The 56,229-nt window shown below is 62.0% G+C and carries 52 protein-coding genes, 4 tRNA genes and 1 pseudogene (1 of these 57 only partly in view); 22 read left to right on the top strand and 35 right to left on the bottom strand.

The genetic code is table 11. The features are described 5' to 3' along the window. The first annotated feature begins 286 nt into the window (after positions 1-286). The 4 genes from acs to DGA31_RS21570 all read left to right on the top strand — a co-directional run bounded on the left by acs (position 287) and on the right by DGA31_RS21570 (position 4,922). Positions 287-2,224, top strand: a complete 1,938-nt coding sequence (gene acs, locus DGA31_RS21555) for an acetate--CoA ligase (protein ID WP_109513919.1) — start codon at positions 287-289, stop codon at positions 2,222-2,224. A gap of 218 nt (positions 2,225-2,442) precedes the next feature. Next, a complete protein-coding gene (locus DGA31_RS21560) occupies positions 2,443-3,312 on the top strand; it encodes an oxygenase MpaB family protein (RefSeq protein ID WP_056841980.1) in 870 nt (289 codons plus the stop codon). Positions 3,313-3,416: 104 nt separating this feature from the next. Continuing rightward, positions 3,417-4,256 (top strand): helix-turn-helix transcriptional regulator, encoded by an 840-nt coding sequence (locus DGA31_RS21565; protein WP_109513977.1) that lies wholly within the window; start codon positions 3,417-3,419, stop codon positions 4,254-4,256. Between the two features lie 45 nt (positions 4,257-4,301). After that, entirely contained in the window at positions 4,302-4,922 is a 621-nt protein-coding gene (locus tag DGA31_RS21570; protein ID WP_109513920.1) for a LysE family translocator, read from the top strand. A 322-nt stretch (positions 4,923-5,244) separates the two neighbouring features. On the opposite strand, the gene DGA31_RS21575 is transcribed toward DGA31_RS21570, so the two are convergent. From DGA31_RS21575 to DGA31_RS21585, 3 genes are all read right to left on the bottom strand, one after another. Continuing rightward, positions 5,245-6,645: an amino acid permease gene (locus tag DGA31_RS21575; RefSeq protein WP_056841978.1), complete on the bottom strand. Its 1,401-nt coding sequence runs from the start codon at positions 6,643-6,645 to the stop codon at positions 5,245-5,247. 482 nt (positions 6,646-7,127) lie between these two features. After that, positions 7,128-7,475, bottom strand: a complete 348-nt coding sequence (locus DGA31_RS21580; RefSeq protein ID WP_109513921.1) for a cupin domain-containing protein — start codon at positions 7,473-7,475, stop codon at positions 7,128-7,130. A gap of 166 nt (positions 7,476-7,641) precedes the next feature. Then, positions 7,642-8,055, bottom strand: a complete 414-nt coding sequence (locus DGA31_RS21585) for a pilin (RefSeq protein WP_109513922.1) — start codon at positions 8,053-8,055, stop codon at positions 7,642-7,644. A gap of 219 nt (positions 8,056-8,274) precedes the next feature. Here DGA31_RS21585 and pilB point away from each other — a divergent pair, with 219 nt between their 5' ends. From pilB to yacG, 5 genes are read left to right on the top strand one after another with little or no spacing between them, the layout of a single operon-like run. Then, positions 8,275-9,972 (top strand): type IV-A pilus assembly ATPase PilB, encoded by a 1,698-nt coding sequence (gene pilB / locus DGA31_RS21590; RefSeq protein ID WP_109513923.1) that lies wholly within the window; start codon positions 8,275-8,277, stop codon positions 9,970-9,972. Positions 9,973-9,974: 2 nt separating this feature from the next. Next, positions 9,975-11,192, top strand: coding sequence for a type II secretion system F family protein (locus DGA31_RS21595; protein WP_109513924.1), 1,218 nt, complete (start codon positions 9,975-9,977; stop codon positions 11,190-11,192). Between the two features lies 1 nt (position 11,193). Continuing rightward, entirely contained in the window at positions 11,194-12,066 is an 873-nt protein-coding gene (locus tag DGA31_RS21600) for a prepilin peptidase (RefSeq protein ID WP_109513925.1), read from the top strand. Next, a complete protein-coding gene (gene coaE / locus DGA31_RS21605) occupies positions 12,063-12,686 on the top strand; it encodes a dephospho-CoA kinase (RefSeq protein ID WP_109513926.1) in 624 nt (207 codons plus the stop codon). The genes DGA31_RS21600 and coaE overlap by 4 nt, the downstream gene beginning before the upstream one ends. After that, positions 12,683-12,892 (top strand): DNA gyrase inhibitor YacG, encoded by a 210-nt coding sequence (yacG, locus tag DGA31_RS21610; protein WP_056841973.1) that lies wholly within the window; start codon positions 12,683-12,685, stop codon positions 12,890-12,892. The genes coaE and yacG overlap by 4 nt, the downstream gene beginning before the upstream one ends. Positions 12,893-13,322: 430 nt before the next feature. On the opposite strand, the gene DGA31_RS21615 is transcribed toward yacG, so the two are convergent. Further along, positions 13,323-13,790, bottom strand: a complete 468-nt coding sequence (locus tag DGA31_RS21615; RefSeq protein ID WP_161959213.1) for a hypothetical protein — start codon at positions 13,788-13,790, stop codon at positions 13,323-13,325. Positions 13,791-13,926: 136 nt separating this feature from the next. Here DGA31_RS21615 and DGA31_RS21620 point away from each other — a divergent pair, with 136 nt between their 5' ends. From DGA31_RS21620 to DGA31_RS21630, 3 genes are all read left to right on the top strand, one after another. Further along, complete coding sequence (locus DGA31_RS21620) at positions 13,927-14,556, top strand: DUF1780 domain-containing protein (protein ID WP_056841972.1); 630 nt, start codon at positions 13,927-13,929, stop codon at positions 14,554-14,556. Beyond that, positions 14,556-15,065 (top strand): MOSC domain-containing protein, encoded by a 510-nt coding sequence (locus DGA31_RS21625; RefSeq protein ID WP_109513928.1) that lies wholly within the window; start codon positions 14,556-14,558, stop codon positions 15,063-15,065. The genes DGA31_RS21620 and DGA31_RS21625 overlap by 1 nt, the downstream gene beginning before the upstream one ends. A gap of 238 nt (positions 15,066-15,303) precedes the next feature. Then, positions 15,304-16,602, top strand: a complete 1,299-nt coding sequence (locus DGA31_RS21630) for an NAD(P)/FAD-dependent oxidoreductase (protein WP_056841970.1) — start codon at positions 15,304-15,306, stop codon at positions 16,600-16,602. A gap of 179 nt (positions 16,603-16,781) precedes the next feature. Here DGA31_RS21630 and DGA31_RS21635 read toward each other — a convergent pair. The 7 genes from DGA31_RS21635 to rluD all read right to left on the bottom strand — a co-directional run bounded on the left by DGA31_RS21635 (position 16,782) and on the right by rluD (position 21,870). Continuing rightward, positions 16,782-16,858, bottom strand: a tRNA-Pro gene (locus DGA31_RS21635). 97 nt (positions 16,859-16,955) lie between these two features. Continuing rightward, positions 16,956-17,031, bottom strand: a tRNA-Lys gene (locus DGA31_RS21640). Positions 17,032-17,037: 6 nt separating this feature from the next. Further along, positions 17,038-17,114: transfer RNA gene (locus tag DGA31_RS21645), tRNA-Pro, on the bottom strand. A gap of 34 nt (positions 17,115-17,148) precedes the next feature. Continuing rightward, positions 17,149-17,224: transfer RNA gene (locus tag DGA31_RS21650), tRNA-Asn, on the bottom strand. Between the two features lie 271 nt (positions 17,225-17,495). Then, positions 17,496-20,060 carry an ATP-dependent chaperone ClpB gene (gene clpB / locus DGA31_RS21655; protein ID WP_109513929.1) on the bottom strand — a complete coding sequence of 855 codons (2,565 nt, stop codon included), beginning with the start codon at positions 20,058-20,060 and terminating at the stop codon, positions 17,496-17,498. A gap of 119 nt (positions 20,061-20,179) precedes the next feature. Then, on the bottom strand, positions 20,180-20,911 hold the full coding sequence (gene pgeF, locus DGA31_RS21660) for a peptidoglycan editing factor PgeF (RefSeq protein ID WP_056841968.1): 732 nt from the start codon (positions 20,909-20,911) through the stop codon (positions 20,180-20,182). Then, a complete protein-coding gene (gene rluD / locus DGA31_RS21665; protein ID WP_056841967.1) occupies positions 20,908-21,870 on the bottom strand; it encodes a 23S rRNA pseudouridine(1911/1915/1917) synthase RluD in 963 nt (320 codons plus the stop codon). The genes pgeF and rluD overlap by 4 nt, the downstream gene beginning before the upstream one ends. Positions 21,871-22,019: 149 nt before the next feature. On the opposite strand from rluD, the gene DGA31_RS21670 reads away from it, so the two are divergent. Beyond that, on the top strand, positions 22,020-23,042 hold the full coding sequence (locus DGA31_RS21670) for an outer membrane protein assembly factor BamD (protein WP_056841966.1): 1,023 nt from the start codon (positions 22,020-22,022) through the stop codon (positions 23,040-23,042). 50 nt (positions 23,043-23,092) lie between these two features. Here DGA31_RS21670 and DGA31_RS21675 read toward each other — a convergent pair whose 3' ends face one another. After that, on the bottom strand, positions 23,093-23,446 hold the full coding sequence (locus DGA31_RS21675) for a hypothetical protein (RefSeq protein ID WP_109513930.1): 354 nt from the start codon (positions 23,444-23,446) through the stop codon (positions 23,093-23,095). On the opposite strand from DGA31_RS21675, the gene DGA31_RS21680 reads away from it, so the two are divergent. The 3 genes from DGA31_RS21680 to DGA31_RS21690 are packed head-to-tail and all read left to right on the top strand — an operon-like array spanning position 23,445 to position 26,606. Then, entirely contained in the window at positions 23,445-23,681 is a 237-nt protein-coding gene (locus DGA31_RS21680; RefSeq protein WP_056841965.1) for a PP0621 family protein, read from the top strand. The two genes, DGA31_RS21675 and DGA31_RS21680, sit on opposite strands and share 2 nt — an antisense overlap. Beyond that, positions 23,671-25,263: a two-component system sensor histidine kinase NtrB gene (locus DGA31_RS21685; protein WP_241509631.1), complete on the top strand. Its 1,593-nt coding sequence runs from the start codon at positions 23,671-23,673 to the stop codon at positions 25,261-25,263. The genes DGA31_RS21680 and DGA31_RS21685 overlap by 11 nt, the downstream gene beginning before the upstream one ends. A 2-nt stretch (positions 25,264-25,265) precedes the next feature. After that, the gene (locus DGA31_RS21690; RefSeq protein WP_109513931.1) at positions 25,266-26,606 is read left to right on the top strand and encodes a sigma-54-dependent transcriptional regulator; all 1,341 of its coding nucleotides are present in this window, start codon (positions 25,266-25,268) and stop codon (positions 26,604-26,606) included. Positions 26,607-26,897: 291 nt separating this feature from the next. Here the strand turns inward: DGA31_RS21690 and thiO are convergent, their stop codons facing one another. Genes thiO through DGA31_RS21725 form a run of 7 tightly spaced genes read right to left on the bottom strand, consistent with a single transcriptional unit; the run spans position 26,898 to position 33,754 of the window. Beyond that, on the bottom strand, positions 26,898-27,995 hold the full coding sequence (thiO, locus tag DGA31_RS21695) for a glycine oxidase ThiO (protein WP_109513932.1): 1,098 nt from the start codon (positions 27,993-27,995) through the stop codon (positions 26,898-26,900). A gap of 25 nt (positions 27,996-28,020) precedes the next feature. Then, positions 28,021-28,422: a type IV pilin protein gene (locus DGA31_RS21700; protein ID WP_109513933.1), complete on the bottom strand. Its 402-nt coding sequence runs from the start codon at positions 28,420-28,422 to the stop codon at positions 28,021-28,023. Positions 28,423-28,434: 12 nt separating this feature from the next. Continuing rightward, positions 28,435-31,611 carry a pilus assembly protein gene (locus DGA31_RS21705; RefSeq protein WP_109513934.1) on the bottom strand — a complete coding sequence of 1,059 codons (3,177 nt, stop codon included), beginning with the start codon at positions 31,609-31,611 and terminating at the stop codon, positions 28,435-28,437. Further along, positions 31,598-32,101 (bottom strand): pilus assembly PilX family protein, encoded by a 504-nt coding sequence (locus tag DGA31_RS21710; RefSeq protein WP_109513935.1) that lies wholly within the window; start codon positions 32,099-32,101, stop codon positions 31,598-31,600. Before DGA31_RS21710 ends, DGA31_RS21705 begins: the two co-directional genes overlap by 14 nt. Positions 32,102-32,115: 14 nt before the next feature. Then, positions 32,116-32,772 (bottom strand): PilW family protein, encoded by a 657-nt coding sequence (locus DGA31_RS21715; RefSeq protein WP_109513936.1) that lies wholly within the window; start codon positions 32,770-32,772, stop codon positions 32,116-32,118. After that, positions 32,769-33,284, bottom strand: a complete 516-nt coding sequence (gene pilV, locus DGA31_RS21720; protein ID WP_241509632.1) for a type IV pilus modification protein PilV — start codon at positions 33,282-33,284, stop codon at positions 32,769-32,771. Before pilV ends, DGA31_RS21715 begins: the two co-directional genes overlap by 4 nt. Next, the gene (locus DGA31_RS21725) at positions 33,281-33,754 is read right to left on the bottom strand and encodes a GspH/FimT family pseudopilin (protein ID WP_109513937.1); all 474 of its coding nucleotides are present in this window, start codon (positions 33,752-33,754) and stop codon (positions 33,281-33,283) included. Before DGA31_RS21725 ends, pilV begins: the two co-directional genes overlap by 4 nt. Positions 33,755-34,017: 263 nt before the next feature. Between DGA31_RS21725 and DGA31_RS21735 the strand changes: the two genes are divergently transcribed. After that, a complete protein-coding gene (locus DGA31_RS21735; RefSeq protein WP_109513938.1) occupies positions 34,018-34,512 on the top strand; it encodes a GspH/FimT family pseudopilin in 495 nt (164 codons plus the stop codon). A 15-nt stretch (positions 34,513-34,527) separates the two neighbouring features. Here the strand turns inward: DGA31_RS21735 and ispH are convergent, their stop codons facing one another. The 6 genes from ispH to murJ form a co-directional block, all read right to left on the bottom strand. After that, positions 34,528-35,475, bottom strand: a complete 948-nt coding sequence (gene ispH / locus DGA31_RS21740) for a 4-hydroxy-3-methylbut-2-enyl diphosphate reductase (RefSeq protein WP_056841954.1) — start codon at positions 35,473-35,475, stop codon at positions 34,528-34,530. Positions 35,476-35,666: 191 nt separating this feature from the next. Next, positions 35,667-36,125, bottom strand: a complete 459-nt coding sequence (locus DGA31_RS21745) for an FKBP-type peptidyl-prolyl cis-trans isomerase (RefSeq protein WP_056841953.1) — start codon at positions 36,123-36,125, stop codon at positions 35,667-35,669. After that, positions 36,118-36,645 (bottom strand): signal peptidase II, encoded by a 528-nt coding sequence (gene lspA / locus DGA31_RS21750; protein ID WP_109513939.1) that lies wholly within the window; start codon positions 36,643-36,645, stop codon positions 36,118-36,120. The genes DGA31_RS21745 and lspA overlap by 8 nt, the downstream gene beginning before the upstream one ends. Beyond that, positions 36,638-39,469 carry an isoleucine--tRNA ligase gene (gene ileS / locus DGA31_RS21755; protein ID WP_109513940.1) on the bottom strand — a complete coding sequence of 944 codons (2,832 nt, stop codon included), beginning with the start codon at positions 39,467-39,469 and terminating at the stop codon, positions 36,638-36,640. Before ileS ends, lspA begins: the two co-directional genes overlap by 8 nt. Beyond that, entirely contained in the window at positions 39,466-40,416 is a 951-nt protein-coding gene (gene ribF / locus DGA31_RS21760) for a bifunctional riboflavin kinase/FAD synthetase (protein ID WP_109513941.1), read from the bottom strand. Before ribF ends, ileS begins: the two co-directional genes overlap by 4 nt. A gap of 177 nt (positions 40,417-40,593) precedes the next feature. Further along, entirely contained in the window at positions 40,594-42,135 is a 1,542-nt protein-coding gene (murJ, locus tag DGA31_RS21765; RefSeq protein ID WP_109513942.1) for a murein biosynthesis integral membrane protein MurJ, read from the bottom strand. 236 nt (positions 42,136-42,371) lie between these two features. Between murJ and rpsT the strand changes: the two genes are divergently transcribed. Further along, the gene (gene rpsT / locus DGA31_RS21770; RefSeq protein WP_056841948.1) at positions 42,372-42,644 is read left to right on the top strand and encodes a 30S ribosomal protein S20; all 273 of its coding nucleotides are present in this window, start codon (positions 42,372-42,374) and stop codon (positions 42,642-42,644) included. Between the two features lie 70 nt (positions 42,645-42,714). On the opposite strand, the pseudogene DGA31_RS21775 reads toward rpsT, so the two are convergent. The 6 genes and pseudogenes from DGA31_RS21775 to rplU form a co-directional block, all read right to left on the bottom strand. Then, positions 42,715-44,238 (bottom strand): annotated as a pseudogene (locus DGA31_RS21775) (diguanylate cyclase domain-containing protein); the annotation flags it as partial. Between the two features lie 88 nt (positions 44,239-44,326). After that, positions 44,327-44,815 (bottom strand): CreA family protein, encoded by a 489-nt coding sequence (locus tag DGA31_RS21780; RefSeq protein ID WP_241509633.1) that lies wholly within the window; start codon positions 44,813-44,815, stop codon positions 44,327-44,329. A 17-nt stretch (positions 44,816-44,832) separates the two neighbouring features. Continuing rightward, on the bottom strand, positions 44,833-45,951 hold the full coding sequence (gene proB / locus DGA31_RS21785) for a glutamate 5-kinase (RefSeq protein ID WP_109513981.1): 1,119 nt from the start codon (positions 45,949-45,951) through the stop codon (positions 44,833-44,835). Between the two features lie 104 nt (positions 45,952-46,055). After that, positions 46,056-47,276, bottom strand: coding sequence for an Obg family GTPase CgtA (cgtA, locus tag DGA31_RS21790; protein WP_056841946.1), 1,221 nt, complete (start codon positions 47,274-47,276; stop codon positions 46,056-46,058). Between the two features lie 205 nt (positions 47,277-47,481). After that, on the bottom strand, positions 47,482-47,757 hold the full coding sequence (gene rpmA / locus DGA31_RS21795) for a 50S ribosomal protein L27 (protein ID WP_056841945.1): 276 nt from the start codon (positions 47,755-47,757) through the stop codon (positions 47,482-47,484). Positions 47,758-47,789: 32 nt separating this feature from the next. Beyond that, positions 47,790-48,104, bottom strand: a complete 315-nt coding sequence (gene rplU / locus DGA31_RS21800; protein ID WP_056841944.1) for a 50S ribosomal protein L21 — start codon at positions 48,102-48,104, stop codon at positions 47,790-47,792. A 238-nt stretch (positions 48,105-48,342) separates the two neighbouring features. Between rplU and DGA31_RS21805 the strand changes: the two genes are divergently transcribed. After that, complete coding sequence (locus DGA31_RS21805) at positions 48,343-49,311, top strand: polyprenyl synthetase family protein (RefSeq protein ID WP_056841943.1); 969 nt, start codon at positions 48,343-48,345, stop codon at positions 49,309-49,311. 447 nt (positions 49,312-49,758) lie between these two features. Next, the gene (locus tag DGA31_RS21810) at positions 49,759-50,004 is read left to right on the top strand and encodes a PA4570 family protein (protein WP_056841942.1); all 246 of its coding nucleotides are present in this window, start codon (positions 49,759-49,761) and stop codon (positions 50,002-50,004) included. A gap of 61 nt (positions 50,005-50,065) precedes the next feature. Here the strand turns inward: DGA31_RS21810 and DGA31_RS21815 are convergent, their stop codons facing one another. From DGA31_RS21815 to DGA31_RS21835, 4 genes are all read right to left on the bottom strand, one after another. Further along, positions 50,066-50,683: a BamJ family beta-barrel-assembly machinery protein gene (locus DGA31_RS21815; RefSeq protein WP_056841941.1), complete on the bottom strand. Its 618-nt coding sequence runs from the start codon at positions 50,681-50,683 to the stop codon at positions 50,066-50,068. A gap of 157 nt (positions 50,684-50,840) precedes the next feature. Further along, positions 50,841-51,329, bottom strand: a complete 489-nt coding sequence (locus DGA31_RS21820; protein ID WP_056841940.1) for a TIGR00645 family protein — start codon at positions 51,327-51,329, stop codon at positions 50,841-50,843. Between the two features lie 346 nt (positions 51,330-51,675). Continuing rightward, the gene (locus DGA31_RS21830) at positions 51,676-51,999 is read right to left on the bottom strand and encodes a PA4575 family protein (protein WP_056841939.1); all 324 of its coding nucleotides are present in this window, start codon (positions 51,997-51,999) and stop codon (positions 51,676-51,678) included. Positions 52,000-52,155: 156 nt separating this feature from the next. Further along, on the bottom strand, positions 52,156-54,591 hold the full coding sequence (locus tag DGA31_RS21835; RefSeq protein ID WP_109513944.1) for a Lon protease family protein: 2,436 nt from the start codon (positions 54,589-54,591) through the stop codon (positions 52,156-52,158). 266 nt (positions 54,592-54,857) lie between these two features. On the opposite strand from DGA31_RS21835, the gene DGA31_RS21840 reads away from it, so the two are divergent. Then, positions 54,858-55,346 (top strand): DUF3015 domain-containing protein, encoded by a 489-nt coding sequence (locus tag DGA31_RS21840; RefSeq protein ID WP_056841937.1) that lies wholly within the window; start codon positions 54,858-54,860, stop codon positions 55,344-55,346. Positions 55,347-55,406: 60 nt separating this feature from the next. After that, on the top strand, positions 55,407-56,229 hold the 5' end (the start) of the coding sequence (locus tag DGA31_RS21845) for an Lnb N-terminal periplasmic domain-containing protein (RefSeq protein WP_109513945.1). It continues 1,055 nt past the right edge of the window; 823 of the gene's 1,878 nt are visible here — the first part of the coding sequence; the start codon lies at positions 55,407-55,409; its stop codon lies off the right edge, out of view.

A 56,229-nucleotide genomic window follows, 5' to 3' on the forward strand; every position in this document is an offset into this window, starting at 1 on the left:
CCACCGCGGCTAAAGCGAACCGCTCCTACGCTGTAAACACCGTAGGAGCGCGCTCTGCCCGCGACCGGCTGCGTTAGCAGTCGTAAATTTGTGGCGTTTCATAGATCCCTGATGGGTTTGCCGTCGTAAATTTGTGGCGTTTCGCAGATTTTGCGAGCGCTGCGCACTCGGTCGCGGGCAAGCGCGCTCCTACTGGGGTCCGTATCATCCGGCCAGGCGTCGTTGAACCCTCCTCCAGTGACATGACTCCTATTCTTGTAGGCCCCTCAAGAACAAGGAAAACGTCATGTTCGATATCAGCGAATTCCCCAAAGCCGATGCCGTGCGCCGTGCCGCGCGCCTGAGCCCTGAGGATTACCAGCGCCTTTATCGCCAGTCGGTCGAGCAGCCCGAGCGCTTCTGGGCCGAACAAGCCACCGCCTTGCTCGACTGGAGCGCGCCTTGGACCGACGTCTGCCAGAGCGACCTGCGCACCGGTCAGGCCCAGTGGTTCAAGGGTGGCCAGCTCAACGTCAGCCACAACTGCATCGACCGTCACCTGGCCACACGCGGCGATCAGGTCGCGATCATCTGGGAAGGCGACAACCCCACCGAATCGGCCGAAATCACCTACAAAAAGCTGCATCACCATGTGGCGCGCCTGGCCAATGTGCTCAAGCAGCGCGGGGTGAAGAAAGGCGACCGGGTGTGCATCTACATGCCGATGATTCCCGAGGCCGCCTACGCCATGCTCGCCTGCGCGCGCATCGGCGCCGTGCATTCAGTGGTGTTCGGCGGTTTCTCCCCCGAAGCCCTGCGCGACCGCATTCTGGATGCCGATTGCCGCACCGTGATCACCGCCGACGAAGGTGTGCGCGGCGGCAAGTACATTCCCTTGAAGGCCAATGTCGACAAGGCCCTGCAAAGCTGCCCCGACGTCAGCACCGTGCTGGTGGTCGAGCGCACCCAGGGCGAGATCGACTGGGTCAAGGACCGCGACCTCTGGTACCACGAAGCCCTGCGCGGCGTCAGCGATGACTGCCCGCCCGAACCGATGGACGCCGAAGATCCGCTGTTCATCCTCTACACCTCCGGCAGCACCGGCAAACCCAAGGGCGTGATGCACACCACCGGCGGCTACCTGCTGCAAGCGGCCCTGACCCACCGGCATGTCTTCGATTACCAGGACGGCGAAGTCTACTGGTGCACCGCCGACGTCGGCTGGATCACCGGGCACAGCTACATCGTCTACGGCCCGCTGGCCAACGGCGCGACCACGCTGATGTTCGAAGGCGTGCCCAACTACCCGGACAGCTCACGCTTCTGGCAGGTGATCGACAAACACCAGGTCGCCATCTTCTACACCGCGCCTACCGCCCTGCGCGCCCTGATGCGTGAAGGCCCAGGCCCCTTGCAAAGCACCTCGCGCGCCAGCCTGCGCGTGCTGGGCAGCGTCGGCGAGCCGATCAACCCGGAAGCCTGGGAATGGTATTTCCATCAGGTCGGCCAGCAGCGCTGCCCGATCGTCGACACCTGGTGGCAGACTGAAACCGGCGGCATCATGCTCAGCCCCCTGGTGGGCGACAGCCGCATCAAGCCCGGCTGCGCCACCCGGCCGCTGTTTGGCGTGCAACCGGTGCTGCTCGACGAGCACGGCAAGGAAATCGAAGGCGCCGGCAGCGGCCTGCTGGCGATCAAGGCCAGTTGGCCGGGGCAGATCCGCAGCGTGTACGGCGACCCGCAACGGATGATCGACACCTACTTCAAGCCGTATGCCGGCTACTACTTCACCGGTGACGGCGCCCGCCGCGATGCAGACGGCGACTACTGGATCACCGGCCGGGTCGACGACGTGATCAACGTCTCCGGGCACCGCATCGGCACCGCCGAAGTCGAAAGCGCGCTGGTGCTGCACGACAACATCGCCGAGGCCGCCGTGGTCGGTTACCCGCATGACGTCAAAGGCATGGGCATCTATGCCTTTGTCACGCCCATCAACGGCGTCGAACCCAGCGATGACTTGAAAAAGGAACTGCTGGCGCACGTCAGCGCCGAGATTGGCAGCTTCGCCAAGCCCGAACTGATCCAGTGGGCCCCGGCGCTGCCCAAGACCCGCTCGGGCAAGATCATGCGCCGCATCCTGCGCAAGATCGCCTGCAACGAACTGGACAGCCTGGGCGACACCTCGACCCTGGCGGACCCGGCCGTGGTGGACGACCTGATCGACAACCGCCTCAACCGCTGACACCCCGCCGGCTTACCCCCCCGTAGGAGCCCGCTTGCCGGCGACCGGCTGCGTTAGCAGTCGTAAATTTGTGGCGTTTCGCAGATTTTTCGAGCGCTACGCACTCGATCGCCGGCAAGCCGCCTCCCACAAGTGCCGATGCCTCGACCCCGCCGGCTTACGCCCCCGCGCCCCTGCAACGGTATACTCCAGGCCTGTATCGATTCTGATAAGAGCCCATGGAATTCATTCGTCGTCGTATCGAAACCCAGGTCCTGAGCCTCACCGGCCTGGCCCTGGGGCAACTGGACCTGGAAAACCCCAAGGGCGACCCCGGCCTGTTCGGCCCGCAATCGGTGTGCTGGCGGGTCAACAGCGACTTCACCAGCATGCTGATCGGCGGCATCGGTGCCTTGATGCTGCAAACCCTGCACCCGCTGGCCCTGGCCGGGGTCTGGGACCACTCCAGCTTTCGCCAGGACATGCTTGGCCGCCTGCGGCGCACCGGGCAGTTCATCTCGGGCACCACCTTCGGCTCGACGCACGACGCGCAATGGCTGATCGACAAAGTGCGCACCATTCACCTGCGCGTCACCGGCACCGCCCCTGACGGGCGCCCTTACGCCGCCAGCGACCCGGCCCTGCTGACCTGGGTGCATGTCGCCGAAGTCAGCAGCTTCATGGCCGCGCACCTGCGCTACGTCAACCCGCACCTGTCGATTGCCGAGCAGGACGCCTACTTCACCGAAACCGCCCATGTGGCTGAACAACTGGGCGCGCGTGACGTGCCGCATTCGGCGCAGGCTATTGCCGACTATTTGCAGGCCATCCGCAGCGAACTGGTGTGCACCGAGCGCAGCCATGAAGTAATCCGCCTGCTGCTCGAAGAGCCAGCGCCCAACCGCCTGGTCAAGCCGTTCGGCGCGCTGATGATGCAGGCCGGCATCGACCTGCTGCCCGACTGGGCCAGCCAGATGCTGGCCATCGAACAAGGTCCGACCAAACGCACGCTGGTCCGTGCCGGCGTACGCCGGGTCGCCCCGGTGCTGCGCTGGGCGGTGCGCAACGGCTCGGCCAACCGGGCGCGGCGGCGCATGGGGGTCGAATGAGCCAGGCTGCACAAATCTTCTAGATTCGCTCCTGAGTACGCAGGCCATACTGCACAACGGGCGGATGGCGCGCCCGCGCAATGTTCATCGACAGGCAAGCCCGCATGGCCACAGACCACTGGATCACCCTGAAACTGGACGCCGAGACCGGTATCGAGACGATCCGTGCGCACTTCACCGGCCACGCCTACGACCCGCACTGGCACGACAGCTACCTGATCGGCATCACCGAACAGGGCGTGCAGCAGTTCAACTGCCGCCGACAATTGCACAACAGCCTTCCGGGCCAGGCCTTCATGCTGGAGCCTTGCGAAGTGCACGACGGTAACGCCCCGGCGCCGGACGGTTTCACCTATTCGATGCTGTACCTGCAACCGCACTGGCTCGACGCCCAGATGCGCGCCCTGTTTGAAGACGCCCCGGCTCATTGCCTGCCCGGCTTCAGCCATACGCTGGCCTGCGAGCCGGCCCTGGTGCAGCACATCGCCCGCGCCTTTGCCGCGCTGCATCACCAGGACCTGCGCATTGTGCGCCACGCCGCGCTGGACGACCTGCTCGAAACCCTGAGCCGCACCCTGCACTGGCGGGCGCCCGGCCCCGAGCCGCTGCGCCTGCCCAGCGTGGCGATCAAGGCCCGTGAATACCTGCATGCGCATGTCGAGCAAGACATCGGCCTGGACGATCTGGCCGGCGCCACCGGCGTCGACCGCTTTCGTTTGTCGCGTGCCTTCAAGGCGGCCTACGGCCTGGCGCCGCATGCGTACCTGGTGCAACTGCGCCTGAGCCTGGCGCGCAAGCTGCTGCGCCAGGGCCTGACTCCGGCCGATGTCGCCGCCGCCCTGGGCTTTGCCGACCAGAGCCATCTGGGCCGCTGGTTCCGCCGCGCTTATGGCCTGAGCCCGGCCCGCTACCGCAGCCACTGCACAAACCTTCCAGACCGCTGAGCCTGGGGCCGCGACAATCGCCGCCTGCCTTAGTGGAGCCTGCCGATGACCCAGTACCTGCCCTTCATTGCCTTTGCCTTCGTCGCCTCGATCACCCCGGGCCCGACCAATATCCTGGTGCTCAGCCACAGCGCCCTGCACGGCCTGCTGGCCGCCTTGCGCATCACCCTTGGCGCCTGCGCGGGTGCCGCGCTGATCGTGCTGCTGGTCGGCCTGGGCCTGGGGGAAATCCTGCAAAGCCTGCCTGGGCTGCAGACCGCTATGACCTGGGCCGGTGTGGCCTGGATCAGCCGCCTGGCCTGGCAACTGTGGCGCAGCGCACCCGCGTCCCTGACGCCAGACACCGCCAGCCAGCTCCTCGGCGCCTGGAGCGGCGCCAGTCTGCAAGCGATCAACCCCAAGACCTGGCTCATGGCTTTGGCGGTGATCAGCGTATTCGCCGGCACCGACGCCCGTGCCCACGAATATGGCCTGCATGCGGCCATCTTCTTCCTGGTGGCCCTGCCGTGCCTGACAGCCTGGGCGCTGGTGGGCCAGGGCGCCGCCCGCCTGCTGACCCACCCCCGCGCCCAGCAACGCTTCAACCGCGCCATGGCACTGCTGTTACTGGTGTCGGCCTGGGCCAGCGTCATCCCGGTTTCACAGGTGATTGCGCTCTATCACTGACACAACACCGTTGCTCAGCAGAACAAGACCTGGGGCAGAGACCGACCGGTGCTCCGGTTGCCGGCGATGACGGCGAAACAGACACAGCAGATTCGTCGACCGCCACACACCCTTACGGCAAACCAGGACCCCAGTAGGAGCGCGCTTGCCCGCGACCGAGTGCGAAGCGCTCGCAGAAATTGTGTAGACGCTGAAAATTTACGACTATCAATCTGCGAAACGCTGAAAATTTACGACTGCTAACGCAGCCGGTCGCGGGCAAGCGCGCTCCTACAAGGGTGAATCAAAAATCCAGCAAGATCAGCAGGATGAGCGCAGCCCATCAAGCCCCTTCCGCCACTCCACCCGGCTCATCCCGCCGCCCATGCCGGCGTGCCATGACAATCCCGAGCAGCGAGATCACCAGCGCCAGGCCGATGGTCGAGGTGATCTCGGCGCGGTGTTCCGGGGTGATCATCATCACGATCAGCGCCGCACTGATGAAAATGATCACCGCATAGGTCAGCCACGGAAACAGCCACATCGGCAGGGCAATCTCGGCGTTCTGCCGGACCAGCATGCGCCGCATGCGCAGCTGCGAAACCGCGATCACCAGGTACACCAGCAAGGCAATGGCACCGGAGCTGGCCAGCAGGAAATCAAACAGCCCCGAAGGCGCGAAGTAACTGACCACCGTAATCACCGCACCCAGAATCGTGCTGGCAAACACCGCCGTGCGCGGCACACCCACTTTCGAGGTCACGCGCACGGCCGCCGGCGCTTCACCGCGCTTGCCCAGCGAATACAGCATGCGTGAAGAAATGTAGATCGAGGAATTCATGCAGCTGCCGACCGCAACCAGCACCACCACGTCGACCAGGAACTTGGCGAACGGAATGTCCATGAGTTCCAGCGCCCGCTGATAAGACCCCACCACCGCCAGTTGCGGGTCGTTCCACGGCACCACGGAAATGATCACGAATACCGACAGGATATAAAACACGCCGATCCGCCAGATCACCGAGCGCGTGGCGCGGGCAATATTCCTGGCCGGATGGCTGGACTCGGCGGCGGCAATGGTCACGGCCTCAGTGCCGATAAAACTGAACATCACTGTGATGAACGCGCCCACCACGGCGGAATAACCATTGGGCGCGAAGCCGCCATGGTTCTCCATCAATGTGCTCAAGCCACTGACTTCGCGCCCTGGCAACCAGCCCATCAGCACGGCAAAGCCCAGGCTGATAAAGCCGATAATGGCCGCGACCTTGAACAACGCGAACCAGAACTCGAATTCGCCGTACTTGGCGACGCTGAACAGGTTGGTCGCCGCCAGCAGAATGATCGACAGCAAGGCAAACAGCCAGGCATCGACCTGCGGAAACCACTGGTTGAGCACATGCCCCGCCGCCAGTGCCTCGATGGGAATCACCAGGACCCAGAACCACCAGTACAACCAACCAATGGTAAACCCCGCCCACGGGCCGATGGCCTGGTCGGCGTAGGTCGAAAACGAACCAGTATCGGGATTGGCCACCGCCATCTCACCGAGCATGCGCATCACCAGCACCACCAGCAAACCGGCACAGGCGTAAGAAAGGATGGTGGCCGGGCCGGCGGCGGCAATGGCATGGCCGGAGCCGACAAACAGACCGGCGCCGATAATGCCGGCAATGGATAACATCGTGACATGACGCGGCTTGAAACCTTGCGCCAGTTGACCGCTGGAGTCGGGGCTGATCATGGGTCTTGTTCTTCTCTTTCTGACGGTGAGTGCTGTCGAAGCGGCGCACCTTACACGCTGTCGCACGGCTAACACACGCCAGCGAACGCCAATGAAAACGCCCCGCCACCTTACCCCCGGGCCACACCGGACAAATTATCCGAGTGCGGCACAGACAGAAACCAATCACGACACCCGCCCGCCCACGAAATGTCACACCCACGTCACTGACACAACGCTACCGCACAACCACACGGACCGCTGTAGGAGCGCGCTCTGCCCGCTACCGGCTGCGCAGCAGTCGTAAATTTTCAGCGTTTCATAAAACTCTATGAACGCTGAGCGCTCAATCGCAGGCAGCAGTCGTAAAATCTCAGCCTCTAATCAATATCCCCAAGCCAACCCCGCCCCCCTCAACAAAAACCAATCCCCAAAAAAAATGGCCACAGCTTGCGCCGCGACCAAAAAGGTGAGGAGAAAAGAACAGCTGAAATCAAAACCTGTCAGGCAAACACGAAATACTTGCGCACCGTCTCGACCACTTCCCAGGTACCTTTCATACCCACTTCAACAATGAACTTGTCACCGGCCTTCAAGTGAATCGGCTCCTGGCCATCCGGGGTGATGATGCAATAGCCTTCCTGGAAATCGCAGTACTCCCACTTCACGTACTCCACACGCCATTTGCCAGGCGTGCAGATCCACGTGCCCATGATCTTCGAGCCGTCTTCGGAGGTGTAGGCATTGAGGTTGACCGTATGCGGCTCGCCTTCGATGCGCTCCCATTTGCAGGCGTCGACGACGGGCAATGGGGTGGTATCGCGCAGGACGGTGATGGTTTTTTGAGACATGGGAAGAGTGCCTGGATGAGTGGGGAATGTCATCGCAGGGTATGGGGTTGCGGGATGCGGGGGATGTCTGAAGTCGACGTTGGGTTGCTTGTTAGCGGCTCTGAAAAATTGAAGAGCCTGCATGATTACAGGCTCCTCTCAACACTTAAACAGAAAAAACTATTGCTTATCTGCAGAGGATAGGAACACCAGTTTGCACGGTAGTACAACCGCCTGTCCTAACCCAGGTTACGACTCCGTTAGCAAAGTTAGGAGTAAGTATCAAAGTAGAAGCAGCGTTTGTTGTTGCTGAAGGTGTTACTGTGATAACGCCATCTACAACGTTGACACTTCCAACATGGGTAGTTGCTTGAGTAGGAGGAATACCGTTAGTTCCTAGGTCACAGTTACCAATCACACCTGTTTCTTGAACGCACAATGCAACTGCATTTTGATAAGCATTGGCAACCGAAACCACTTCAGAAAAACGAGCGCGTGCGGTGTAGTCTTGATATTGAGGAATTGCGACTGCGGCCAAGATACCAACGATAGCGACCACAATCATCAGTTCAATCAGCGTAAAGCCTTTTTGTGCATTCATATCTACTGCTCCTAGGCGTCAATTTGGGTGCCTTAACGAACAAAAAGCACAAAACGTGCCAAAAATATCCAACCTAATGCTTGCTTCTTCTGCCTCTGGATTTTCAAACAATTTCAGAACAGCGCATTAACTGACATTTTTTGTCACTCGCCTCATCCTCATTTGGCAGCACCGCCTGACTACGCTATAACCGACCCACTGTCTGTATCTGGTGGTTTTATGTCTGATGTCGTCCTTAGCGGCCTGGCCAAGCAATTGGTTGAAGCCGAGCTGTTAACCGAAAAAGCGGCCCAGCAGGCCTATCAACAGGCACGCCGCGACAAGGTCTCGCTGGTCAGCTATCTGGTTCAGAGTCGCCAGGTGAAAAGCCTGACGCTGGCCGAGGTGGCCTCCGATCAGTTCGGTGTTCCTTTTTTCGACCTGAGCAGCCTCGACAAGGAAAGTCAGCCCAAAGGGCTGGTCAGCGAAAAGCTGGTACGTCAGCACCATGCCCTGCCTTTATGGCGACGTGGTAACAAACTGTTTATTGGTGTTTCGGACCCCACCAATCATCAAGCGGTCACCGATATCCAGTTCAGTACCGGCCTGAATACCGAAGCCATTCTGGTTGAAGATGACAAGCTGAGCGACGCCATCGATAAGTTTTTCGATACCGGTAGCGCAATGGGTGATCTTGCCGATGTCGACCTGGGGCTGGATATAGAGCCGACCGACAATGTCAAGGAAACCAGTATCAGTTCAAAAGACGATGCCGACGACGCTCCGGTCGTACGCTTCGTCAACAAGATGCTGCTCGATGCGATACGCATGGGGTCTTCGGATTTGCACTTCGAACCCTACGAAAAAGTCTTCCGGGTGCGCTTTCGTACCGACGGCATCTTGCACGAGGCCGCCAAACCGCCAATTCATCTGGCCGGACGCATCGCGGCGCGCCTGAAGGTCATGGCCAGCCTGGATATCTCTGAACGACGCAAGCCACAGGACGGTCGCGTCAAACTGAGAATCTCGACCAACAAAGCTATCGATTTTCGTATGAATACTTTGCCCACGCTGTGGGGCGAAAAAATCGTGATGCGGATTCTCGACCCGAGCAGTGCGCAGATGGGCATTGATGCCTTGGGTTATGAACCGGAGCAGAAAGCGCTGTACCTGGAAGCCTTGAAGCAGCCGCAAGGCATGATTCTGGTCACAGGCCCTACCGGTTCGGGCAAGACCGTGTCGCTGTACACCGGCCTGAATATCCTCAATACCGTGGACATTAATATCTCCACCGCCGAAGACCCGGTGGAGATCAATCTGGAAGGCATCAATCAGGTCAACGTCAACCCACGCCAGGGCATGGACTTTACCCAGGCCCTGCGCGCGTTTCTGCGTCAGGACCCTGATGTCATCATGGTTGGTGAGATTCGTGACCTGGAAACAGCCGAGATTGCAATCAAGGCCTCGCAGACCGGCCACTTGGTCCTGTCGACTTTGCACACCAATAGCGCGGCAGAAACCCTGACCCGCCTGCACCATATGGGCGTGGCGGCGTTCAATATCGCGACAGCCATCAACCTGATCATTGCCCAGCGCCTGGCACGCAAGCTGTGTCCACATTGCAAGAAGGAAGTCGAAATCCCCAACGAGACCTTGCTCAAGGAAGGCTTTCCCGAAGCGCGTCTTGGCACGTTCAAGCTGTACGCCCCGGTCGGCTGCGATCACTGCAACGGCGGCTACCGGGGCCGCGTCGGCATTTATGAAGTCGTGAAGAAAACCCCCCAACTGGAGCGAATCATCATGGAAGAAGGTAACTCCCTGGATATTTCCGAGCAGATGCGCAAGGACGGTTTCAACGACCTGCGCACCTCTGGCTTGATCAAGGCCATGCAAGGCATTACCAGCCTGGAAGAAATCAACCGGGTGACCAAGGATTAAGCATGGCCAACAAGGCAGTCAAAGTCAGTACGTTTACCTGGGAAGGGATTGATCGCAAAGGCACCAAGGTCAGCGGCGAGCTGAATGGCCACAATCCGGCCCTGATCAAGGCACAGCTGCGCAAGCAAGGCATCAACCCGACCAAAGTACGCAAGAAAGCCGTGTCGATTTTCAGCCGGGGCCAGAAAATCAAGCCGCTGGACATTGCCTTCTTTTCCCGGCAAATGGCAACCATGATGAAAGCCGGCGTGCCGTTGCTGCAGTCCTTTGACATCATCAGCGAAGGCGCGGAAAAGCCGGCCATGCGCAGCCTGGTCAATGGCCTGAAGCAGGAGGTCGCCGCCGGCAACAGTTTTGCCACCGCCCTGCGCGGCAAGCCTGAATATTTTGATGACCTGTTCTGCAACCTTGTCGACGCCGGTGAGCAAGCCGGTGCGCTGGAAAGCTTGCTGGACCGCGTGGCGACCTATAAGGAAAAGACCGAAGCGCTCAAGGCCAAGATCAAGAAGGCCATGACTTACCCCATTGCCGTCATGATCGTGGCGGTCGTTGTGTCGTTGATTTTGTTGATCAAGGTGGTGCCGCAATTTCAGACTGTATTCGCCGGTTTTGGTGCAGAGCTGCCTGCATTTACGTTGATGGTCATCGGCCTGTCCGAGATCGTTCAGCAATGGTGGCTCGCCATCCTGGGAGCGGGTTTTGCCGGTGCGTTTCTATTCAAACGCTCCTACAGGCAATCGCAGAAATTCCGCGACACGGTTGATCGCTTTCTTTTAAAGGTGCCGCTCGTTGGGCCGTTGATTTTCAAATCTTCAGTGGCTCGCTACGCCCGAACGCTGGCCACAACGTTCGCTGCTGGTGTGCCGTTGGTCGAAGCCTTGGACTCAGTTGCCGGTGCAACCGGCAACGTGGTGTTCAAAAACGCAGTCCACAAGGTTAAACAGGACGTCGCTACCGGCATGCAACTGAACTTCTCCATGCGCTCGACGGGCGTCTTTCCGACGCTGGCCATACAGATGACCGCGATTGGCGAGGAGTCCGGCGCACTGGACACCATGCTCGATAAAGTTGCGACTTATTACGAGGATGAAGTCGACAATATGGTCAGCAGCCTGACAACCCTGATGGAGCCCATGATCATGGCTGTATTGGGTGTAATTGTCGGCGGCTTGGTCATTGCCATGTATCTGCCGATCTTCAAACTCGGCGGTGCTGTCTGATATGCAATTTCTGGATTTTCTCGCAGCTTCGCCAATCGCCTTGATCACCACTACCCTGATCCTAGGCCTCTTGATAGGCAGCTTCCTCAACGTCGTCATCCACCGCCTGCCCAAGATGATGCTCCTGGACTGGCAAGCCCAGTCCCGCGAAGTCCTCGAACTCCCGGCTATCCCCAAGCCCGAGCGCTATAACCTGCTGCTCCCCCACTCCCACTGCCCGCAGTGCAACCACAAGATCCGCGCCTGGGAAAACCTCCCGGTGGTCAGTTGGCTCCTCCTCAAAGGCCGCTGCTCCGCCTGCCAGACGCCAATCAGCAAACGCTACCCGCTGATCGAACTCACCTGCGGCCTGTTGTCAGCCTTCATCGCCTGGCATTTCGGCTTCGGCTGGCAAACCGCGACGATGCTGGTGCTGACCTGGGGCCTGTTGGCGATGAGCATGATCGATGTCGATCACCAGTTGCTACCGGACTCTCTGGTCCTGCCGCTGTTATGGCTGGGGCTGATCGTCAACAGTTTCGGCCTGTTCGCCTCCTTGAGCGATGCGCTGTGGGGCGCGGTGGCGGGTTATCTGTCGTTGTGGTCGGTGTTCTGGCTGTTCAAGCTGGTGACCGGCAAGGAGGGCATGGGTTATGGCGATTTCAAGTTGCTGGCCATGCTCGGGGCCTGGGGCGGCTGGCAGGTGTTGCCGCTGACCATTCTGCTGTCATCAGTGGTTGGGGCGGTGCTGGGGGTGATTTTGTTGCGGTTGCGCCGGCTTGAAGGCGGGGCGCCGATGCCTTTTGGTCCGTATCTGGCGATTGCGGGGTGGATCGCTTTGCTGTGGGGTGGTCAAATAACCGACTCTTATTTGCAGTTTGCCGGTTTCAAATGACTCAGCCTGCTGAAAAACCCTGGATCCTTGGCCTGACCGGCGGCATTGGCAGCGGCAAGAGCGCCGCTGCGCAGTGCTTCATGGACCTTGGCGTGCATGCCGTGGATGCCGATCATGCCGCGCGCTGGGTGGTCGAGCCGGGCCGTCCGGCGCTGGCGCAGATTGCCGGGCATTTTGGGCCGGGCGTGCTGCAGGGCGATGGCACGCTGGACCGCGCCGCCCTGCGCGCCTTGATCTTTGCCGACCCTGAGCAGCGACGCTGGCTGGAAGCCTTGTTGCATCCGCTGATCCGCGGAGAAATTGCCACCCACCTGGCGCAGGCGACCTCGCCCTACGCGATCCTGGTGTCGCCGCTGTTGATCGAGTCGGGGCAGTACAAGCTCGCCCGACGCGTGCTGGTGATCGATGTGCCGCCCGAGGTGCAACTGGCCCGTACGGTTGCGCGCGACGGGGTCAGCCAGGCGCAGGTCGAGGCCATTCTCAAGGTGCAGGCGCCGCGTGAAGAACGCCTGCGCCATGCCGACGATGTGCTGGTCAACGACCGCGATCCGGCCTGGCTGCAACAGGAAGTCGAGCGGCTGCACCACTTTTATCTGTCTTTACCTGGAGGCCCGTCATGAGCCAACCTTTGATCGTTCAATGCCCGACCTGCGACGCCCCGGTGGAATGGAGCGCTGCCAGCCCGAACCGGCCCTTCTGCTCGGACCGCTGCAAGCTGATCGACCTGGGCGCCTGGGCGTCGGAAGAACATGCCATTCCGGTGAGCCCGGATGCCGAAGACGACCTGTTTACCGAAGACCTCGAAAGGCCGTACCGCGAGCATTGATGGCCTGACACCGGAGCGAAGGCTGCTGCAGGTGGGAGGGGCGGTCGGCGCCCCGGTCTGCTTGCGACAAAAGTCAGTCGTCTCGAACATGCTCAGCGTCTGTGATACCGCCATCGCCGGCAAGCCGCCTCCCACAGTACGGTGTCAGGCCTGAAATTCAAGGTCACATTCAACCTATGGGAGGCTGCTCTGCTGCGAGACCTTGGGCGACATCAATCCTGTGGGAGGCGGCTTGCCGGCGATGAGGCCAGCAAGGCCCATGCACCTGCTGCGCCTGTCACACAGCCATCGCCAGCAGCTGCCTCCCACAGATCAACGCAATGCTTGACTGGCCGGCTTGCCGCAGGACCGGCTTTAGCCGGGAAACAGGCGCTGCTGCCCTTTCGCGGCTGAAGCCGCTCCTACCTGGCGGTTCGCCGCCCGGCCGGTCCTACCTCTGCGGCTTTTCCAGCGCGCTGCGCAGCGCCTGGGCGTCGCCGAACTGCTGTTGGTCGACCACCTTGCCGTCACGCAATTGCAGCCACAGGACCTTATCCTCGTCGCCGGGATACTGCGGCACCACGCGTGATTCGCGGTCCAGGAGCACGCGGTAGCTGTAGTCGCGCATTTTCGGGATGGCGAACATCGTGGCGATGATCGACGGCATCTTCTGGATGTCGGCGACAAACACGGTGTGGCGGGCCTCCAGAAAGCCCTTGGGCTTGCCTTCCAGCGCGGTCTTGAGCAGTTTGGCGGCGTCCATGCTGCGGGCCACCAGCAGGGTCTGCGCCTGCTCGTTCAAGGTGTAGGGCTGGTCGTACTGGTCCAGCAGGGTCCAGGGGGTCAGGCGATCACCGCGCTCTAACGCCTGGGCGCTCAGGGGCAGCAGTGCCAGCAACAGGATAGGCAGCAATTTCAAGGCGTTGTCCTCGCGTTGAGTCATTGGGGTCGCGCAGACGGCGATTGTGCGCCTCTGTGCCGCGTGGCAGGCTACAGCCATGACACACCGCCTGAACAGGGCATTTTCATTTTCAGTCACTGCGATGCGACGGCCCATGGATGATCCAGATTACCTGCGCCTGCTGACCAATCAGGCCGAACAAGCCAATGCCTTTCTTTCCAATGCGCGAAAGTGGGAGCGTGAACGCTGGGTGTGCGAGCGCCTGTTGCAAGGCTTGAACATCCCGCACCGTCACGAGGACTTTCTGCCGGCCAATAAAGAGCCGCCGGACGTGCTGTTTCATGACGCGCGCTTCGAGGTGTTTTTCGTGATCGACGAAGGCCGGCGCCTGAACGATGAATGGCGCGAAGAGCTGGCCCGCCGGCGCAGTGCCTATTCGCTCAGCCAACTGGTGCGCCGCGAGGCCAAGCCCAAGCGGGTGCCGGCCCCGGCGCTGCTGCGGCGCCTGGCGCCGACCTTGAGCAAGAAGGCCAGTAACTATCGCGAGCGCGGCCTGGACCTGGGCGAACTGGACATCATCGCCTTTGCCAGCCTCAAGCGTGAAGCGCTGGACCTCAACAGCCATTTTCCGCCGCCCACCGAATACCTGCGCCAGGGCTGGCGCTCGTTGTCGCTGGTGGGCTCCAACTTTGCCCGGGTGCTGTTTGCGCACCCGGGTGCGCCGGATTTCCTGCGCACCAACCTGGGCCGTACCGTGGTGTTCGATGTGGGAATAAGCCTGTGATGAGTCCACTGCAGCAACTGATTGCCGATGTACCGCAACAGGGCCAGGTGCGCTGGATTGGCGTGCGCCCGCAATCGCGGGCGGTGATGATCGAACTGGAGGCGGTCGAGGCGCGCCGCGAAGCCGGCCTGACCGGCGACCATGCCCGCCCCGGCCCACGCAATGCCCGGCAGGTGACGCTGATCCAGTGGGAACATCTGGCGGTCATCAGCTCATTGCTGGGGCGTCCGGCCGAGCAGCCGGTGCTGGCGCAGGACCTGCGGCGCAACCTGGTGATCAGCGGCATCAACCTGTTCAGCCTCAAGAACCGGCGCTTTCGCATCGGCCAGGCGATTCTGGAAACCACCGGCTGGTGCCAGCCTTGCGCGCGCCTGGAACAGAATCTGGGCCTGGGCACCTTTCAGGCGGTACGCGGGCATGGCGGAATCACCGCCCGAGTGATACAAAGCGGAATCATTCGCTTGTGCGACACGCTGCAGGTCGAACCACTCGATCTGCAAACCTTGTAGCGTATTGGCGGTCTATTGCGTCTATACCCTATCGAACATGAGCCCTGCGTTGTGCCCAGCCCTTTCCTGAGCGTCCTGCATCCGGTCGAGCGCCTGCCCTGTGTGGCCAGGATCGCTCCCGTGCACGGCGCATCGATGGCGCAACCCTCCCCTTTTTCAGCCCGATCTGCCGCTATGAGCTGCCTTGCGCTCGCGCAGACCGTGCCTGCCGGTTTCCTTAACCTTACGAGTAATCCTTATGACTCATCGCATTGTCATCGTTGGCGGCGGCGCCGGCGGTCTCGAGCTGGCCACCCGCCTGGGCAAGACCCTGGGCAAGAAAGGCACCGCCAGTGTCACGCTGGTCGACGCCAACCTGACCCACATCTGGAAGCCGCTGCTGCATGAGGTGGCCGCCGGCTCGCTCAATTCCTATGAGGACGAGCTGAACTATGTGGCCCAGGCCAAGTGGAATCACTTTCAGTTCCAGCTCGGGCGCATGACCGGCCTGGACCGTGCCAGCCGCAAGATTCACCTGGCCGCGACCCAGGACGAGAATGGCAACGAACTGGTGCCCGCCCGCAGCCTGGACTACGACAGCCTGGTGATCGCGGTGGGCAGCACCACCAATGATTTCGGCACGCTGGGCGCGGCCGAGCACTGCCTGTTCCTCGACACCCGCAAGCAGGCCGAGCGTTTTCACCAGCAGTTGCTCAACCACTACCTGCGGGCGCACGCCGGGCAAGACAACAGCACCCAGGAGATCAGCGTGGCCATCGTTGGCGCCGGTGCCACCGGCGTCGAGCTGGCCGCCGAGCTGCACAACGCCGCACACGAACTGGCCGCCTACGGGCTGGGGCGCATCAAGCCGGAAAACCTGCGCATCACGGTGATCGAGGCCGGCCCGCGTGTGCTGCCGGCCCTGCCCGAGCGCATCGGCGGCCCGGTGCACAAGACCCTGGAAAAACTGGGGGTCACGGTGCTGACCAATGCGGCGGTCAGTGAAGTGACGGCCGACAATCTGGTGACCAGCAGCGGCCAGGTGATTCCGGCGCAGCTCAAGGTCTGGGCGGCGGGCATTCGTGCACCGGGCTTCCTGCAGGACCTGGACGGGCTGGAGAGCAACCGCATCAACCAGTTGCAGGTACTGCCGACCCTGCAGACCACCCGCGACGAAAACATCTTTGCCTTTGGCGATTGCGCGGCTTGCCCGCAAAAAGGCACGGACCGCAATGTGCCACCGCGCGCCCAGGCCGCCCACCAGCAGGCTTCGCTCTTGGCCAAGTCGCTGCGCTTGCGCATCGAGGGCAAGGCGCTGCCGGAATACAGCTACAAGGACTATGGTTCGCTGATTTCGCTGTCGCGCTTCTCGGCGGTCGGCAACCTGATGGGCAACCTCACCGGCAGCGTCATGCTGGAAGGCTGGCTGGCGCGGATGTTCTATGTCTCGCTGTACCGCATGCACCAGACAGCGTTGTACGGGGCGTTTCGCACGCTGATGCTGATGCTGGGCAGCCGGATCGGCAAGGGCACCGAGCCGCGCATGAAGCTGCACTGACGGGTTTCGTGGCTGGAGCGGGTCACCGCTTCAGCCATGATGGCTTGCCAGCCGGCATGACGAGCCACGGATAAAAAACACGCACAACAAAAAAGGCGTCCCGAAGGACGCCTTTTTTGTTCGATTCACAGCGGCTGGCTGGGAATCCGTATTTTCGCCCTGGCAAAGCCAAGTGAAAATGGTCGGGGTAAGGGGATTCGAACTCCTGACATCCTGCTCCCAAAGCAGGCGCGCTACCGGACTGCGCTATACCCCGTTACTGCTTAAACACACCCCGTGAGGGGTGTTTTAACAAGAATGATGCAAGTGGCATCATTTCCCTAAGATTCGGCCCAATGTTGCAAGACCAAAAATGGTGGGTCGTGTGGGATTCGAACCTACGACCAATTGGTTAAAAGCCAACTGCTCTACCAACTGAGCTAACGACCCAAAGAATGGTCGGGGTAAGGGGATTCGAACTCCTGACATCCTGCTCCCAAAGCAGGCGCGCTACCGGACTGCGCTATACCCCGACACGTACAACCTTTCACAACCAGAACCTGAATCTGGCTCCACGACCTGGACTCGAACCAGGGACCCAGTGATTAACAGTCACTTGCTCTACCAACTGAGCTATCGCGGAACGTCTTCAGATCCAATCTCATCGACCTTTGCGCTTCGCATTTCGCGTTACGTTCACGCCTCTGAGGCGCGCCATTCTACAAGATTCAAAACACCTGTCAACACCCTAAATTGCTTTTACTACAATGATTTGCGATTTTTTTTCAGAAGGCCTTTTTCATAGGGTCAAAGGCCTTGTTACGGTCCGTCGTGCAGGGAAGGCGCCCTCTCTATAGAAGGTGGCACCCTTCCCGGCTGAGCGGATCGTCGCCCGGCCGGTCCTGCAGCCTGTTTCAGGCAAAGGCGATCTCGTCGTCGACCAGGGTGCCGGTAATGGTCGAGCCGGGCACGAAGCGTCCCGACAGGATCAACTGTGCCAGCGGGTTTTCGATCCAGCGCTGGATGGCGCGCTTGAGTGGCCGTGCGCCATACACCGGGTCGTAGCCGACCGCGATCAGCTTGTCGAGCGCCTCGGGGCTCAACACCAGGTTCAGCTCGCGCTCGGCCAGGCGACTCAGCAGGCGGCTCAGCTGGATCTGGGTAATGCCGGCAATCTGCTCGCGACCCAGCGGCTCGAAGATCACCACCTCGTCGATGCGGTTGATGAACTCCGGCCGGAAGTGCGTGCCCACCGCGTCCATGACCGCTGCCCGCTGGGCCTCACGATCACCGACCAGCTCCTGGATCTGCGCCGACCCCAGGTTGGAGGTCATGACGATCACCGTATTGCGAAAATCCACCGTGCGTCCGTGGCTGTCGGTCAGGCGGCCGTCTTCGAGCACTTGCAGCAGGATGTTGAACACATCGCTGTGCGCCTTCTCGACCTCGTCCAGCAGGATCACCGCATACGGCTTGCGCCGCACGGCCTCGGTCAGGTAACCGCCCTCTTCATAACCGACATAGCCCGGCGGAGCACCGATCAGCCGCGCCACGGAGTGTTTCTCCATGAACTCGGACATGTCGATGCGCACCATCGCCTCTTCGGTGTCGAACAGGAACTCCGCCAGCGCCTTGCACAGCTCGGTCTTGCCCACGCCGGTAGGGCCCAGGAACATGAACGAGCCGCTGGGGCGATTCGGGTCCGACAACCCGGCACGCGAGCGCCGCACGGCATTGGCCACCGCGATCACTGCTTCGTTCTGGCCGATCACCCGCTGGTGCAGCAGCCCTTCCATCTTCAACAGCTTCTCGCGCTCGCCTTCGAGCATCTTCGCCACCGGGATACCGGTCCACTTGGACACCACCTCGGCAATTTCTTCCTCGGTCACGCGGCTGCGCAGCAACTGGTTTTCCGGCTTGCCGTGCTGGTCGACCATCTGCAGGCTGCGCTCCAGGTCGGGGATGATCCCGTACTGCAATTCAGCCATGCGGTTCAGGTCGCCACGCCGACGTGCGGCCTCCAGTTCCTGACGCGATTGCTCGATCTTCTGCTGAATCTGCGCGGAGCCGGTGACTTCGGCTTTTTCCGAGGTCCAGATTTCTTCAAGGTCGGCGTATTCGCGCTCCAGGCGCTCGATCTCGACCTGCAGTTTTTCCAGGCGCTTGATCGCGGCTTCGTCGTCTTCCTTCTTGAGGGCTTGCGATTCAACCTTGAGCTGGATCAGGCGGCGCTCCAGACGGTCCAGCACTTCGGGCTTGGAGTCGATTTCCATGCGAATGCGGCTGGCCGCTTCGTCGATCAGGTCGATGGCCTTGTCAGGCAACTGCCGGTCAGTGATGTAGCGGTGGCTGAGCTTGGCGGCGGCAATGATCGCGCCGTCGGTGATCGCCACCTTGTGGTGCACCTCATAGCGTTCTTTAAGGCCGCGCAGGATGGCGATGGTGTCTTCTTCGCTGGGTTCCTCGACCAGCACCTTCTGGAAGCGTCGCTCAAGCGCCGCGTCCTTCTCTATATATTGGCGGTACTCATTGAGCGTGGTCGCGCCGACGCAGTGCAGCTCGCCACGCGCCAGGGCCGGCTTGAGCATGTTGCCGGCGTCCATCGAGCCCTCGCCCTTGCCGGCACCGACCATGGTGTGCAGCTCGTCAATGAACAGGATGATCTGGCCTTCCTGCTTGCCCAGTTCGTTGAGCAGCGACTTGAGGCGCTCTTCGAACTCGCCGCGGAACTTGGCGCCGGCAATCAGCGCGCCCATGTCCAGCGACAGCAGGCGCTTGCCGCGCAGGCCGTCGGGCACTTCGCCATTGATGATGCGCTGCGCCAGGCCCTCGGCAATGGCGGTCTTGCCCACGCCAGGCTCGCCGATCAACACCGGGTTGTTCTTGGTGCGGCGCTGCAACACCTGGATGGTGCGGCGGATTTCATCGTCGCGACCGATCACCGGGTCAAGCTTGCCCTCCTCGGCACGCTTGGTCAGGTCGATGGTGTACTTGTCGAGCGCCTGGCGCGATTCCTCGACATTGGGGTCGTTGACCGCATTGCCGCCGCGCAGGTTATTGATGGCGTTTTCCAGGGCTTTCTTGCTGACGCCCTGGCCGAGCAGCAGTTTGCCGATCTTGCTGTTTTCATCCATGGCCGCCAGCAGCACCAGCTCGCTGGAAATGAACTGGTCGCCCTTCTGCTGCGCCAGGCGGTCGGCCTGGTTGAGCAGGCGCGCCATGTCCTGCGACATATTTACATCGCCGGTCGGGTTCTGGATTTTCGGCAAGGCGTCAAGCGCCTTGCCCAGTTCCTTGCGCAGGCTATTGATGTCAAAGCCGACCTGCATGAGCAGCGGCTTGATCGAACCGCCCTGCTGTTCAAGCAGTGCGTGCAATAAATGAGGGGGCTCAATGGCCGGATGATCGAAACCGACCGCCAACGACTGGGCATCGGATAACGCTAATTGAAGCTTGCTGGTCAATCTGTCGATACGCATTAGTCACCTTCCTTTTGAGCAGGCCGGAGCAATGAACACACCTATAAAGAAAACCTGCTGGATTACCCGTTAGATGCGGACAATTCTGGCGGTTTCAAGTGACAGACCGTTGATACAGATCAGGCCGGGCTGATCCAGATCAAGGAAGCGAAGCGGCCAGTGCGTGCGGCACGGCGGTAGGAAAAGAACCGTTCGTCGGTAAAGGTATCGAAACCGCCGCCGTAGACGGCCTGGATGCCGTGCGCGGCCAGGCGCAGGCGCGCCAGGGCGTAGAGATCGGCCATGCAGCGCCCGGCATTGATGCTGGGTACGAAAGCAGCGGCTGTTTCAGGATGGGTCGACAGGAAGGCTTCACGCACTTCGTCACCCACTTCGAAGGACGGCTGGCCGATGGCAGGCCCCAGCCACACCAGGACATCGTCCGGCGCACTCTGCAGGCTGTCGGCCGTGGCTTCCAGGACACCGGCGGCCAGGCCGCGCCAGCCGGCATGCGCAGCGGCCACGCGGGTGCCGGCACGGTTGCAGAACAGGGCCGGCAGGCAATCGGCAGTCATGATGGTGCAGGCGACCCCCGGGGTGTCGCTCCAGCTGGCATCGGCCTCGTCGACCCGGGCCGGATCAGCGTGTGCCACGACCACACCATGCACCTGCCGCAGCCAGGCCGGCTGCACGTTCAGGTGCGAGGTCAGGTGCAGGCGATTGCCGGCCACGGCCACAGGGTCGTCCTGGACATGGTCGCCCAGGTTGAAGCGGTCGAACGGGGCCAGGCTGGCACCGCCGGCCCGCGTGGTGACGCAGGCCCGCACGCAGGCCGGTGCCGGCCACTCGGGCGTCAGCCAGTCGCTTGTCACCCGACGAATGCCTCGCGGTCCTGCTTGAGCAGCGACAGCAGCCAGACGAAGTCTTCAGGCAATGGCGATTCCCAGCGCATGCGCTGGCCGGTCACCGGATGATCCAGCTCCAGGAAGCGGGCGTGCAGCGCCTGACGCGGGAAAGTCTTGAGCGACTCGACCAGGGTCTGGCTGGCGGCCGGCGGGATGCGGAAGCGTCCACCGTAGGCCGGGTCGCCGATCAACGGGAAGTTGATATGCGCCATGTGCACGCGAATCTGGTGGGTACGGCCGGTTTCCAGCTTGACCCGCACATGGGTGTGGGAGCGGAAACGGTCGAGCACCCGGTAGTGACTGACCGCCGGCTTGCCGTTGTCCATCACCGCCATACGCTGGCGCTGCTGGCCGTGACGGCCAATCGGGGCGTCGATCTTGCCACCGGCGGTGACCACGCCGATCACGATGCACTCGTAGATGCGGCTGACGGTACGGCCCTGCAGCTGGTTGACCAGTTGGGTCTGGGCCTGCAGCGTCTTGGCCACCACCATCAGACCGGTGGTGTCCTTGTCGAGACGGTGCACGATGCCGGCGCGCGGCACGTTGACGATGTCGGGCACGTGGTGCAGCAAGGCATTGAGCAGCGTGCCGTCGGCATGACCGGCGGCCGGATGGACCACCAGACCGGCGGGCTTGTTGATGACCAGGATCTGATCGTCTTCATAGACGATGTCCAGAGCGATGTCCTGGGCGATCCACTCGCCCTGGGCTTCCTGCTCGGCAGTCAATTGCAGAATGGAGCCGCCGTAGACGAGGTCGCGCGGACGCAAGACGTTGCCGTCGACCGTCAGACGGCCGTCCTTGATCCAGGTGACAAGGCGCGAACGCGAGTATTCGGCAAACAATTGGGCGGCGACTTGATCGAGGCGTTGACCACCCGATTCGGACGGTACCTCTGCGCTTAGTTCTATATTTTCGGACATGGCCAGACTGGAAGGCGGCTAGCCTTTGGTTTCGGCAGCGCGCTTGTGGTTAAATACGGCGTCTTTTGCCCCGACAGTTTTCGCGGGGCGCTCATCATAACAGGACGGCCCCGCCCAAGACAGCAGGCCGTTATAGGACGCAAGCCGCCATGCAAGTGAAACACCTGCTGCTGATCGCCATCCTCGCAACCACTGCGGCCTGCTCGTCGAAGGAAGTCATTGACGAGAACCTCAGCGAAGTCGAGCTGTACCAGCAGGCGCAGAACGACCTGGGGAACAACAGCTATAACAGCGCCACCGAGAAGCTCAAGGCACTGGAATCGCGTTACCCGTTCGGCCGCTACGCCGACCAGGCCCAGCTCGAGCTGATCTATGCGAACTACAAGAACGGTGAACCGGAAGCGGCCAAGTCGGCTGCCGAGCGTTTCATTCGCCTGCACCCTGAGCACCCCAACGTCGACTACGCCTACTACATGCGCGGCCTGACCTCCTTCGACCAGGACGTGGGCCTGCTGGCGCGCTTCCTGCCGCTGGACCAGACCAAGCGCGACCCGGGCGCGGCGCGTGACTCGTTCAACGAGTTCGCCCAGTTGACCAGCCGTTACCCCAACAGCCGTTATTCGCCTGATGCCAAGCAGCGCATGATCTACCTGCGCAACCTGCTGGCGTCCTACGAAATCCACGTGGCCGACTACTACCTGACCCGTCAGGCCTATGTCGCGGCGGCCAACCGTGGCCGTTATGTAGTGGAAAACTTCCAGGAAACCCCTTCGGTCGGTGACGGCCTGGCGGTGATGGTCGAGTCTTACCAGCGCCTGCACCTGGACGACCTGGCGGCCACCAGCCTGGAAGTGCTCAAGGCCAACTACCCCAACCACCCGCAACTCGAAGATGGCGAGTTCACCCCGCGTGAGCCCGAGGCCGACAACCGTTCGTTTCTGTCCAAGGCAACGCTGGGCATGATCGGCAGCAGCGCTCCGCTGCCACCGGGTGAAACCCGCGCCAACCAGGACATCGTGCGTCAGTACCAGGACGCCAAGTCGGCCATCCCGAAAGAGCTGCTGCCGGAAAACCAGGACGAGCTCGACGAGCAGGCCGAAGAAGCCCAGAAAGCGGCCGGCAAGAAAAGCCGCTCGTGGTTCAGCTACGCCACGTTCGGCCTGTTCGACTAAGGCTGTACGTTGTTGAAAAAGAGGCCTGCGGGCCTCTTTTTTTATCTGCATCATTGCCGCGATGTTACGTCTGTACCGCCGCCGTCGCCGCCGACAAGCCGCCTATCTTCAAAAAAACCTGCTGACTTATTGACTATCAAATTCACCGCCGTAGGAGCGCGCTTGCCCGCGACCGGCTGCGTTAGCAGTCGTAAATTTGTGGCGTTTCGCAGATTTCTGAATGCGTTCACTATGAGTTTGTGGCGTTTCATCAATTTTGCGAGCGCTGCGCACTCGGTCGCGGGCAAGCGCGCTCCTACAGCGCTCTGCCTTGGCATGCCACCCTGGAGCGGCGCCAAAGCGCAGCGCTGGCCGGCCTTTCCTACTACAATGCCCGCATCTTCCATTTTCAAGCGGTAAACCATGATTCGCCTCCTCCTGTGGGTCGTCCTGATTGCGGCGGCCGTCTGGTTCATCAAGCGCCTGCTCAACCCGCCGCGCCGCAAGCCCGAGCCCCCGGCAGAACCGGTGCCGGCGCCCATGGTGCGTTGCGCCCACTGTGGCGTTCACCTTCCTCGCGACCGTGCCTTGAGCCAGGAACAGCAATGGTTTTGCAGCGAGGCACACCGGCTCCAGGGCCCCGCCTCGCGTGAACACTGAGCCACTCTCGCTCGCCAGCCCGCTTGCGCAACGGATCCTGCGGCTCTACCACCTGTACCGCCTGACCATTGGCATCATGCTGGTGCTGCTGGTGTCCACCGACCTGGACACCGAGCTGCTGCAAATGGCCAACCCGGACCTGTTCCGGGCCGGATGCTGGATCTACCTGGTGTTCAACATCCTGGTGATCGTGCTGCTGGAACGTCCGCGGCACAAGGCGCAGATGTTCAGCCTGGCGGTGAGCGACGTGGTGCTGCTCTCGGGGCTGTTCTATGCCGGTGGCGGGCCGGCCAGCAGCATCGGCAACCTGCTGATCGCCTCGGTCGCGATCAGCAATATCCTGCTGCGCGGGCGCATCGGCCTGCTGATTGCCGCCATGTCGGCGATCGGCATCATCTACCTGACCTTCTACCTGAGCCTCACCAACAGCAAGACCTCCAACGATTATGTCCAGGCCGGCAGCCTGGGCGCGCTGTGCTTTGCCGCCGCCCTGCTGATGCAGGCCCTGACCGCACGCCTGCAGGTCAGCGAGGGGCTGGCCGAACAACGCGCCGCCGATGTGGATAACCTCGAAGAACTCAACGGCCTGATCCTGCAACGCATGCGCACCGGCATCGTGGTGCTCGATGCCAACCGCCGGGTGTTACTGGTCAACCAGAGCGCCTTGACCCTGCTGGGCCATGAACACTTGCTCGGCCAGATGATCGACGACTATTGCCCGCCGCTGGTCGAACGCCTGCGCCACTGGCGCATGAACCCGGTCCGCACCCCGGACAGTTTCCAGACCTCACCGGCCGGTCCCGTGCTGCAAGCCAGTTTCGCCACCCTCAACCGCAGCGACCAGCGCCAGACCCTGGTGTTTCTCGAAGACCTCTCGCAGATCGCGCACCAGGCCCAGCAGCTCAAGCTCGCTGCCCTGGGACGCCTGACCGCCGGCATCGCCCACGAGATCCGCAACCCGCTGGGCGCGGTCAGCCATGCGGTGCAACTGCTCAACGAGTCCGAAGAACTGAGCAACGCTGACCGCCGCCTGGGGCAGATCATTCATGACCAGTCGCGACGCATCAATGGCGTGATTGAAAACGTGCTGCAACTGTCACGCCGACGCGAGTCGGAAACCCAATTGCTGGACCTGGCCAACTGGCTGACGGACTTCATTGCCGAATGGCATGACCGCGCCACCCCTCATCAGTCTCTGCACAGCGACATCGGCAGCGGCCTTTTGACCACGCGCATGGACGCAGGCCAACTGCAGCAGATCGTCAGCAACCTGGTGGACAACGGTCTGCGCCACAGCGGCCAGGTGCACGCGCAATCACAGGTCTGGCTGCGCCTGTATCACCACCCCGTCAGCGACCTGCCGACCCTGGAAGTGCTGGACGACGGCAACGGTGTGGCCGAGCAGCACCTGGGCAAGGTTTTCGAGCCCTTTTTCACCACGCAAAGCAAAGGCACCGGGCTTGGCCTGTACCTGTCGCGCGAGCTGTGCGAAAGCAACCAGGCACACCTGGACTATTCCGTGCGCCAGGGTGGCGGCAGTTGCCTGCGCATTACCTTCGCCCACCCGTTCAAGTTGAGTTGAGCATGACCCCACGGCAAAAGATCCTGATCGTTGACGATGAGCCGGCCATTGGCGAGCTGCTGGAAATCACCCTGGGCCGGATGAAACTCGACACCCGCAGCGCCCGCTGCGTCAACGAGGCGCGGGACTGGCTCAAGCGCGAACCGTTCGACCTGTGCCTGACCGACATGCGCCTGCCCGACGGCAATGGCCTGGAGCTGGTGCAGCATATCCAGCAGTATTACCCGCAGGTGCCGGTGGCGATGATCACCGCCCACGGCAACGTCGACCTGGCCATTGGCGCGCTCAAGGCCGGGGCCTTCGACTTCCTGACCAAGCCGGTGGACCTGACCCGCCTGCGCGAGCTGGTCAGCGCCGCGCTGCGCCTGCCGGGCAGCGCGCCGCCGGAGCGCAGTATCGACAGCCGCCTGCTGGGCGACTCGCCGCCCATGCGCGCCTTGCGCAAGCAGATCGACAAGCTGGCGCGCAGCCAGGCGCCGATCTACATCAGCGGCGAATCGGGCAGCGGCAAGGAATTGGTGGCACGCCTGATCCACGAGCAGGGCCCGCGCATCGACAAGCCGTTCGTGCCGGTCAACTGTGGCGCGATTCCGTCGGAATTGATGGAGAGCGAATTCTTCGGCCATCGCAAGGGCAGCTTTACCGGCGCCCATGAAGACAAGCCCGGCCTGTTCCAGGCGGCCAATGGCGGTACGCTGTTTCTCGATGAAGTGGCCGACCTGCCACTGGGCATGCAGGTCAAGCTGCTGCGTGCCATTCAGGAAAAGTCCGTGCGCAGCATCGGCGGCCAGCAGGAGCAGGTGGTGGACGTGCGCATCCTGTGTGCGACCCACAAGGACCTGAACCTTGAAGTCGGTGCCGGGCGCTTTCGCCAGGATTTGTACTACCGGCTCAATGTCATCGAACTGCGCGTCCCGCCGCTGCGCGAGCGCCGCGAAGACATCGAGACCCTGGCCACCAGCGTCTTGCAGCGCCTGGCCAGCCACTACAGCCAGCCACTGGCCAGGCTGCACCCGCAGGCCCAGGAAACCCTGAAAAACTACCGCTTTCCGGGCAATGTGCGCGAGCTGGAGAACATGCTCGAACGGGCCTATACCCTGTGCGAAAACGACCAGATCCTGGCCTCCGACCTGCGCCTGGCCGACAGCGCCACCGCCCAGGAAGGTGACGCGCACAGCCTGGCAAGCATCGACAACCTGGAAGACTACCTGGAGAGCATCGAGCGCAAGCTGATCCTCCAGGCCCTTGAAGAAACCCGCTGGAACCGCACCGCCGCCGCCCAGCGCCTGAGCCTGTCATTCCGTTCGATGCGTTACCGCCTCAAGAAGCTGGGGCTGGATTGATGCCAATCGGCTCGCTCAAGGGCACTGCGCCCTCATCAAAAAATAACTTACTGATATTAAATTCACCGCTGTAGGAGCGCGCTCTGCCCGCGACCGGCTGCGTTAGCAGTCGTAAATTTGTGGCGTTTCGTAGATCGCTGATGGGTTAGCAATCGTAAATTTGTGGCGTTTCGCAGATTTTGCGAGCGCTTCGCACTCGGTCGCGGGCAAGCGCGCTCCTACAGGTGTGAATTTTATAGTCAATAAAATCAATAAGTTATTTTGTTTTTTAATGAGAGCGGTACCAAGTGCCTATATGCGGCCGGCCGGCGTGTACGGTGCCGGGTCGATGATCGGCTCACGCCCCAGCAGCAGGTCACTCAGCAACTGGCACGACGCCGGCGCCAGCACCAGGCCGTTGCGGAAATGCCCGCAGTTGAGCCACAGCCCGGCGAAGCCCGGCAGCTCGCCGATAAACGGAATGCCCTCTGGCGAACCCGGCCGCAGTCCGGCCCAGTGGCCGACGATGTCCGCGTCGGCCAGCGCCGGCAGCAGGTCGATGGCCGAGGCTCTGAGGCTGGCCTGTGCCACCTCGGTCGGGGTCTTGTCGAAGCCTTCGTATTCCAGCGTGCTGCCCACCAGAATATGCCCGTCACGGCGCGGAATCGCGTAACGCCCCTTGGCCAGCACCATGCTCGGCAAAAAGTCCGCCGCGCACTTGAACAGGATCATCTGGCCCTTGACCGGCGCCACCGGCAACTCGACGCCCAAGGGCTTGAGCAACTCGCCGCTCCAGGCCCCGGCGGCCAGCACCACCCGCTCGCTGTGGATAACCCCTTGGGCCGTGGCCACACCCAGGACCTTGCCGTGTGCGTGCACCAGCCCGGTGACCTGGCACTGCTCGCGAATCTCCACGCCCGGCATGGCCTGCAAGGCAGCCTTGAGGGATTTGACCAGCCGCGGGTTGCGTACATTGGCCACGTCACTCATGTAGATGGCCCGTGTATAGCCAGGGCCCAGCGCCGGCACTGCGTCGTGCACCGCCGACACATCGACCCGGCTCAGCGGCCGCTGCTCACGCACCGCCCAGGCCAGCGCCTGCTCTTCATCGTCCAGGTCGAGCCAGTACAGGCCAGTGGTGTGCACTTGCGGGTCCAGCCCGGTCTGCGCATGCAGGCGCTCGCCCAGCTGTGGATAAAAATCCTGCGACCAGTGCGCCAGCGCGGTAACCGCCGCGCTGTAGCGCCACGGGTACAGTGGCGAAACGATACCGCCCCCGGCCCAGGACGATTCGCGCCCCAGCTCGGCACGCTCCAGCAGCATGACAGATTGCCCTTCGCGGGCCAGGTTCCAGGCGGTCAGCAGGCCGATCACGCCGCCGCCGATGATCACTACGGGTTGCTTGGGCATCTTGGTCTCAGGTCGAATCGAAAAATCAGCGGCTCCAGCATTCCTTGGGCGTCATGCCGGTGGCCCCGGGGTTAGTGCGGGCGCCGGTATTGGTCAGGGTAAACACACCGCACTTGTCGTTCAGCATTACCCCCCTGCCGGTGGCGGCCAGGCTGAAATCCTGGGCATTGAGCACCGCGACAATGCCGTACTGATCATTCCCCCCTGAAATGGACGGCCCCGGCGCCGGGGTGTTGTAGGCCCCGTTTCTCGAATACCAGCGCTCCAGCACCTGCGCCTGCTCACTCAGCAGGCTGGCAATTGCCGCCCGGTGCGTGCGCTTCACGTACTCGGTGTAGCTGGGGTAGGCGATGGCGGCCAGAATACCGACAATCGCCACCACAATCATGAGTTCGATCAAGGTAAAACCACGGTTTTTGATAGGCATGCGTGCTCCTGGCTATTGGATCTGTCGCCACATGATGCGTTGATAGGTATTGGCAGGCCCTGGCGGCTCGATCAGCCTCTCGGTATTCGTACCGACAATCACGTAGCGGTTGTCATTGACGCCACCACTGCCGGCAATGTATGCCGCCAGTACCGGAATACCGCCACCAAACCCCTTGCCGGCCACCAGTCCGTCCAGGCCGTTCAAGCGTTCATCGCCATTGGTGTCGAGCACCGGATAACTGAGCATCGCCCCATTGGCCGCATCCAGCTCGAACAGGCGGCCGGTGCCGGTGCTCTCACAAGGATCGGTCGAGTTGACCGCCGCGGTGGTGAAAATGATCCGGCCCCGCGTGTTCTGCGCCGGGTAAATGATCCGCTCGCCCAGATAAGGCGCGGCGGTGGCCAGTGGCATGTACCAGCCCTTGCGCGACGTCCAGTCCACCGTATTGGTGGTGGAGGTGAAGTAGGTTGCATTGCTGCCGGTGACCGAACCGCTGATGTTCTGCACCTGCAGATTGCTCTCGACAATGTTGCCCGTGCCCGCGCTGGCATCCCAGATGGCATAGAACGCTTGTTGGGCGGTGGTTTGCTTGTCAGCGGTCTCGCTGAACTTGCCGGTGCCGAAATAGATAATCTTGCCGTTCTGCGGGTGGTCGAGCATCAGCGGTTGAACCGTGATCGGCTGGGCATCGCCGCGCGGCGCGGTGAACAGCGGCAGCCCATTGAAGGCCAGGCGCCAGCTGCTGGCGGCGGCCGAGCTGAGGTCGAATTTCCACATCCGTCCCTTGAGGTCGCCGGCGTAGGCGGCTTGCACTACATTCTGCGCATTGACCAACAGCCTGACCGACGACAGGCCGTTATCGGTTTCGCCACTGACCACGACCGGTATCTGGATTTCAGTGATAAAGGCCCCGGTGTTGGCGTTGATCACGTACAGCGAAGCGCGGCCGGTGAAGCTGCCATAGCCATTGCCCACGACCATGATGCCGGTGCCATCGGCCATGCGCGCCACTTCGGGCCTGGAATAGGTGTAGCCCAGGTTATTGAACCGGTTGTTGGTGTCGGACGTGTCGGGCGCCTTGACCTCCCACAGTGCACTGATGGTATTGCTGGTGCCCTCGAACAGCTTGATGGCGAAGAAGCCCTTACCGCCTGCGCCGGTGCCACCATAAGCCACCGTTCGCCAGGCCGTACCGGAGCCAGCCTGGGTATCGAACACGGCAATCTGGCCGTCGACGGTGAACTTGTGCACGCCCAGGCCATAGTTGGTCGACGCGATCGTCGACAAGGAGGACAAGGCGGTGGACGGCATATACGCGTAACGACGTGTGCCGTCGCCGAGGGCAAGCACATTGAAGAAGCCATCGTTGGCGTTGACCAGCAGGCTGCTGGTCATGCTGCTGGCCTTGGTATTCAGGTAACTGTTGTAGGTCGCATCACCCACAAGGTCGGTGGCGGTCTTGTCGCTGCCCATGGCCGCAATCAATGGTGAGTTGATAATGTCACCCAGCAGGCGGGTCCGGGTCCGCAGGCTGGCATTGGCCGTGCCCTTGGTCCAGTTGATCAGGTTCGCGCCGGTCACTCCGGTGGGCAGGCTGGTGTTGAGTACCGTCTGCTGGGCCGGGGCAAAGTTGTTGTAGTCCAGGCTGATACGGGCCGGTGTCGCGCCGGTGCTCCAGGACTCGAAGGTCGGCGCCGCGGTGGTGCTGGTAATGGTCGTGTCCGTCGTCCAGGCGACGCTGCCGACGGCACCGGTGCTGGGATTGAGGCTGAAGGCGCGGACAGTGCCGCGCCAGTCAACCGGGTCATACAGCGTCTGGTAAAAGCGGCTGTCGCCTTGCAGGGTCGAGGTGTTGGCGGCACCACCGCCACCGGAGCTGGCCTTGGCATAGATATCACTCAGTGCCAGGTTCAGCGCCGTATTCAGCCCGGCACTGTCATTGGCCTGAAAGTACAGGCCACGGCCATGATCGCTGTTGGCCGCATCGATCAGCATCTGGTTATCCAGGGTAAAGCCGATGGCATAGGTGTTCATGTTCTGCGTCGGAAAACCCGCGATGTCCCAGCTCTTGCCGGTCAGGTCGCCGGCAGGGGTGCGCGAGTTCTTGCGCATGTCGATGTCGTAGGCGAACTTGGCGATGTCATCGAGGTACAGGGTGTCACCCTCCCCGTCCCCCGCAAGATTGGGACCATCGTTAGGCTTCCCGTCCCAATTGGGCAGCAAGCGGCTTGGGTCGTCCGGGTCATTGGTGGGAAAGGTGCGGTCATAGGTGGGCAGGCCGTCGGTGATCACCACGCCGTAGTTTTTCTGGCAGCGGTACTGGATCGGGCTGGTGAAGGTCGTTGGCGAGCCGGTGTAGGCCGGCGATGGCGCCAGGCCGCGCATGTAGCGGGTCACCTGGTAGTAGGTCTCGGCCAGTGGTGTGTTGGCCTCGGCCTTGATGCCGGAGATGGCCGTGCGCAGGCTAGTGTAGTTGGCATCGGCCGTCTGCTGGCTGATGGCGCTCTGGTAGGTCGTGGCGGCCATTGGCGACAGGTCGGCAATCGGCTGGATGATCTTGCCGCCCGGACCTGGATCACCGCTGATGGGTGGATTGTAGCCGGCCAGCCCGATGCGCAGGGCGCGGTTGTTCTGCACCAGGTTCAGCGCCACGGAGATGGCCGTGGTCAGGCGGCTCTGGGTCGGGATGCCCGAGACACTGCGTCCGGCATTGAGCTCGGCCATCAGGTAGGCCAGGTAGTTGATCGGGTAGCGGGTGTCGCCGGAACCGGCCGGGTCGGCCAGCGCCACGCAGACGACAGTCGAATTCAGCAATGAGGCGTTGCGATAGAAGGCATACGAGCCGTTGTTGCAGTTGCCCCGGCTCAGGCTGGCGAGAAATACATAGTCGGCCGTGCCATTGCTGATCGGCTCGGCCGAATAACTGCACAGGAACAGAAAGCAGTTGTAATTGGCCTTGGAGACCGGCCCCCAGTTGGTCGCAGGGTTATACCCCGGCGCGGTCAGGATAGTGTCCATACTGCCGGAGTTATCCACTTGCAGCATGACGTTGGGCGTGACCGCAGACGAGCTGAGCAGCGGCACCTGCGAGGGGTTGAAGGCGTAGGCCGGCGCCGCCAGGTACAAGGCCAGCAGTGCACCGCAACCGAGTTTCAAGCCATGGCGCAGCGCCCTAGCAATTGGCATAGATGCTCTCCAGGACCGTGCGCGAGTTTCCATTGATGGCCACCGCCGTCACCCGGTACATCGTGACCACCCCCGAGCCAGGACACGTGGCCGGCCGTTTGATCGGCGTGTTCGTGGTGCCCAGCTTCTGAATGCCGTACAGCCCCTCATCGACTCTGATCCAGTTCACTCCCGACGTGGCATTGACGCCTGGCCCTGTCACGCTGGTCGACTCGGCAGGCGGTGCGCACGCAACGGTCCCGGTGCATTGGGCCAGGTTGAAGCCACTGACAATGGTCGACTCGCCCCGGCGCAAGACCGCTTCGGCGGCCTGAAAAGATTTATTACGCTGGCCGACACTGCCGGCCATTTTTTCCTGCAACGTGGCGTTCTGCATCGAGGAGATGCCCAGCATCGTCAACAGCAGCAGAAATACCAGGCTGACCAGCAGCACCATGCCGCGCTGGCGGGCGGCAAAGGTGGGCACGGTACGCAACGGCAAATTCTTCATTGCATCCGGCCTCTTCAAAAACGATTGCGCAGGTACGCGACTACGGAATAGGGCTGATCCTCGGCGCGGCCCTCGGGGTCCCTCAGCACAAGGTTAAGGCGCACACTGCGGATCTTCGAGGCGTTAGCTGCGGTGATGACATTGGTATAGCTCATCGGATTGCCGGTAACGCCGAAAAATACGTCGAATGTCTCGACGTTCTGCAGCAAGGGCTGCCCATTGAGGGACAAAGTGCGGTTGCTGTAGCTGTACACCAGTTGACGCAACGGGAAGGCCGTCTGCCCGGCTGCAGGTGCGCGTGCGCCTGAGTAGAGCTGGGCACCGGTCTGGCAATCCGACAGGATCGTCCAGGTGGGCGCGGTGCCGGCAGTACCAATATCGGCGGTGATCAGCGTCAGGGTGTTGGTGGTGTTATTCCACAGTATTGCTTCATTCAGTTCTGCCGGACGGGCAAAATCCTGGCAGCCGTACATGTCGGTCATGCGCAATTCCTGAATCATCTTGCTCAGCACGAAGCGGGCATCTTCCTGCATGCGCGCGGCGGCGTTCTGACTCAGGAAGGTGGCCCGCGACGAGGTGAATATCTGGATGACGCCCAGGCTGACCACCAGCCCCAGCACCAGCGCGACCATGATCTCGACCAGGCCGAAGCCCTGGCTGGTCCGCCTCATGGGTTCACCCCGACCCGTGAACTGAGCACAAAGGAGCCCTGATTAGTGGTGGCCGGTGCCTGCCCGGCGGCAAGCGCGGCGGCACTGTCAGCGCGGGTTTCGTCCCAGACAATGGTAATGGTCACCACCGGTCTGTCGATCAAGATCCTGCTGTTGGCCCCGGCGGTGGTGCCGGCAAAGGCCTCGATATTCCTCTTGAAATCCATCAGGTCCTGGTCCCGCGCACTGGTGCCGGACGTGGGGGCAGCGCTCAGGCTGGCCAGCGCATAGGTCGCCAGCACATTGGCCGCCCCATTTTCAGTGGCATTACCATCCACATTGGCACGTATGCGGTCGAGCATGTCATAGGCAATAAAGCTGGCCTGGCTGGCCATGGCCGAGCTGTCGGTGTATTTCAGGGCATTGATCTGGATGGCCGCCGCCCCCAGCAGGCCGATGGCCAGGACCAGCAGCGAGACCAGCACCTCGATCAGCGTCATGCCGGCCTGGGTACATCGGGGGGTGCGATTCATGGGCAGCTTCCATTCAAGATTCGTCCAGTCAGGCAAATCCCCAGCGTCTTGGTGATCGTGCCGCGCGTGTAGGTCATGGTCACGTTGGCGCCAGGCGTCGACAGGCCACCCAGGTTATTGAATTCGAGGGCCGCCACATTGCCGGTGCCCAGCGTGGCACCGCCAGACAGGGCCTCTACCTTGCGCAAGACCGTGGGGCTGGTGACTGACGCCTCGCTGGCGCGAATGACCAGCAACCCTGAAGTCCAGTCGCCTGCCGTGACAGGTGCAATACGCATGGTCACCCCGCGGTTGATCGCTTCCAACCGCGCATAGTTAAGCGCATGTTGCAGGTCACCCACCTCGGCATCAGCCCGATTGCCCTGCATTGTCTGGGTAAAACTGGGCATGGCAACGGCGGCCAGTATGCCCACGATCGACACAGTGATTAACAGTTCGACGAGGCTGAACCCCTTGGTTGCATCGCGCATTGGGTGTCTCCTTGACGTAAGAGCACCTCTAAAAACTACCTGCGTTGTCATCGCTGCGTTAAAAACAGGCTCAAAATGCTCATTTACAATCTGTAAACTCCGCTTTTTCGCCTGTTTTTGCCTTGCGCTGACTGCCTCGCCTACGTTTTTAGAGGCACCCGTAACGACTATAAAGCCGCTGCAACATGGGACCACTCTAGAGGGATATACGGTCCTTTGGCCATGACGAGTGTAGGAAATGTACTTCCAGGGAGGGAGAACTGATGAAAGAGCGCGGTTTTACGCTGGTAGAGCTGATGGTCGGCATGGCCGTGGTGGCGATTCTGACCCAGGCGGCTGTACCGCAGCTGAGCCAGATGCTACAGGCCCAGCAGCGCCTGGCGGCGGCGCGGGAGCTGGCCAGCGGCATCCGCTCGGCCAGGGTCGCGGCCATTACCCGCCACCAGGCGGTCAGTATCCAGGCAATCGATGAGGACTGGAGCCAGGGCTGGCGCATCGTCGTCGAACAAAAGGGCATCGCCCCGAACGACGCGTTGCTGGTCGAGCGCATGCTGAGCGGCCAGGTACGCATCGTCGGCAACAGCAAGGTTGCGCAAAAGCTCAGTTTCGGTGGGTTGGGCGGCCTGCTCGGGGCGGGCAACGGCACCTTGTTCGTGTGCCTGAACGACCGCCCGGCCAGCCACTACCAGGTGGTGGTGGCCGTGACCGGGCAGGTGCGGGTCATCGAGCAGCAGGCCAGTCAGGCCTACTGCGGTTGACGCCTCAGGCGCACCTCAGGTCAGCGACTTGACGCGCAGTTCCTTGGGCATCGAGAATGTGACGTTTTCCGGGCGACCAATCAGCTCTTCGGCGCCGGTCGCGCCCCAGGCATGCAACTGCTCGATCACGCCACGCACCAGCACTTCGGGAGCCGAGGCGCCGGCGGTGATGCCGATGCGGGTCACGCCGTCGAACCAGCTGCGTTGCAGGTCTTGGGCGCCGTCGATGAGGTAGGCCGGCGTGGCCATGCGCTCGGCCAGTTCACGCAGGCGATTGGAGTTGGAGCTGTTGGGGCTGCCCACCACCAGCACCACTTCGCAGTCGTCGGCCAGTTGCTTGACCGCATCCTGGCGGTTTTGCGTGGCGTAGCAGATATCGTCCTTGCGCGGTCCGCCAATGGCCGGGAAGCGCGTGCGCAGCGCGTCGATGACGCGGCTGGTGTCGTCCATCGACAGCGTGGTCTGGGTCACGAAGGCCAGGCGCTCGGGGTCGCGCACCTGCAGGTTGGCAACGTCCTCTTCGTCCTCGACCAGGTAGATCGAGCCGCCATTGCTGGCGTCGTACTGGCCCATGGTGCCTTCGACTTCCGGGTGGCCTTCGTGGCCGATCAGGATGCATTCGCGCCCGTCGCGGCTGTACTTGGCCACCTCGATGTGCACCTTGGTCACCAGCGGACAGGTGGCGTCGAAGACTTTCAGGCCGCGCCCGGCCGCCTCGTTGCGCACCGCCTGGGAGACGCCGTGGGCACTGAAGATGACGATGACGTCGTCCGGCACCTGATCAAGCTCCTCGACGAAGATCGCGCCACGCGAGCGCAGGTCTTCGACGACGAATTTGTTGTGAACCACTTCATGACGCACGTAAATCGGCGGGCCGAACACTTCCAGGGCACGATTGACGATTTCGATCGCACGGTCCACACCGGCGCAGAAGCCGCGGGGGTTGGCGAGTTTGATGTGCATGCTGTGCCTCGTATTGTGGGGCTGATCACCGGTGTAGGAGCGCGCTTGCCCGCGACCGAGTGCGCAGCGCTCGCAAAATTGATGAAACGCCGCAAATTTACGGCCTGAAATCTGCGAAACGCCGCAAATTTACGACTGCTAACGCAGCCGGTCGCGGGCAGAGCGCGCTCCTACGTCAGGCCAGCGGCGGGTCAGGCGTTCAATGCCGTCACGTCGAAGATTTGCACTTCGAATTCCAGCGTCTTGCCGGCCAGCGGGTGGTTGAAGTCGATGGTCACCTGTTGATCGTCGAACGCTTTGACCACACCGGGCAATTCGGTGTTCGCGGCATCGTTGAAGATCACCAACAGGCCCTCGGACAGCTCCATCCCTTCGAACTGCGAGCGTGGCATGATCTGCACGTTTTGCGGGTTGGGCTGACCAAAGGCGTTTTCCGGCAGGATCTGCACGCTGCGGTGATCGCCGGCCTTGAAGCCGAAGATCGCCATCTCAAAGCCCGGCAACAGGTTGCCGTCGCCGACCTTGAAGGTCGCCGGCGACTTGTCGAAGGTGCTGTCTACGGTGTCGCCGTTTTCCAGGCGCAGGGCAAAGTGCAGGGTGACCTGAGTGTTCTGGCCAATGCGCTGTTCGCTTGCCGAATATTCAGTCATGAACGGCCTCTCCGGTTTTCTTGCTCTTGAACATGTCCAGCGCCAGCATCACCGCGCCGACGCTGATGGCGCTGTCGGCCACGTTGAACGCCGGGAAGTACCAGCGGTTCTGCCAGTGCACCAGGATGAAATCGATCACATGGCCCAGCACGACGCGGTCGTACAGGTTGCCAAGCGCCCCGCCCAGCACCAGGGCCAGCGCAATCGCCAGCCAGGTGTCGTCACGCCCAAGACGCTTGAGCCAGACCACCAGCACGCCACTGACCACGATGGCGATCAGGGCGAACAGCCAGCGCTGCCAGCCGGCGCCGTCCGCCAGGAAGCTGAAGGCGGCGCCGGTGTTGTAGGCCAGGGTCCAGCTGAAGTAGTCCGGAATGACGATGATCTGCTGGTACAGGTTCAGCGAGTGCTCGAAGTAGTACTTGCTGGCCTGGTCAATGACCAGGACCAGCAGCGTCAACCACAACCAGCCCAGGCGGCCGAAACGGCCACCGGGTGCCGACAGGCTGTTATCACGCATAGTGACGCACCTCGCCGGCGCCGCTGATGTTGTCCGCACAGCGGTTGCAGATCAGCGGATGGTCGGCGTGGCTGCCCACGTCTTCGCGATGATGCCAGCAACGGGCGCACTTGGCGTGGGCCGACTTGACCACCTTGAGCTTGAGGCCCGCCACCTCGGTGACCACCGCATCGGCCGGGGCCGACAGCAGCGGCGCCACAGTGGCCGTGGAGGTGATCAGCACGAAGCGCAGCTCGTTACCCAGTTTGTTCAGGTCGGCGACCAGCGCGTCTTCGGCGTACAGGGTCACTTCGGCCTGCAGGTTGCCGCCAATGGCCTTGGCCGCGCGCAGGTTTTCCATTTCCTTGTTCACGGCCGTCTTCACCGCCATGACCCGCTCCCAGTAGGCACGGTCCAGCTCGAAGCCTTCCGGCAGCTCGCTCAGGCCCTGGTACCAGGTGTTGAGCATCACCGATTCGTTGCGCTCGCCCGGCAAGAACTGCCACAGCTCGTCGGCGGTGAACGCCAGGATCGGCGCGATCCAGCGCACCAGCGCCTCGCTGATGTGGAACAGCGCGGTCTGGCAGGAACGCCGTGCGGTGCTGTTGGCACCGGTGGTGTACTGACGGTCCTTGATGATGTCCAGGTAGAAGCCGCCCAGCTCCTGCACGCAGAAGTTGTGGATCTTCGAGTAAACGTTCCAGAAACGGTATTCGCTGTAGTGCTCTTCCAGCTCGCGCTGCAGCAGCAGGGTGCGGTCCACGGCCCAGCGGTCCAGCGCCAGCATTTCCTCGGCCGGCAGCAGGTCGGTGGCCGGGTTGAAACCGGTCAGGTTCGACAGCAGGAAGCGGGCGGTATTGCGGATCCGCCGGTAGGCGTCGGCGCTGCGCTGCAGGATCTGGTCGGAGACCGCCATTTCGCCGGAGTAGTCGGTGGCCGAGACCCACAGGCGCATGATGTCGGCGCCCAGCGTGTCGTTGACCTTCTGTGGCTCGATGGTGTTACCCAGCGACTTCGACATCTTGTGACCCTTTTCATCGACGGTGAAGCCGTGGGTCAGCAGTTCGCGGTAAGGGGCATGGTTGTCGATGGCGCAACCGGTCAGCAACGAGGAGTGGAACCAGCCGCGGTGCTGGTCGGAGCCTTCCAGGTACAGGTCGGCACGCGAGCCGCTGTCGTGGCCGATGTCGTGCGAGCCGCGCAAGACGTGCCAGTGCGTGGTGCCGGAGTCGAACCAGACGTCCAGGGTGTCGCTGATCTTGTCGTACTGGGCCGCTTCGTCACCGAGCAGTTCGGCCGCATCCAGCTTGAACCAGGCCTCGATGCCTGCTTTTTCAATGCGCTGGGCGACTTCTTCCATCAGCTCGACGGTGCGTGGGTGCAGCTCGCCGCTTTCCTTGTGCAGGAAGAACGGGATCGGCACGCCCCAGTTGCGCTGGCGCGAGATGCACCAGTCCGGGCGGTTGGCGATCATCGAATGCAGGCGTGCCTGGCCCCAGGCCGGCACGAATCTGGTCTCTTCGATTGCCTTGAGGGCACGGTTGCGCAGGGTGTCGCCGGCGGCCGGCGGCTTGTCCATGCCGACGAACCACTGCGCGGTGGCACGGTAGATCAAGGGCGACTTGTGGCGCCAGCAGTGCATGTAGCTGTGGCTGATGGTTTCGGTGTGCAGCAGGCTGCCCACTTCGGCCAGCTTGTCGATGATGTTCTGGTTGGCCTTGAAGATGAACTGGCCGCCAAAGAACTCCAGCGACTCGACGTACACGCCGTTGCTCTGCACGGGGCTGAGGATGTCATCGTTGCTCATGCCGTACTGCTTGCAGATGTTGAAGTCGTCCAGGCCATAGGCCGGGGCGCTGTGGACAACACCGGTGCCGGCCCCCAGCTCGACGTAGTCGGCCACGTACAGCGGCGACAGGCGGTCGTAGAACGGGTGACGGAAGTTGATCAGTTCCAGCGCCTTGCCGGTGGCGGTAGCGATCACCGAACCTTCGAGCGTGTAGCGCGCCAGGCACGAGGCGACCAGCTCTTCGGCCAGGATCAGCAAGCGGTCACCGACATCGACCAGCGCGTAGGTGAACTCGGGGTGCACGTTCAGCGCCTGGTTGGCCGGGATGGTCCACGGGGTGGTGGTCCAGATCACGATGGCGGCCGGCTTGGGCAACGCTTCCAGGCCAAAGGCGGCGGCCAGCTTCGCGTCATCGGCAACCGGGAAGGCCACGTCGATGGTCGAGGATTTCTTGTCCTGGTATTCGACTTCTGCTTCGGCCAGGGCCGAACCGCAATCGAAGCACCAGTTGACCGGCTTGAGGCCCTTGAACACGAAACCGCCCTTGACCATCTCGGCCAGGGCACGGACTTCACCGGCCTCGTTGGCAAAGTTCATGGTCAGGTACGGGTTGTCCCAGTCGCCCAGCACGCCCAGGCGGATGAACTCGGCCTTCTGGCCCTCGATCTGCTCGGCAGCGTAGGCACGGCACAGCTCGCGGGTCTTGTCGGCGGACAGGTTCTTGCCGTGGGTGACTTCGACCTTGTGCTCGATCGGCAGGCCGTGGCAATCCCAGCCCGGCACGTACGGGGCGTCGAAGCCGGCCAGGGTCTTGGAGCGCACGATCATGTCCTTGAGGATCTTGTTCAGTGCGTGACCGATGTGAATCTTGCCATTGGCATAGGGCGGGCCGTCGTGCAGGACGAACTTGGGACGGTCCTTGCCAATTTCACGCAGCTTCTGGTACAGGCCAATGCTGTCCCAGCGCTGCAGGGTCTGCGGCTCGCGCTGGGGCAGGCCGGCCTTCATCGGGAAGGCGGTGTCCGGAAGATTAAGCGTGGCTTTGTAGTCGGTCATTTCAGGCTCTTGGTTAGCGGTTGGCCATGCCAGTGGGCACGGGCGGCGGCGACGTCCGCATTGATCGCCGTCTTGAGCGCCTCGAGCGAGGCGAAACGCTGCTCATCGCGCAGCTTGTGGTGGAAGACCACCGTCAAACGCCGGCCATAGAGATCACCGGCAAAATCCAGAAGGTGCACCTCGAGGTGGGCGCTGCCATCACCGGCCACGGTCGGGCGCACGCCGATATTGGCCACCCCCGCCCATGTCTGGCCATCAATGTGTATGCTGACCAGATAGACCCCGCTCAAGGGCACGCGGCGGCGCTTGAGCTGCACATTGGCGGTGGGGGTCCCCAGTTGGCGGGCCAGCTTCTGGCCATGCAAAACCCGCCCGGCAATCGCGAACGGGCGACCGAGCAAGCGCTCGGCCAGGACGAAGTCCGAGCCAGCCAGGGCCTTGCGCACCTTGGTACTGCTGACGCGCACGCCGTCTATCTCGACGGTCTGCGCCGCCTCGACGGTAAAGCCGTGGGCAGCACCGACCTGTTGCAGAAAGTCGAAGTCGCCCTTGCGGTCGTAGCCAAAGCGGAAATCGTCGCCGACCTCCAGGTGCTTCACACCCAGGCCGTCGATCAGGATGGTGTCGACGAAGGCGGCGGCATCAAGCCGGCTCAGGCGCTGGTTGAACGACAGGCACAGTACCCGGTCGACGCCCTCGGCGCGCAGCAGCTCGATCTTGTCGCGCAGGCGTGCCAGACGCGCAGGCGCTGTCTCGGGGGCGAAGAATTCACGCGGCTGCGGCTCGAAGATCACCACGCAGCTGGGCACGCCCAGTTCGACCGCCCGCTCACGCAGACGCGCCAGGATGGCCTGGTGGCCGCGGTGAACCCCGTCGAAGTTGCCAATCGTGGCGACGCAGCCCCGGTGCTGGGGGCGCAGATTGTGGAGGCCTCTAACCAGCTGCATAACGCGCTTCTTGCTCATAAAGTGGCCGATTATACCCAGACAAACGCACGGACGACAGGTAATGACGATCAGTAGGAGCGCGCTTGCCCGCGACCGGCTGCGTTAGCAGTCGTAAATTTTCAGCGTCTATACAATTTTTGCGAGCGCTAACGCACTCGGTCGCGGGCAAGCGCGCTCCTACAGGCTGATCGCCTTGCGGGCGAAATCCTTGAGGCGAAAGCCCAGCAACAGCAGCATGGCAAAGTAAATCACCACTCCGGCCACCACCAGCCCGCCCAGACGCACGAAGCGCTCCAGCATACCGCCCTGGTCCCAGGCCGGCATGAAATGCATCAGGCCCAGCAGCCCGGCCGACATCACCCCGGCGGCCAGGCATAGCTTGAACAGGAACTTCGCCCAGCCCGGCTGCGGCTGGAACAGGTCCTGGCGGCGCAACTGCCAGAACAGCAGGCCAGCGTTGATGATCGCCCCGACACTGATCGCCAGGGCCAGGCCCGCATGCTGCAACGGTCCGATAAAGGCCAGGTTGAGCAATTGCGTGACGACCAGGGTGAAGACCGCGATCTTTACCGGCGTGCGGATGTTCTGCTGGGCATAGAAGCCCGGCGCCAGCACCTTGATCAGGATCAGGCCCAGCAAGCCGACCGAGTAGGCCACCAGCGCCTGCTGGGTCATGGCCGCATCATGGGCGTCGAACCGGCCGTACTGGAACAGCGACACGGTCAACGGCTCGGCCAGCAGGCCCAGCGCCAGGGTGCACGGCAGCACCAGTACGAAACACAGGCGCAGGCCCCAGTCGAGGATGCGCGAGTACTCCTGGCGGTCCTTGTCGGCGTAGGTCCTGGCCAGGGTCGGCAGCAGGATGGTGCCCAGCGCCACGCCCAGCACGCCGGACGGCAACTCCATCAGGCGGTCGGCGTAGTACATCCACGACACCGAGCCCGCCACCAGGAACGAGGCGAAGATGGTGTTGATGATCAGCGAAATCTGGCTGACCGACACACCGAGAATGGCCGGCAGCATCTGCCGCATCACCCGCCATACGCCCGAATCGCGCAGGTTCAGGCGCGGCAGCACCAGCATGCCGATCTTTTTCAGGTGCGGCAGCTGGTAAAGCAGTTGCAGCAGCCCGCCGACCAGCACCGCCCAGCCCAGCGCCATGATGGGCGGGTCGAAGTACGGAATCAGGAACAGCGAAAAGCCGATCATGCTGACGTTGAGCAGGGTCGGCACGAAGGCCGGCACGGCAAAGCGGTTCCAGGTATTGAGGATCGCACCGGCCAGCGACGACAGGGAAATCAGCAATATATAAGGAAAGGTCACCCGCAACAGATCACTGGTCAGCGCGAATTTTTCCGGGGTATCGGCAAAACCCGGCGCCGTGGCCCAGATGATCCAGGGCGCAAAGACCACGCCCAGCAGGGTGATCAGCGCCAGGGCCAGGGTCAGCAAGCCCGAGACATAGGCCACGAAGGTACGGGTCGCTTCCTCGCCCTGCTGTTGCTTGTACTCGGCCAGGATCGGCACGAATGCCTGGGAGAACGCCCCCTCGGCAAAGATGCGCCGCAGCAGGTTGGGCAGCTTGAAGGCGATGAAGAAGGCGTCGGTCGCCATGCCGGCGCCAAAGGCCCGGGCGATGATGGTATCGCGCACGAATCCCAGGATTCGTGACACCATGGTGATGGAGCTGACAGCAGCCAGTGACTTGAGCAGGTTCATTGAAAAAGTTACGCGCCTCGACCTAACGACTCATGCATGCAATACTCCGCGCCCCAAACGGGCCCGAAGCCAAAGTGCGCGAGTTTACAGGTCGCACCGGGGAAGTGAAGCACCGGCGTTATGCCACGACCGCTCAGCGGAACCTGGCATCTCCCCTTGACAACACTTCCACTCATCGGCATGATTCGCGGCCTTGTTTGTAAGCTAATTCATAAAGTCTTTCGAGGAGCTTGACGGTGGCCAACTCACCTTCCGCCAAAAAACGTGCAAAACAGGCTGAGAAGCGTCGCAGCCACAACGCCAGCCTGCGTTCCATGGTTCGTACCTACATCAAGAATGTGGTCAAAGCCATTGACGCAAAAGACGCAGAAAAAGCGCAAGCCGCTTATACTCTGGCTGTTCCTGTCATCGACCGTCTGGCCGACAAAGGGATCATCCACAAGAACAAGGCTGCTCGCCACAAGAGCCGCCTGAATGGTCACATCAAGGCGCTGAAAGAAGCTGCTTGATTGATCCGTTCTTGAAAAACCGACCTCAGGGTCGGTTTTTTATTGCCTGGAAAAAGCCCTCCTACTCCACCTGCGTATCCGCCACGCTCAGCGACGCATCGAAAAAGCGGTATTGCCCACGCCCTGCCCGCTTGGCTGAATACATCGCCGCATCGGCACCCCGGATCAACTCATCGACCTCCTGGCCGTCCCGCGGGCACAGGCTGACACCGACGCTCGGACTGCTATGAACCCGGTGATCGTCCAGCGCATAGACCTCCGTCAACCGCTGCACCAGCGCCCTGACCCAGAGCTCGACCTGAGCCTCCGTGCGCTCACCCGCCAATAGCACGACAAACTCATCGCCACCGAAGCGCGCAGCCTGGTCGGCCGGCTCCAGCAAGCCCTGGATACGCCCGGCCACCGCCTGCAGCAACAGATCGCCGACCTTGTGCCCGAGCGAATCGTTGATCGACTTGAAACGGTCCATGTCGATAAACAGAATGGCCAGCAGACCACCCTGCCCGCACTGATCGCTCAGCGCCTGCGGGGCAATCTCCAGAAACTTGCGGCGGTTATGCAAACCGCTGAGGTGGTCGGTGGCCGCTGCATGACTGCTGCGCCGATGCTCCTCCTCAAGGCGAACGATCAGGTCCTGATTGACCTGCTGCGCCTGCTCCAGCGCGGCAAAGGCCTGCTGGCGCCTGTACAGCCCCAGAAGGATCCACAGCACCGCCCCCAGAATCAGCACGCTCATACACAGATTCAATACGAACTGACGCTGGTAGATCTGCCGCGACGACGCCAGGATTTCATCGTAGCCCTGGCTGACCACCACGCTGAAACCGCGCTGCGGCACACGCACGTACAGGCTCTGGTAACGCTCACGGGCGTCGGACTGGAGCATCTCCCCCGTCAAGGCCCCGGCCTGGGGCAACGCCGGTGCCAGCGGCTTGCCGGCCATCACCAGCCCGCCACTGGAAACCCGCAACAGCTCGCGCCCCTCATTGTCGAGCAGGCGCATCATGCCGCTGCGCCCCAGATCGATATGCTCGAAGAGCGAGGCCAGGTAATCCGCATCCAGCTGCACGACCAGAATACTCTCCATTTTTCCGGTAACGGCATTGACCAGTGGCAGCAAGAAAGGTAGCCATCGACCCGGCTCAGGGCTTTCAGGCCACTGCAGCAGCGCGGTAAAACCATGATGCTCGACATGCGCATGCAGTTGCGCCCGCCAGCGCGGTGGCATTTGTGCAGGCACACCTGGATGACTGGCAGACAACAGATGACCGCCAAGGCCATAGAGCGCCATGCGCTTGAACACCGTATCTTCGGCCAGCATGCGCACCAGAGAACGGTAGTTGTCCACCGAACTGTCCATATCGCCCCGCGCCACCTTGCCGACGGCCTGGGCACGGTCTACCAGTTGGCGCAGGTTCTGCGCGGCGATGGTCGCCAGATTGAGATGCTCCGCAGAGGCCGCCTGCAGCGCCTCATCGCGTGAGCGCGCCTGTTGCTGGAAGTACAGTACCCAGAGAAAGGTCAAGGTCAGGACGCACAGCATCGCCAGCAGCGACTGCACAAAATGGGGCGAGGAAAAAAAGCGGCGCGACACAGGCTAATAGCCAGACGGAGCGAGCATGGCAATCACCATCATGCAGTCAAGGAGTGATGACATATTACTATCATCACCCCAACCACAATCAAGGCGTGGCAGCACTCGACCAGGGCAGGATCGGGATGGCGGTCACCGCATTCTGCGGACTGCCCTCGATCAGCCGGTCGCTGTACACCAGGTACACCAGGGTATTGCGCTTCTTGTCGAGAAAGCGCACCACCTGCATGGTCTTGAACACCAGCGAGGTGCGCTCCTTGAACACCTCCTCCCCGTCCTTGAGCGCGCCCTTGAAGCGAATCGGCCCGACCTGCCGGCAGGCGATGGACGCCTCGGCACGGTCTTCGGCCAGCCCCAGGCCACCCTTGACGCCGCCGGTCTTGGCCCGCGACAGGTAACACGTCACCCCCTCGACGCCGGGATCATCGAAGGCCTCGACCATGATCCGGTCATTGGGCCCGACCAGCTTGAACACGGTCGACACCTGGCCGATCTCTTCGGCCATCACTGGCAAGGCACCGCCCAGCACTGACCCGAACAGCGCCAGTGCCGCCACTTTCCTGAGCCCACGCTGCATGTTCATACCCACCTTGTTCAGACCAGAATCAGGTTATCGCGATGCACCAGTTCAGGCTCGGCCATGTAGCCCAGCACCCGGACGATGGCCTCGGAGGACTGGCCAATGATCTTCTGCGCCTCGATGGCGCTGTAGTTGCTCAGGCCGCGCGCGACTTCACGCCCATCAGGCGCAACGCACACGACCATTTCGCCGCGGCGGAAACTGCCCTGCACCAGCTTGACGCCCACCGGCAGCAGACTCTTGTTGTCCGACACCAGCGCCGCCACCGCGCCCTGGTCGAGTACCAGCGTGCCGCGGGTTTGCAGGTGCCCGGCCAGCCATTGCTTGCGCGCCGCGAGCATTTCGCGCTCTGGCGACAACAACGTGCCCAGGAGCTCGCCCGCCTTGAGGCGCGACAGCACCTGCTCGATACGCCCACCGACGATCACCGTGTGCGCCCCCGAGCGTGCTGCCAGCCGCGCCGCACGCAGCTTGGTCTGCATGCCACCACGCCCCAGCGCCCCGCCGGTGCCGCCGGCCACGGCATCAAGCGCCGGGTCATCGGCGCGCGCCTCGGAAATCAACCGGGCATCGGGGTTGTTGCGCGGGTCGGCATCGAACATGCCGTCGCGGTCGGTCAGAATCACCAGCAGGTCGGCCTCGACCAGGTTGGCCACCAGCGCCGCCAGGGTGTCGTTGTCGCCAAAGCGGATCTCGTCGGTGACCACGGTGTCGTTTTCATTGATCACCGGCACCACACCCAGCTCGACCAGGGCACGCAAGGTGCTGCGCGCATTCAGGTAGCGCTTGCGGTCGGACAGGTCGTCATGGGTCAGCAGGATCTGCGCCGTGTGTCGGCCATGCTCGGCAAAACTCGACTCCCAGGCCTGCACCAGACCCATCTGGCCGATGGCCGCAGCCGCCTGCAACTCGTGCATCGCGCTCGGTCGCGTGGTCCAGCCCAGACGGCTCATGCCCGCCGCCACCGCCCCGGAGGACACCAGCACCAGCTCGACGCCCGCTTCATGCAGCGCCACCATCTGTTCGACCCACACGCCCATTGCCGAGCGATCCAGCCCCTTGCCATCCGCAGTCAGCAAGGCACTGCCGATCTTCACGACCCAGCGCTGGGCACCTGTCACTTTGCTGCGCATCATCTTCCAACCTTAGCCAGAGAGTTGTTGAATACGAATTGTTCATACAAACAGAGCAGACACAAAAACGCCGCTCGAAAGCGGCGTCAGTTTACTGCATGCGATCAGTCGCGGACGTAAATGATTTCCGGACCGTCTTCATCGTCCAGATCATCATCCCAATCGTCGTCACTGACATCCTCGACACTCTTCACGCCACTGCGACGCAGGGCGCGCTGGTCGTCCAGCGCCTGCAATTGGGCACGCGCCTCGTCTTCGATACGCTGGTCCAGCTCGGCCAGCTCTTCGGCGTAGGCCGGATCACGCGCCAGACGATCGGCACGGTCTTCCAGGTAACGCATGATGTCACGCGACAGGCGCTCGGTGCCTTCGTGGGCAATGGCCGAGATCACGTAGACCGGGCCCGTCCAGCCCAGTTGCTCGACGATTTCGCGCTTGCGCTCTTCCTGCTCTTCTTCCAGCAACTGGTCGCACTTGTTCAGCACCAGCCAGCGGTCACGCTCGGCCAGGGCCGGGCTGAAGCGCACCAGCTCGTTGATGATCACCTCGGCGGCATCGGCAGCACTGGACTCATCCATCGGTGCCATGTCGACCAGGTGCAGCAGCAGGCGGGTACGCGCCAGGTGCTTGAGGAAGCGAATGCCCAGGCCGGCGCCTTCGGAGGCGCCTTCGATCAGGCCCGGAATGTCGGCAACCACGAAGCTCTTCCAGCGGTCGACACTGACCACGCCCAGGTTCGGCACCAGGGTGGTGAACGGGTAGTCGGCCACTTTCGGCTTGGCGGCCGACACCGAGCGAATGAACGTGCTCTTGCCGGCGTTCGGCAGGCCCAGCAGGCCGACGTCGGCCAACACTTTAAGCTCCAGCTTCAGGTCACGCTGGTCGCCTGGCTTGCCTGGCGTGGTCTGGCGTGGCGCCCGGTTGGTACTGGACTTGAAGCGGGTGTTGCCCAGGCCGTGCCAGCCGCCCTGGGCGACCATCAGGCGCTGACCAGCCTTGGTCAGGTCGCCGATGATTTCCTGGGTGCCGGCGTCGATCACCGTGGTGCCGACCGGCACGCGCAGGATCATGTCTTCGCCCTTGGCGCCGGTGCAGTCGGTGCTGCCGCCATTGGAGCCGCGCTGTGCGTCAAAGTGGCGGGTGTAACGGTAGTCGACCAGGGTGTTGAGGTTTTCGTCGGCGACCATGTACACCGAACCGCCATCGCCACCGTCGCCGCCGTTGGGGCCGCCGTTTTCAATGAATTTTTCCCGACGGAAGCTCATGCAACCGTTGCCGCCGTCACCGGCCTTTACGCGAATCGATACTTCATCAACAAATTTCATAACACTTGCTCCCGTCACGAAGACGAGCAAAACCACATGAATTCATAAGCCTCTTGCAAAGATGAGCGCTGCGACACCGATCAAAAAACCAGAGGGCCCCGGGCCCGTATCACAACAGCTCGCACAGACAGCTTTGCAAGAGACTCACCACCACCGAAAACGAAAAAGCCCCGTCGCAAGACAGGGCTTTTCATGCAACACGTAATTACACTGCCGCGGCTTCAGCCTTCGGAATGATGCTTACGTAACGGCGATTGAAAGCGCCCTTCACTTCGAACTTCACCACGCCTTCCACTTTCGCGAACAAGGTGTGGTCTTTGCCCATGCCAACACCGTAGCCGGCGTGGAACTCGGTGCCACGCTGACGGATGATGATGTTGCCTGGGATGATGGCCTGGCCGCCGTAGATTTTAACGCCAAGACGTTTACTTTCTGAGTCGCGACCGTTGCGAGTACTACCGCCGGCTTTTTTGTGTGCCATGAGTCAATTCTCCAAATGAGGATTAGGCTGGATTACGCCTGAATACCGGTGATTTTGATCTCGGTGTACCACTGACGGTGGCCCTGGCGCTTCATGTGGTGCTTACGACGACGGAACTTGATGATGCGAACCTTGTCGTGGCGACCTTGTGCAATCACTTCAGCGACAACGGTAGCGCCAGCAACGACAGGAGCGCCGATGGTGACTTCGTCGCCGTTGCCGATCAGCAGCACACGGTCAAAAGTGATGGATTCGCCGGTGGCGACTTCCAGTTTTTCAACTTTCAGGTATTCACCCGGGGCGACTTTGTACTGCTTGCCACCCGTAACGATTACTGCGTAAGACATGGTATCTCTCCGAAAATCCTGCTCACCCAGCTCTTTATAGGTAGAGTGTCGGCTGGCATGGCTGCATCAGGCTGGAGACCTTAATGCAATTGCGTAAGGCAGGTGCTGCCCAAGAAAGTAAGGGTGCGCGATTGTACGCAAGCCTTCGAAGCCTTGCAAGTGCCCGGCCAACACGCCTTGACACACCCTGACCCGCGACCTAGCATGCGGCGCAACCTATCTGGAGCACCTGTCGCTGATGCAACCCCAAGCTTTCTACCGCGCGGTGGCGGACGACTTTAGTGCCGTTGACCTGATCATCAAGCAGCAACTCACGTCACGCGTACCGTTGGTCTCCAAGATCGGCGATTACATCACCTCGGCCGGCGGCAAGCGCCTGCGTCCGCTGCTGGTGCTGTTGTGCGGCAAGGCCCTGGGGCATCAGGGCGACGACCTGCGCCTTCTGGCTGCCACCATCGAGTTCCTGCACACCGCCACCCTGCTGCATGACGACGTGGTCGACATGTCCGGCATGCGCCGTGGCCGCTCGACGGCCAACGCCCTGTGGGGCAACGCGCCCAGCGTGCTGGTCGGCGACTTCCTTTATTCGCGCTCGTTCGAAATGATGGTCGAACTGGGCTCGATGGAAGTCATGAAGATTCTTTCCAAGGCCACCCGTGTGATTGCCGAGGGCGAGGTGCTACAGCTGTCGAAGGTTCGCGATGCCAGCACCACCGAAGAAATCTACATGGAAGTGATCCGGGGCAAGACCGCCATGCTGTTCGAGGCCTCCACCCATAGCGCCGCTGCGCTGTGTGGCGCCAGTGTCGAGCAGAGTGAAGCCTTGCGAACCTTCGGTGACCACCTCGGCGTGGCCTTCCAGTTGGTCGACGACCTGCTCGACTACCGTGGCGACGCCGAAACGCTGGGCAAGAACGTCGGCGACGACCTCGCCGAAGGCAAGCCCACCCTGCCGCTGATCTACACCATGCGCGAAGGCACCGCCGAACAGGCCGCCCTGGTGCGTCAGGCGATCCAGAAAGGCGGCCTGGACGATCTGGAGAGCATCCGCGCAGCGGTCGAAAGCGCCGGCGCCCTGGACTACACGGCCCGCATGGCCCGCGACTACGTGGCGCGCGCCATCACCTGCCTCGAAGCCCTGCCACCGAGTGAGTACCGCGATGCGCTGGTGGAACTGAGCGAATTTGCGGTCGCCCGCACGCACTGATTCACGGCCTGCCACGAAAAAGCCCGTCCCTGTGACGGGCTTTTTATTGGGCGCTGACACCGCACTATCACGCAGCAAACACTGGAGCGGTGTAGGAGCGCGCTTGGCCTGGGCCGCACTCGGACGACCGAGTGCGTAGCGCTCGCAAAATTGATGAAACGCCACAAACTCATAGTGAACGCATTCAGAAATCTGCGAAACGCCACAAATTTACGACTGCTAACGCAGCCGGTCGCGGGCAGAGCGCGCTCCTACAGCAGCAAACCCAATATCCAATAAAGTCAGTAAATCGCATTGTGCTTGATGGACGCAGCCCAAGCCTCCAATCCCCTTCATCCACATCAGAAACAAACGACCGCTCGCCAGAAAATGCGAATTGATCTCAATAGAGACTTGCTATTATCGTAATAAGAATTATTCTCATCGAATCGAAACAGGAGATGGAACATGACTTATTTGATCGATGCATGGCTGGATCGTCCACAACCCTACCTGCGCATTCTGCATCGCGAGACCGGTGAGGTGTGTGCCGTGCTTGGGGAAGAGGCGCTGGAGGAATTGCGCGATCAGGGCGACCTGGATGTCCACGGCCTCAATTCGAGCGAGCCGGTGGTGCTCAAGGAGCTGGTGCGCAACCTGTTTCTGTTTTGCTATGCGCGAGCGCTGCGCCCGATGGGCGAGCTGAGCCTGTGAAGGCTGGACAGCGCAGCGGCTGAACGCCCTTGCGGGATCGCTCAGCCGGCGCGCTTGCAGCTTACAGAACGTCGAGCAGCTCGACGTCGAAGACCAGCACGCTGTGCGGCGGGATGCTGCCAACGCCTTGAGCGCCGTAGGCCAGCTCGCTTGGCACATACAGGCGCCATTTGCTGCCGGCATTCATCAGTTGCAGGGCTTCGGTCCAGCCGGCGATCACGCCGCCCACTGGAAATTCGGCAGGCTCGCCACGATCGTAGGAGCTGTCGAACACGGTGCCATCGATCAGGGTGCCGTGGTAGTGGGTACGCACCTGGTCTTCACGGCTTGGCTTGGCGCCATCACCGGATTTCAGCACTTCAAATTGCAGACCCGAGGCCAGGGTGGTGATGCCTTCACGCTTGGCATTTTCAGCCAGGTAAGCGACACCGGCAGCCGCCGCCTGCTCGGCCTTGGCCGCCGCCTGCGATTGCATGACTTCACGAATGACCTTGAAGCTGGCCGACAGGTCTTCCTGGCTGACGCGGCTCGGCTGGCTGTTGAATGCATCGGTCAGGCCGGTGAGGATGGCCTGCAGGTCGACGCCCGGCGGCGGGTTGTCACGCAGTTGGTCGCCCAGTTGGCGGCCGATGCCATAGCTGACGCGGGTTTCGTCGGTGGACAGATTGACTTCGGACATAACGCTGCTCCGCAAGGGAGTGTCTGGTACTCAATGCCCGCAAAGCGTGTGACCTGCGCCATTGCCGACCCGACACCCCGGATAAAAGGGCGGCCAGCCTAGCATAATCAGGCCGGCTGGCCCTACCGCAACACCGTCAGCGGCAAGGCCTTGATGATCAATGCTTGGTCAACCGGTCCAGGTACCCCATCACGAAGGCCGAGATCACGAACGTCATGTGGATGATCACGTACCACATCAGGTATTCGGTCTCGATGTTGCGTGCGTCCATGAACACCCGCAGCAGGTGGATCGAGGAAATCGCCACGATGGAGGCCGCCACTTTCATCTTCAGCGACGAAGAATCCATGGTACCGAGCCAGTTGAGCTTTTCCTTGTCTTCGTCGATGTCCAGTTGCGAAACGAAGTTTTCGTAGCCGGAGATCATCACCATGACCAGCAGGCCACCCACCAGCGCCATGTCGATCAGCGACAGCAACACCAGGATCAGGTCGGCTTCGGCCAGCGAGAAGATGTTGGGCAGGACGTGGAAGACTTCCTGGAAGAATTTCAGCCCCAGTGCCAGCAACCCAAGGGACAGGCCGAAGTAAATCGGGGCCAGCAGCCAACGCGATGCATACATGGCATTTTCAAAGAAACGTTCCATCGGGACTCGCCTGTGACTGGAAATGGGCGCGCGAGTATATCAGGACGCCATGACGGCTCTTGAGCCGCGACAAAATGCCGCGCAGCAGGGCAACGCAATGAGCTGTGGGAAGCGGCGTGCCGACGATGGCGGCGGTAAAGGCAAGCAGATGTACCGGTCTTGCTGGCCCCATCGCGGGCAAAGCCCCCTCCCACAGTCTGATGCCAGACACGAGACCTTGGGCGACATCAATCCTGTGGGAGGCGGCTTGCCGGCGATGGCGGCGGTACAGACCTGCAGAGAGGGTTCAGTTTCACCGGCCTAATCGCGGGCAAGTCCTCTCCCACAAACTGAGTGCAGTCAGTTTTTACAGCGAGGACCGCTGGCTCTGGGTCATCTGGCTGTTGAGCCGGCGCAATTCGCCTTGCAGGTGCAGGCTCCAGATGGGCAGGTCGTCACAGAACTGGTAGCCGTTCAGGCTCAGGCTGTCGGCAATTGCCTGCAGCACCGATTCGGCGGCGCGGGCACCGGGGAAAGGCCCCTGGGCCTTGATCGCCGAAGGCTGCTCGCCCGACATGCCGGCGGCGAACAGCAATGTCCACAGCCCGCTTTCACCCAGGGGCCGGATGATGCATTCGATCCGCGTCACCAGCCCCAGGCAGTGGCGGGTCAGGCAAAGGCTTCGCGACATGACGACTTCCTCCTCATGGACACAGGGGCCACCAGAACACCCATTCGCAGGCAACCGATTGATCCCTGAGCATAGAGGAAAAACCCCGGCTCAGACGCGGGCAGGACGAACGGATGCCGCAGAGTGTGAACCCTGCGGCATTCACACCGCTTCAACTCAGGGTTTGAGCTCGGGAGCCAGCTGCGCCGGCTCCTTTTCCAGCTCTTCCTTGAGGTCTTCATCGCTGAGCATTTGTGCAATGTCGCGCAGCCGCTCGACCACACGGGCGTTGACGCTGCCCTCAGGGAATTCGCCCTCCTCGTCCGGCTCACCGGCCGGCTCGCCCACCAGCAGGCTCAGGGCCTCGTCGGCCTGGCTCACCGCATAGATATGGAACTGCCCGTCCCGCACAGCCTGCAGCACTCGCTCGTCGAGCATCAGGGTGGCGACGTTGGAACGCGGAATGATCGCACCCTGCTCGCCGGTCAGGCCACGCGCCTCGCACAACCGGAAGAAGCCCTCGATCTTCTCGTTGACCCCGCCCACCGCCTGCACTTCACCGAACTGGTTGATCGAGCCGGTAATGGCAAAGCATTGTTTGAGCGGGGTGCGCGACAAGGCCGAGATCAGGGTGCAGACCTCGCCCAGCGAGGCACTGTCGCCATCAACGTAGCCATAGGACTGCTCCAGGGCGATGCTTGCCGAGATCGCCAGCGGAAACTCCTGTGCATAGCGGCTGCCCAGGTAACCGGTCAGGATCATCACGCCCTTGGAGTGGATCGGCTGGCCAAGGTTGACCTCGCGCTCGATGTCGACGATGCCGCTGCCACCCGGATAGACGGTCGCCGAGATCCGCGCCGGCACGCCAAAGGCCGAGTCGCCCACTTCCAGCACGGTCAGGCCGTTGCACTTGCCCACCGCCGCACCGTCGGTGTCGATCAGGATGATGCCGGCCAGCATATCGTCGAGAATCCGCGCCGAGACCCGCCCGGTGCGTGTGGCCTTGGCCTTGAGCGCCCGCTCGATGTGCCCGGCATCAGTGAGTTCTTCATTGGCCAGCTGGCGGATGAAGTCGGCCTCGCTGACCAACTGGAACAGGTCGCCGATACGCGCCGACAAACGCCCCTGGTGCTCGGCCAGGCGCGCACTGTAGGTGGCCAGGCGTGCCACGGCGTCGGCGGTGAGCGGCGCCATGCCTTCTTCGAAGGTGCGGGTCTTGAGCAACTGGGCGAACTGCTCCAGGGTTTCGTCGACCATCGGGATTTCTTCGTCGAAGTCGACCAGCACCCGGAACATCTCCTGAAAGTCCGGATCGACGTCCTGCAAGGTGTAGTACAGCGAGCGCGAGCCGATGATGATCACCTTCACGCTCCAGGGGATCACTTGCGGTGTCAGGGTCACGGTGGCGACCCGGCCCAGTTCGCCCAGCGGCGATTCCATCTTCAGCTTGCGCGATTGCAGGGTGCGCTTGAGGGCGTCCCAGACAAACGGTTCGCCGAACAGCTTTTCGGCTTCCAGCACCAGAAAGCCGCCATTGGCCCGGTGCAGTGCGCCGGGGCGCAACTGCCGGTAGCTGGTGTACAGCGCACCCTGGTCGGTGCTGTATTCGATACGGCCGAACAGGTTGTCGTAGGTGGGGTGCGACTCGAACACCACCGGCGCGCCGCCGCCGTGGGTATGGCCGACCACCAGGCTGGGGCTGTACTGGTCTTCAAGCAGCTTGCGCGCCTGGGCATCGGTCTTGCTGTCGTCGACCAGTTGCTCGACCACGGTCTTGAGCAGGTTGACCTGCATGGCCTGCAGGTAGGCGCACACCGCGGCGTTCTCGGCGTACTGCTCCGACAACGGCGCGAGCAATGGCTGCAGCGCCAAGATGATGGTTTCTTCGTTGAGCTGGCGCAGCTGGTTGTTGGACTCGCGCTTCCATTGCGGCAGGCTCGACAGTTCTTCATTCAGGCGTTCTTCCAGGCCCGAAATGTCCTCGTGGAAGCGCTCGCGCTCGGCCTCGGGCAACTGCGCGAACTCGGCCTCGTCCAGCGCCTTGCCATCGACCATCGGCGTAAAGGCGATATTGGAGCTGTCGCGGTACAGGGCGATGTCCTTCTCCAGCGACAGGCGCTCGATCACGTCCAGGGCGCGGTCGTAGCGCTGGTTGAAGGCACGGTCGATCGTGCTTTTCTTTTGCTGGTAGGACGGGTGCTCGAACACCGCCGGAAAGGTTGCCAGCAGGTTGTCGATCAAGCCGCCGATGTCGGCGATGAACGCCGTTGCCGTGCCCGAAGGCAGCTCCAGGGCCCGGGGCTCGCGCGATTCTTCGAAATTGTCGACATAGACCCAGTCCGACGGGGTCTGCAGGCGCTTGGCCTCGGCCTTGAGGTAGCGTTTGACGAACGAAAAGCGGCCCGTGCCGGGCTCGCCCATGACATACACGTTGTAACCGGGACGTGGCATCGCCACCCCGAACTGCAAGGCCTCAACGGCACGCTCCTGGCCGAGGACTCCGCGAAAGGGTTCCAGATCGTTGGTGGTCTGGAACGCGAACTGTTCAGCAGTAAATGGACGGGTCAGCGCTTGTGGCGCCAGACGCAGACTGGCAGCTACAGAATCGGGCATCAGTGTTCCTTACATCACGCGGGCAGATAGCGGCATTCTGGCGCTCGCCGGACATCACTTGCAAGGCGCAGGCAAAGGCGGCGCCTTGCAAGTGGCGACAACGTCTCGTCTGTTCGCGACAAAGCGCAATAATCGGCAACAAATCGCGGAACCCTCAGGCATGGGCCACACTCAAAATTGCGCACGTTGCCGATCATGGCCATCTGCACTGACGCAATGACGCACAATCCCGACCCACTCAGGTCGCACACAAAGAGAATAAAGCTATGAAACGGATTCTTCTTGGAACGCTCTTTGCCGCTGTTTCCGTCAACGCCATGGCTCAAGCGCCAGGCGGTCCGGATTGCGGCTGGGGCAACATGCTGTTCGAAGGCCAGCGTGGCACTCCGGCGCACTTCCTGGCTTCTACCACCAACGGCACCTCTGGCAACGCCACCTTCGGCATGACCAGCGGCACCAACGGTTGCTCGACCAACAGTGCATTGACCTACGGTGGCAAATCCTGGCTGGCCATGAATGGCATGATGGATGAGCTGTCCAAGGACATGGCGATGGGCCAGGGCGAAGCGCTGACCACCTACGCCGTGATCCTGGGCGTTGCGCCGCAAGACCGCGAGCGTTTCGCGGCCGTCACCCATGACAACTTCTCGAAAATCTTCACCAAGGCCGACGCCACCGCTGAAGACGTTCATAGCAAGACCCTCGACGTCCTGAAAAACGACCCAACCCTGGCCAAGTACGCTACCCAGGCTTGACGCGTGTCCCCGCCTCTGTAACAAGGGGCGGGTCTTCTCTTTTCGAACAGTTGCCCTCCCATGCTCAAACGTCTCGCCTGTCTGACGCTGTTGGTCTGTGCCCCGCTGTGCGCGGCCCCTCAAGCTGCTCAAGCGGGCACACTCTCCGTAGAGCACGGGCGACTGCAGCAACTGGCCAGTGATCCCTTCTGGATCTCACTGGGCCACTACCAGCAGACCCGCCTGGGTGGCTGGCGCAGTTATGTCGATGACCCCCGGTTTTTCCTGGCCGAGAACGGCGCCCATGATCCGCAGGCCGAACTGAGCGCGACCCTGGCCGCCATCAAGACGCCGGTCGGTGACGCACAACAGCATGCCCAGTGCGTCTACCCGGCCCGCACCCGCTGGCTGCGCGATAAACTGCACCTGCGTGACCTGCCGACAGTGGATTGCAGCGAGTTCAAGGCCTGGTTCAAGGACGTGGCCCCCGACAGCACCGTGCTGATCTTTCCGGCGGCCTACCTCAACAGCCCCTCGTCGATGTTCGGCCATACGCTGCTGCGCATCGACCCGGCCAGCGCCCGGGCCAACAACACCACGCTGCTGAGCTACGCGATCAACTTCGGCGCCTACATCGAGGGCATGGACAACAGCATCCTGTATGCCTGGAAAGGCCTGGCAGGCGGCTATCCCGGCCTGTTCTCCATGGTCCCGTACCAGGAAAAACTCTCTGAATACCGCAGCCTGGAAAACCGCGACCTGTGGGAGTACCGGCTGAACCTGAGCACCGTTGAAACCGAGCGCATGGTCGAGCATGTCTGGGAATTGAAGCAGATCCGCTTCAGCTACTTCTTTTTTGACGAAAACTGCTCCTATCGCCTGCTGGAATTGCTGGAAATCGCCC

The organism is Pseudomonas ovata (assembly GCF_003131185.1).
GTDB classification, from domain to species: domain Bacteria; phylum Pseudomonadota; class Gammaproteobacteria; order Pseudomonadales; family Pseudomonadaceae; genus Aquipseudomonas; species Aquipseudomonas ovata.

What these genes read in the sequence shown, in the direction of transcription:
- DGA31_RS21820 (WP_056841940.1), bottom strand. Translation starts at nt 51,329, where the DNA reads ATGGAACGTTTCTTTGAAAATGCCATGTATGCATCGCGTTGGCTGCTG.
- DGA31_RS21835 (WP_109513944.1), bottom strand. Translation starts at nt 54,591, where the DNA reads ATGCCCGATTCTGTAGCTGCCAGTCTGCGTCTGGCGCCACAAGCGCTG.
- DGA31_RS21670 (WP_056841966.1), top strand. Translation starts at nt 22,020, where the DNA reads ATGCAAGTGAAACACCTGCTGCTGATCGCCATCCTCGCAACCACTGCG.
- DGA31_RS21675 (WP_109513930.1), bottom strand. Translation starts at nt 23,446, where the DNA reads ATGGTTTACCGCTTGAAAATGGAAGATGCGGGCATTGTAGTAGGAAAG.
- DGA31_RS21810 (WP_056841942.1), top strand. Translation starts at nt 49,759, where the DNA reads ATGACTTATTTGATCGATGCATGGCTGGATCGTCCACAACCCTACCTG.
- DGA31_RS21700 (WP_109513933.1), bottom strand. Translation starts at nt 28,422, where the DNA reads ATGCCTATCAAAAACCGTGGTTTTACCTTGATCGAACTCATGATTGTG.
- DGA31_RS21595 (WP_109513924.1), top strand. Translation starts at nt 9,975, where the DNA reads ATGGCCAACAAGGCAGTCAAAGTCAGTACGTTTACCTGGGAAGGGATT.
- DGA31_RS21735 (WP_109513938.1), top strand. Translation starts at nt 34,018, where the DNA reads ATGAAAGAGCGCGGTTTTACGCTGGTAGAGCTGATGGTCGGCATGGCC.
- cgtA (WP_056841946.1), bottom strand. Translation starts at nt 47,276, where the DNA reads ATGAAATTTGTTGATGAAGTATCGATTCGCGTAAAGGCCGGTGACGGC.
- DGA31_RS21725 (WP_109513937.1), bottom strand. Translation starts at nt 33,754, where the DNA reads ATGCGCGATGCAACCAAGGGGTTCAGCCTCGTCGAACTGTTAATCACT.
- rplU (WP_056841944.1), bottom strand. Translation starts at nt 48,104, where the DNA reads ATGTCTTACGCAGTAATCGTTACGGGTGGCAAGCAGTACAAAGTCGCC.
- DGA31_RS21705 (WP_109513934.1), bottom strand. Translation starts at nt 31,611, where the DNA reads ATGCCAATTGCTAGGGCGCTGCGCCATGGCTTGAAACTCGGTTGCGGT.
- pilB (WP_109513923.1), top strand. Translation starts at nt 8,275, where the DNA reads ATGTCTGATGTCGTCCTTAGCGGCCTGGCCAAGCAATTGGTTGAAGCC.
- murJ (WP_109513942.1), bottom strand. Translation starts at nt 42,135, where the DNA reads ATGAACCTGCTCAAGTCACTGGCTGCTGTCAGCTCCATCACCATGGTG.
- DGA31_RS21715 (WP_109513936.1), bottom strand. Translation starts at nt 32,772, where the DNA reads ATGAGGCGGACCAGCCAGGGCTTCGGCCTGGTCGAGATCATGGTCGCG.
- DGA31_RS21805 (WP_056841943.1), top strand. Translation starts at nt 48,343, where the DNA reads ATGCAACCCCAAGCTTTCTACCGCGCGGTGGCGGACGACTTTAGTGCC.
- ispH (WP_056841954.1), bottom strand. Translation starts at nt 35,475, where the DNA reads ATGCACATCAAACTCGCCAACCCCCGCGGCTTCTGCGCCGGTGTGGAC.
- clpB (WP_109513929.1), bottom strand. Translation starts at nt 20,060, where the DNA reads ATGCGTATCGACAGATTGACCAGCAAGCTTCAATTAGCGTTATCCGAT.
- DGA31_RS21815 (WP_056841941.1), bottom strand. Translation starts at nt 50,683, where the DNA reads ATGTCCGAAGTCAATCTGTCCACCGACGAAACCCGCGTCAGCTATGGC.
- DGA31_RS21690 (WP_109513931.1), top strand. Translation starts at nt 25,266, where the DNA reads ATGACCCCACGGCAAAAGATCCTGATCGTTGACGATGAGCCGGCCATT.
- DGA31_RS21580 (WP_109513921.1), bottom strand. Translation starts at nt 7,475, where the DNA reads ATGTCTCAAAAAACCATCACCGTCCTGCGCGATACCACCCCATTGCCC.
- ribF (WP_109513941.1), bottom strand. Translation starts at nt 40,416, where the DNA reads ATGCAGCTGGTTAGAGGCCTCCACAATCTGCGCCCCCAGCACCGGGGC.
- DGA31_RS21575 (WP_056841978.1), bottom strand. Translation starts at nt 6,645, where the DNA reads ATGATCAGCCCCGACTCCAGCGGTCAACTGGCGCAAGGTTTCAAGCCG.
- thiO (WP_109513932.1), bottom strand. Translation starts at nt 27,995, where the DNA reads ATGCCCAAGCAACCCGTAGTGATCATCGGCGGCGGCGTGATCGGCCTG.
- rpmA (WP_056841945.1), bottom strand. Translation starts at nt 47,757, where the DNA reads ATGGCACACAAAAAAGCCGGCGGTAGTACTCGCAACGGTCGCGACTCA.
- ileS (WP_109513940.1), bottom strand. Translation starts at nt 39,469, where the DNA reads ATGACCGACTACAAAGCCACGCTTAATCTTCCGGACACCGCCTTCCCG.
- acs (WP_109513919.1), top strand. Translation starts at nt 287, where the DNA reads ATGTTCGATATCAGCGAATTCCCCAAAGCCGATGCCGTGCGCCGTGCC.
- DGA31_RS21840 (WP_056841937.1), top strand. Translation starts at nt 54,858, where the DNA reads ATGAAACGGATTCTTCTTGGAACGCTCTTTGCCGCTGTTTCCGTCAAC.
- coaE (WP_109513926.1), top strand. Translation starts at nt 12,063, where the DNA reads ATGACTCAGCCTGCTGAAAAACCCTGGATCCTTGGCCTGACCGGCGGC.
- DGA31_RS21680 (WP_056841965.1), top strand. Translation starts at nt 23,445, where the DNA reads ATGATTCGCCTCCTCCTGTGGGTCGTCCTGATTGCGGCGGCCGTCTGG.
- DGA31_RS21600 (WP_109513925.1), top strand. Translation starts at nt 11,194, where the DNA reads ATGCAATTTCTGGATTTTCTCGCAGCTTCGCCAATCGCCTTGATCACC.
- DGA31_RS21570 (WP_109513920.1), top strand. Translation starts at nt 4,302, where the DNA reads ATGACCCAGTACCTGCCCTTCATTGCCTTTGCCTTCGTCGCCTCGATC.
- DGA31_RS21625 (WP_109513928.1), top strand. Translation starts at nt 14,556, where the DNA reads ATGAGTCCACTGCAGCAACTGATTGCCGATGTACCGCAACAGGGCCAG.
- yacG (WP_056841973.1), top strand. Translation starts at nt 12,683, where the DNA reads ATGAGCCAACCTTTGATCGTTCAATGCCCGACCTGCGACGCCCCGGTG.
- proB (WP_109513981.1), bottom strand. Translation starts at nt 45,951, where the DNA reads ATGCGCAGCAAAGTGACAGGTGCCCAGCGCTGGGTCGTGAAGATCGGC.
- rluD (WP_056841967.1), bottom strand. Translation starts at nt 21,870, where the DNA reads ATGTCCGAAAATATAGAACTAAGCGCAGAGGTACCGTCCGAATCGGGT.
- DGA31_RS21745 (WP_056841953.1), bottom strand. Translation starts at nt 36,125, where the DNA reads ATGACTGAATATTCGGCAAGCGAACAGCGCATTGGCCAGAACACTCAG.
- DGA31_RS21565 (WP_109513977.1), top strand. Translation starts at nt 3,417, where the DNA reads ATGGCCACAGACCACTGGATCACCCTGAAACTGGACGCCGAGACCGGT.
- DGA31_RS21560 (WP_056841980.1), top strand. Translation starts at nt 2,443, where the DNA reads ATGGAATTCATTCGTCGTCGTATCGAAACCCAGGTCCTGAGCCTCACC.
- DGA31_RS21830 (WP_056841939.1), bottom strand. Translation starts at nt 51,999, where the DNA reads ATGTCGCGAAGCCTTTGCCTGACCCGCCACTGCCTGGGGCTGGTGACG.
- DGA31_RS21620 (WP_056841972.1), top strand. Translation starts at nt 13,927, where the DNA reads ATGGATGATCCAGATTACCTGCGCCTGCTGACCAATCAGGCCGAACAA.
- pilV (WP_241509632.1), bottom strand. Translation starts at nt 33,284, where the DNA reads ATGAATCGCACCCCCCGATGTACCCAGGCCGGCATGACGCTGATCGAG.
- DGA31_RS21780 (WP_241509633.1), bottom strand. Translation starts at nt 44,815, where the DNA reads ATGCAGCGTGGGCTCAGGAAAGTGGCGGCACTGGCGCTGTTCGGGTCA.
- lspA (WP_109513939.1), bottom strand. Translation starts at nt 36,645, where the DNA reads ATGCGTGATAACAGCCTGTCGGCACCCGGTGGCCGTTTCGGCCGCCTG.
- DGA31_RS21585 (WP_109513922.1), bottom strand. Translation starts at nt 8,055, where the DNA reads ATGAATGCACAAAAAGGCTTTACGCTGATTGAACTGATGATTGTGGTC.
- DGA31_RS21630 (WP_056841970.1), top strand. Translation starts at nt 15,304, where the DNA reads ATGACTCATCGCATTGTCATCGTTGGCGGCGGCGCCGGCGGTCTCGAG.
- DGA31_RS21710 (WP_109513935.1), bottom strand. Translation starts at nt 32,101, where the DNA reads ATGAAGAATTTGCCGTTGCGTACCGTGCCCACCTTTGCCGCCCGCCAG.